This is a genomic window from Paenibacillus sp. PK4536, assembly GCF_028594455.2.
GTDB classification, from domain to species: Bacteria; Bacillota; Bacilli; order Paenibacillales; family Paenibacillaceae; genus Saccharibacillus; species Saccharibacillus nuruki.
This window is the reverse complement of sequence record NZ_CP126313.1, coordinates 4,650,218-4,707,888: the sequence shown is the minus strand read 5'-3', so window position 1 is coordinate 4,707,888 and position 57,671 is coordinate 4,650,218. Positions and strand designations below refer to the sequence as shown.

At 39.8% G+C, this 57,671-nt stretch carries 48 protein-coding genes and 1 other RNA gene (2 of these 49 running past the window's edge); 47 read left to right on the top strand and 2 right to left on the bottom strand.

Translation table 11 applies throughout. The features are described from left to right. The 33 genes from addA to PO903_RS20740 form a co-directional block, all read left to right on the top strand. Positions 1–567: the 3' end of a helicase-exonuclease AddAB subunit AddA gene (gene addA, locus PO903_RS20900; RefSeq protein WP_273594457.1), read on the top strand. It extends 3,603 nt beyond the left edge of the window; 567 of the gene's 4,170 nt are visible here — the last part of the coding sequence; its start codon lies off the left edge, out of view; the stop codon is at positions 565–567. A 180-nt stretch (positions 568–747) separates the two neighbouring features. Further along, positions 748–1,923 (top strand): exonuclease SbcCD subunit D, encoded by a 1,176-nt coding sequence (locus tag PO903_RS20895; RefSeq protein WP_069329840.1) that lies wholly within the window; start codon positions 748–750, stop codon positions 1,921–1,923. Continuing rightward, positions 1,920–5,333 carry an AAA family ATPase gene (locus PO903_RS20890; RefSeq protein WP_273594456.1) on the top strand — a complete coding sequence of 1,138 codons (3,414 nt, stop codon included), beginning with the start codon at positions 1,920–1,922 and terminating at the stop codon, positions 5,331–5,333. The genes PO903_RS20895 and PO903_RS20890 overlap by 4 nt, the downstream gene beginning before the upstream one ends. Before the next feature lie 63 nt (positions 5,334–5,396). Then, positions 5,397–5,765, top strand: coding sequence for a histidine triad nucleotide-binding protein (locus PO903_RS20885; RefSeq protein ID WP_273594455.1), 369 nt, complete (start codon positions 5,397–5,399; stop codon positions 5,763–5,765). A 195-nt stretch (positions 5,766–5,960) separates the two neighbouring features. Next, the gene (gene rpsU, locus PO903_RS20880) at positions 5,961–6,134 is read left to right on the top strand and encodes a 30S ribosomal protein S21 (protein ID WP_005547957.1); all 174 of its coding nucleotides are present in this window, start codon (positions 5,961–5,963) and stop codon (positions 6,132–6,134) included. Positions 6,135–6,149: 15 nt separating this feature from the next. Further along, entirely contained in the window at positions 6,150–6,593 is a 444-nt protein-coding gene (locus PO903_RS20875) for a GatB/YqeY domain-containing protein (protein WP_069329837.1), read from the top strand. 209 nt (positions 6,594–6,802) lie between these two features. Continuing rightward, complete coding sequence (locus PO903_RS20870) at positions 6,803–8,227, top strand: NfeD family protein (RefSeq protein ID WP_273594454.1); 1,425 nt, start codon at positions 6,803–6,805, stop codon at positions 8,225–8,227. A 250-nt stretch (positions 8,228–8,477) separates the two neighbouring features. Then, a complete protein-coding gene (gene floA, locus PO903_RS20865) occupies positions 8,478–9,479 on the top strand; it encodes a flotillin-like protein FloA (protein ID WP_069329835.1) in 1,002 nt (333 codons plus the stop codon). Positions 9,480–9,495: 16 nt separating this feature from the next. After that, positions 9,496–10,074, top strand: coding sequence for a YqfB family membrane protein (locus tag PO903_RS20860; RefSeq protein ID WP_273594453.1), 579 nt, complete (start codon positions 9,496–9,498; stop codon positions 10,072–10,074). 225 nt (positions 10,075–10,299) lie between these two features. Continuing rightward, positions 10,300–11,271 carry a PhoH family protein gene (locus tag PO903_RS20855; RefSeq protein WP_069329833.1) on the top strand — a complete coding sequence of 324 codons (972 nt, stop codon included), beginning with the start codon at positions 10,300–10,302 and terminating at the stop codon, positions 11,269–11,271. A gap of 66 nt (positions 11,272–11,337) precedes the next feature. Then, positions 11,338–13,584: an HD family phosphohydrolase gene (locus PO903_RS20850; protein WP_069329832.1), complete on the top strand. Its 2,247-nt coding sequence runs from the start codon at positions 11,338–11,340 to the stop codon at positions 13,582–13,584. Then, positions 13,581–14,081, top strand: coding sequence for an rRNA maturation RNase YbeY (gene ybeY, locus PO903_RS20845; RefSeq protein WP_069329831.1), 501 nt, complete (start codon positions 13,581–13,583; stop codon positions 14,079–14,081). The genes PO903_RS20850 and ybeY overlap by 4 nt, the downstream gene beginning before the upstream one ends. Then, positions 14,081–14,449 carry a diacylglycerol kinase family protein gene (locus tag PO903_RS20840; protein ID WP_069329830.1) on the top strand — a complete coding sequence of 123 codons (369 nt, stop codon included), beginning with the start codon at positions 14,081–14,083 and terminating at the stop codon, positions 14,447–14,449. Before ybeY ends, PO903_RS20840 begins: the two co-directional genes overlap by 1 nt. 199 nt (positions 14,450–14,648) lie before the next feature. After that, a complete protein-coding gene (gene cdd, locus PO903_RS20835; protein WP_069329829.1) occupies positions 14,649–15,053 on the top strand; it encodes a cytidine deaminase in 405 nt (134 codons plus the stop codon). Between the two features lie 103 nt (positions 15,054–15,156). Next, entirely contained in the window at positions 15,157–16,059 is a 903-nt protein-coding gene (era, locus tag PO903_RS20830; RefSeq protein WP_069329828.1) for a GTPase Era, read from the top strand. Between the two features lie 138 nt (positions 16,060–16,197). After that, positions 16,198–16,971: a DNA repair protein RecO gene (gene recO / locus PO903_RS20825; protein WP_069329827.1), complete on the top strand. Its 774-nt coding sequence runs from the start codon at positions 16,198–16,200 to the stop codon at positions 16,969–16,971. A gap of 340 nt (positions 16,972–17,311) precedes the next feature. Beyond that, positions 17,312–18,190, top strand: a complete 879-nt coding sequence (glyQ, locus tag PO903_RS20820) for a glycine--tRNA ligase subunit alpha (RefSeq protein ID WP_069329826.1) — start codon at positions 17,312–17,314, stop codon at positions 18,188–18,190. Between the two features lie 2 nt (positions 18,191–18,192). Next, entirely contained in the window at positions 18,193–20,268 is a 2,076-nt protein-coding gene (gene glyS, locus PO903_RS20815) for a glycine--tRNA ligase subunit beta (RefSeq protein WP_273594452.1), read from the top strand. 153 nt (positions 20,269–20,421) lie between these two features. Next, the gene (locus PO903_RS20810; protein ID WP_069329824.1) at positions 20,422–20,901 is read left to right on the top strand and encodes a YaiI/YqxD family protein; all 480 of its coding nucleotides are present in this window, start codon (positions 20,422–20,424) and stop codon (positions 20,899–20,901) included. A gap of 46 nt (positions 20,902–20,947) precedes the next feature. Then, on the top strand, positions 20,948–22,768 hold the full coding sequence (dnaG, locus tag PO903_RS20805) for a DNA primase (protein WP_069329823.1): 1,821 nt from the start codon (positions 20,948–20,950) through the stop codon (positions 22,766–22,768). A 41-nt stretch (positions 22,769–22,809) separates the two neighbouring features. Beyond that, a complete protein-coding gene (rpoD, locus tag PO903_RS20800; RefSeq protein WP_069329822.1) occupies positions 22,810–23,937 on the top strand; it encodes an RNA polymerase sigma factor RpoD in 1,128 nt (375 codons plus the stop codon). 271 nt (positions 23,938–24,208) lie between these two features. Continuing rightward, on the top strand, positions 24,209–25,033 hold the full coding sequence (locus tag PO903_RS20795) for a hypothetical protein (RefSeq protein WP_273594451.1): 825 nt from the start codon (positions 24,209–24,211) through the stop codon (positions 25,031–25,033). Further along, positions 25,030–25,812, top strand: a complete 783-nt coding sequence (locus PO903_RS20790) for a tRNA (adenine(22)-N(1))-methyltransferase (RefSeq protein ID WP_273594450.1) — start codon at positions 25,030–25,032, stop codon at positions 25,810–25,812. The genes PO903_RS20795 and PO903_RS20790 overlap by 4 nt, the downstream gene beginning before the upstream one ends. Further along, positions 25,788–26,903: a Nif3-like dinuclear metal center hexameric protein gene (locus tag PO903_RS20785; RefSeq protein ID WP_273594449.1), complete on the top strand. Its 1,116-nt coding sequence runs from the start codon at positions 25,788–25,790 to the stop codon at positions 26,901–26,903. Before PO903_RS20790 ends, PO903_RS20785 begins: the two co-directional genes overlap by 25 nt. 229 nt (positions 26,904–27,132) lie before the next feature. Next, positions 27,133–27,546: RNase P RNA component class A (gene rnpB, locus PO903_RS20780), an RNA gene on the top strand. A gap of 447 nt (positions 27,547–27,993) precedes the next feature. Then, the gene (locus PO903_RS20775; RefSeq protein ID WP_273594448.1) at positions 27,994–28,494 is read left to right on the top strand and encodes a YpuI family protein; all 501 of its coding nucleotides are present in this window, start codon (positions 27,994–27,996) and stop codon (positions 28,492–28,494) included. 409 nt (positions 28,495–28,903) lie between these two features. Next, positions 28,904–29,761, top strand: a complete 858-nt coding sequence (locus tag PO903_RS20770; RefSeq protein WP_069329330.1) for a lytic transglycosylase domain-containing protein — start codon at positions 28,904–28,906, stop codon at positions 29,759–29,761. A 199-nt stretch (positions 29,762–29,960) separates the two neighbouring features. Further along, a complete protein-coding gene (locus PO903_RS20765) occupies positions 29,961–31,112 on the top strand; it encodes a cysteine desulfurase family protein (RefSeq protein ID WP_273594447.1) in 1,152 nt (383 codons plus the stop codon). 2 nt (positions 31,113–31,114) lie between these two features. Further along, positions 31,115–32,338, top strand: a complete 1,224-nt coding sequence (gene thiI / locus PO903_RS20760) for a tRNA uracil 4-sulfurtransferase ThiI (RefSeq protein WP_273594446.1) — start codon at positions 31,115–31,117, stop codon at positions 32,336–32,338. 89 nt (positions 32,339–32,427) lie between these two features. Further along, positions 32,428–32,925 (top strand): hypothetical protein, encoded by a 498-nt coding sequence (locus PO903_RS20755; RefSeq protein ID WP_069329333.1) that lies wholly within the window; start codon positions 32,428–32,430, stop codon positions 32,923–32,925. Between the two features lie 155 nt (positions 32,926–33,080). After that, positions 33,081–34,919 (top strand): translational GTPase TypA, encoded by a 1,839-nt coding sequence (gene typA / locus PO903_RS20750; RefSeq protein ID WP_069329334.1) that lies wholly within the window; start codon positions 33,081–33,083, stop codon positions 34,917–34,919. Between the two features lie 212 nt (positions 34,920–35,131). Further along, on the top strand, positions 35,132–36,262 hold the full coding sequence (locus tag PO903_RS20745) for an LCP family protein (RefSeq protein WP_069329335.1): 1,131 nt from the start codon (positions 35,132–35,134) through the stop codon (positions 36,260–36,262). Between the two features lie 466 nt (positions 36,263–36,728). Beyond that, complete coding sequence (locus PO903_RS20740; RefSeq protein ID WP_273594445.1) at positions 36,729–38,072, top strand: PhoH family protein; 1,344 nt, start codon at positions 36,729–36,731, stop codon at positions 38,070–38,072. Positions 38,073–38,164: 92 nt separating this feature from the next. Here the strand turns inward: PO903_RS20740 and PO903_RS20735 are convergent, their stop codons facing one another. Together PO903_RS20735 and PO903_RS20730 are read right to left on the bottom strand one after the other, a co-directional pair. Then, positions 38,165–38,638, bottom strand: a complete 474-nt coding sequence (locus PO903_RS20735; protein ID WP_273594444.1) for a hypothetical protein — start codon at positions 38,636–38,638, stop codon at positions 38,165–38,167. 47 nt (positions 38,639–38,685) lie between these two features. Next, on the bottom strand, positions 38,686–39,792 hold the full coding sequence (locus PO903_RS20730; RefSeq protein WP_273594443.1) for a hypothetical protein: 1,107 nt from the start codon (positions 39,790–39,792) through the stop codon (positions 38,686–38,688). A gap of 205 nt (positions 39,793–39,997) precedes the next feature. Here PO903_RS20730 and PO903_RS20725 point away from each other — a divergent pair, with 205 nt between their 5' ends. The 14 genes from PO903_RS20725 to PO903_RS20660 form a co-directional block, all read left to right on the top strand. After that, positions 39,998–41,002 carry a ketopantoate reductase family protein gene (locus tag PO903_RS20725; RefSeq protein WP_273594442.1) on the top strand — a complete coding sequence of 335 codons (1,005 nt, stop codon included), beginning with the start codon at positions 39,998–40,000 and terminating at the stop codon, positions 41,000–41,002. Then, a complete protein-coding gene (locus PO903_RS20720; RefSeq protein ID WP_137220768.1) occupies positions 41,002–41,394 on the top strand; it encodes a DUF3397 domain-containing protein in 393 nt (130 codons plus the stop codon). Before PO903_RS20725 ends, PO903_RS20720 begins: the two co-directional genes overlap by 1 nt. A 199-nt stretch (positions 41,395–41,593) precedes the next feature. Then, on the top strand, positions 41,594–43,258 hold the full coding sequence (locus PO903_RS20715; protein ID WP_137220767.1) for a peptide ABC transporter substrate-binding protein: 1,665 nt from the start codon (positions 41,594–41,596) through the stop codon (positions 43,256–43,258). 246 nt (positions 43,259–43,504) lie between these two features. Continuing rightward, positions 43,505–44,437 carry an ABC transporter permease gene (locus PO903_RS20710; RefSeq protein ID WP_069329340.1) on the top strand — a complete coding sequence of 311 codons (933 nt, stop codon included), beginning with the start codon at positions 43,505–43,507 and terminating at the stop codon, positions 44,435–44,437. A gap of 48 nt (positions 44,438–44,485) precedes the next feature. Then, a complete protein-coding gene (locus PO903_RS20705) occupies positions 44,486–45,361 on the top strand; it encodes an ABC transporter permease (protein ID WP_245703517.1) in 876 nt (291 codons plus the stop codon). Between the two features lie 21 nt (positions 45,362–45,382). Beyond that, a complete protein-coding gene (locus tag PO903_RS20700) occupies positions 45,383–47,155 on the top strand; it encodes an ABC transporter ATP-binding protein (RefSeq protein WP_069329342.1) in 1,773 nt (590 codons plus the stop codon). A gap of 183 nt (positions 47,156–47,338) precedes the next feature. Further along, positions 47,339–48,985 carry a bacillithiol biosynthesis cysteine-adding enzyme BshC gene (gene bshC / locus PO903_RS20695; protein ID WP_273594441.1) on the top strand — a complete coding sequence of 549 codons (1,647 nt, stop codon included), beginning with the start codon at positions 47,339–47,341 and terminating at the stop codon, positions 48,983–48,985. A 45-nt stretch (positions 48,986–49,030) separates the two neighbouring features. Next, positions 49,031–50,290 (top strand): adenosylhomocysteinase, encoded by a 1,260-nt coding sequence (locus PO903_RS20690; RefSeq protein ID WP_069329344.1) that lies wholly within the window; start codon positions 49,031–49,033, stop codon positions 50,288–50,290. 279 nt (positions 50,291–50,569) lie between these two features. Then, positions 50,570–51,007 (top strand): division/cell wall cluster transcriptional repressor MraZ, encoded by a 438-nt coding sequence (gene mraZ, locus PO903_RS20685; protein ID WP_069328945.1) that lies wholly within the window; start codon positions 50,570–50,572, stop codon positions 51,005–51,007. A 20-nt stretch (positions 51,008–51,027) separates the two neighbouring features. Further along, entirely contained in the window at positions 51,028–51,993 is a 966-nt protein-coding gene (gene rsmH, locus PO903_RS20680; protein ID WP_273594440.1) for a 16S rRNA (cytosine(1402)-N(4))-methyltransferase RsmH, read from the top strand. 18 nt (positions 51,994–52,011) lie between these two features. Beyond that, positions 52,012–52,428: a hypothetical protein gene (locus PO903_RS20675; RefSeq protein ID WP_069328947.1), complete on the top strand. Its 417-nt coding sequence runs from the start codon at positions 52,012–52,014 to the stop codon at positions 52,426–52,428. A gap of 15 nt (positions 52,429–52,443) precedes the next feature. Continuing rightward, positions 52,444–54,915, top strand: a complete 2,472-nt coding sequence (locus PO903_RS20670) for a penicillin-binding transpeptidase domain-containing protein (protein ID WP_273594439.1) — start codon at positions 52,444–52,446, stop codon at positions 54,913–54,915. Positions 54,916–55,026: 111 nt separating this feature from the next. Then, positions 55,027–56,514: a UDP-N-acetylmuramoyl-L-alanyl-D-glutamate--2,6-diaminopimelate ligase gene (locus tag PO903_RS20665; protein WP_273594438.1), complete on the top strand. Its 1,488-nt coding sequence runs from the start codon at positions 55,027–55,029 to the stop codon at positions 56,512–56,514. Beyond that, positions 56,514–57,671, top strand: the 5' portion of a protein-coding gene (locus tag PO903_RS20660) for a UDP-N-acetylmuramoyl-tripeptide--D-alanyl-D-alanine ligase (RefSeq protein ID WP_273594695.1). The gene runs 249 nt beyond the window's last position; 1,158 of the gene's 1,407 nt are visible here — the first part of the coding sequence; it begins with the start codon at positions 56,514–56,516; the stop codon falls past the right edge of the window. Before PO903_RS20665 ends, PO903_RS20660 begins: the two co-directional genes overlap by 1 nt.

Genomic DNA, 57,671 nt, shown 5'->3' with positions numbered 1-57,671 from the left:
GATCACCAAGCAGATGGAAGTACACTCAAATTGCAACGTCCTAAATTTATGGAACAACGTGGTCTAAGCGGAGCAGAACGTGGAACCGCATATCATACTGTCATGCAGCGAGTGCCTTTAGATCAGGGATATGTAGATGTCAAGATAGTTGAACAGACCAAAGCAGATCTGGTTCAGCGCCAAATTCTACGTCAGGATCAAGCAGATAGTGTACATGCGAATGAGATCGTTGCTTTTTTCGCAACACCGCTCGGTCAACAAATGTTGCAAGCTACAGAGATCAGACGAGAATTAGCCTTTAGTTATGGTATTCCGATCAATGATGCAGGTGATAAGATTTTGTCACAGGGAATAGTCGATTGCATTTTCCAGATTGATAATCGATGGATCATTGTCGATTACAAAACCGATCGTGTAGTAGATACCCATGGAGGTATAGAAGCGCTGAAAGATCGTTATCGTATTCAACTTCAGCTGTATGCGCAAGCGATTCAAGATTCTTTGCATTGGAAAGTCGATCAATTATGGTTGTATTTCTTCGACATTAACGAAGCGATAGAAATCTAAACAGGATTAACATATTAAATAACCTAACTCTTTTTCATTCATCAATCTAAAATGGTAAACCAAAAAGGTAGTTTGTTGTCCATAAGACTAATGGCATTTTGAAGCTAGTCTATAAGATGACAAACTTCCTTTGATTCGATATACACCCCAATTCTAGCATCACTTAAAAAGGAGAAAGCTATGCGTATTTTACATACAGCTGACTGGCATTTTGGTCGAACATTAGAAGGCAGAAGTCGTCTCGATGAACAAATCGCTTTTGTCGATGAATTGGTTCAGATTGCAGATGATCAACAAGCCGATCTTATTCTGATGGCAGGCGATGTCTATGATTCTGTGAATCCACCTGCTGTAGCAGAACAATTATTTTATGAAGCCGCCGCTAGATTAACAGCTAATGGTCGTCCACTGGCTGTTATCGCAGGGAATCATGATCAACCTGATCGTATTGCGTCAGCGACACCATTGGTTCAAGGGCGAGGTATTTATTTATTAGGTACACCTGCTGCACAGGCTTTAACTATTTCTGTACCTCGTACTTCAGAGACAGCTATAGTGGCAGCATTACCTTATCCATCCGAAGCTAGACTGAATGAATTATTAACCGAGGAACATGATGAAGATTTAATACGTCGTGCCTATAGTGAACGTGTAGGCATGTTAATGCGACAATTAGCGACTGACTTCCGTTCGGATACGATCAATCTAGCTATGAGCCATATCTATGCTCTTGGAGGAGTCGAATCGGATTCAGAGCGCCCTATTCAAGTAGGTGGTGCGTATACAGTTGATCCTTCTGCATTATATACAGGAGCTCAATATACAGCGCTGGGTCATCTACACCGTGCTCAAGCAGTCAAAGGAGAAGGAATGATTCGGTATAGTGGTTCTCCGCTAGCTTATAGTTTTTCTGAAGCAGGGCAAGCCAAATCTGTCACGATGCTCGATGTTGTGCCCGGTGGTATTCCACAGATAGAAGAAATCTTTTTAACTTGTGGTCGTCCTTTAGTGCGCTGGAAAGCGAAAGGCGGTCTGACTGAAGTCCATCAATGGTTAGAGGAAGGCAGAGATCGCAATGCTTTTATCGATCTGGAAATTTCATTGTTAGAAGCTTTGTCGATGTCTGATATTCAATCGATTCGCAAAGCTTATAGTGGCATTGTCAATATTCGTCCTGTATATCCAGAAACAGAAGCACAGCAATCTTTTGCAGAACGTGCTCAATTGCCTGTCCATGAATTGTTCCGTACGTTTTATGCACGCCAGACAGGTGGAGCCGTGCCCGAAGATCGATTAGTTGAGCTGTTTTTGGAACTGATCGATGAAGAAGAAACCGGGGAGGAACAATCATCATGAAGCCAATCACACTTAAATTATCCGGTTTACAAAGTTATCGTGAACAACAAGAAATCGATTTTGAAGCATTGTGTGAAACAGGGCTATTTGGTATTTTTGGACCTACAGGGAGTGGGAAATCAACTGTTCTTGATGCTATTACACTTGCTTTGTATGGCAAGGTGGAACGAGCTTACAACGGTACACAGGGGATCATGAATCATTCGGAAGATTCGTTATTTGTATCGTTCTCTTTTGAATTGTTATCTGCTGAAGGGGCGCAACGGTATCGAGTCGAACGCCGGTTTAAACGTACGGGCGATCATACAGTAAGTAATGCGATGAGCCGTTTTATCGAAATGCGTGCAGATGGCGATGTTGTGGTTGCTGACAAATTAGCAGAAGTCACACGTTGTGTAGAAGATTATATCGGGCTGAAAATGGATGATTTTACACGCGCAGTCGTATTACCACAAGGTAAATTTGCTGAATTTTTATCTCTTAAAGGTAGTGACCGTAGACAGATGTTGCAACGTCTTTTCCATCTGGAACGATACGGTGACCGCTTAATGCAGAAGCTTAGCCAGCGTGTGAAAGAAACAGACAACGTACTAGGCAAACTGTACGCCGAACAGACAGGTCTGGGCGAAGCCTCAGCAGAAGCGCTACAAACAGCAATAGAGCGCTTAGAAACAGCGATCCAAGAAGCAGAACAACGTCGTCAAGAACTGTTTGATATTACTGCTCGTACCGAACAATGGAGCAAGATTAGAGAATATCAACGAGAACAAGCTGAGTTACAGCAACGTCTAACTCAATTACAACAACACGAAGCTGAGGTTGCCCACAAAGAACAGCAGATTGAACAAGCGTTATCTGCGCAGAACTTATTACCATTATTAGATACATGGCGTACTCATGAAGCCAAAGCCATACAAGAACAACAACGTGTAACTACATTACAGCAAGATTTACAACAAGCAGAGATTGCAGTAGCGACAGCTGTAGAGCGTGAACAAAAAGCCAAACAACAATTAACCGAGCAAGAACCGCAATTAATGACACGGATCGAACAACTACAACAAGCACTACAATTGCAAAAGGAATGTGTAGCATTAGAACAAGATCAACAGCAGATTCATCAGCAATTGGAAAATATACAAAAACAATGGGAAGAAGCATCTCATCAAGTACAACGTGAACAGATGCTTTTGGATAAGGCAAGACAGCGTCAAGAAGAACTGAATAAGCAACTCAAAGCTTGTGAAGTTCGCAGTCAGGATCGGCGTGAATTACAAGAAGCCCAGCAACAATTGTCTGCTCTGAATACAGCTAGAACCCGTCTACAAGAACAACAAACCGAATATGATGGTTATACTCAGTCAGCACAACAGGCGAATCAAGTATGGCAACAATTTGTTGAGCAAGAAGCCACTCGATCTGAGCAAGAACAGCAATTACAACAACATGTTTTTTCGTTGTATCAAGAGCATCAACAACTTGAACATGTACTACAGCAAGCACACCAATCTGCTGAACAACTGGAAGAACAGTATGCACAACAATCCAGAAAAGCAGAATCGAATCGTCTGGCAAGTCTGTTAGCAGTAGAACTACAAGAAGGCCAACCTTGTGCAGTATGTGGGTCTACTCATCATCCTCAACCTGCTCATGACATCGAACATAAAGTCACAGCAGATAATCAATCAGTGGCGGATACAACAACTGAGCAGACTCAAGCGCTCAAACAAATGAAACAAAATCTTCAAGTTGTACAGCAACATGTTCGTGGTCGTCAAATAGAGCTAGACAGTCATATGCAAGAATGGGATTGGCAGATAAAAGATTCAGATTCATTACCTGCTTCTTCTGATCAAGCGACTCTATTATCAGAGCAAGAACTGCAAGCACAATGGTTAGATGTACAAGCTCATAATCAGAATTTAGAGCAACAGACTAGAGAATTACAACAACAATTAAGACAATGGCGTCAAAATGAACGAGAATGGTCAGGGCGTAAAGTTACAGCTCAATCTGAACAACAATCATCTGCTCGCCTGTCAGAACAATCCAATACTCGTCTCCAAGCCGCTACACAGACGTTAGAGCAACTTTTAGAACAGTGGCAACAGACTTTACCGCATCTAACAGAACAGTCGGCACGTGAGCGATTTGAAGCTCTAGCACAGATGGATGAACAAGCAGAGAAGATCCGTGAAGGATTGGATAAAAGTGTTCCGTATATCGAAGAGCGTGAACAAGCCATCAAGCACGGTACAGAACAGATCAATACATTGGATAAGCAACGTATTCAAGATCAGACCCGTCAAGAAGGGAATCAACGACTTTTACAAGAAAAGAAAAACCGTCTTACACAGTGGATCGGCGATCAATCTGCGGAGCAGTTACTTACCGAGACGCAACAGCAACAACAACAATTACGACAACAAGCAGAGCAGACCGCAGACTTGTGGCGTAAGGCGCTACAGCAGCAGCAGACAGCAACACATCAAGTTGAATTGGCTGTGCAATCAGCACAATCGTTACAACAACAGGTCGATCAGCATGCAGAGAAGTGGCAACAAGCATTACAAGCCTCTCCTTTTGATAATGAGCAAAGTGTCAGTCAATCACGGATGGCAGAAGATCAGATTCAGTTGTATCGTCAGCAGATTCAACAGCATCGTGATCAACAACATGAATTATCTGTTCATTTGCGAGAAGTACAGAACAAGTTAAACGGACAGAGTCTAAGTGAAGAAGAATGGGCAAAAATACAACAGCAATATACAGAAGCCCGTCAAGCAGATGAGATGGCATTAGAACAACGAGCCAAAGCCACTCGTGATCGTGAAGACCTTCAAGAGCGTCATGTACGCTGGCGTGAGCTAGAAGACAAACGAGTCACTTTAGCGCAAGAGGCTAAGCATTTATCCAAATTACAAGCTAGTATGCGTGGTAATGCTTTTGTCGAATATATTGCAGAAGAACAATTAATGCAGGTCAGTCTAGCCGCTTCTGAGCGATTACGCTTTTTGACCAAACAACGGTATTCATTGGAAGTGGATTCTGGTGGAGGATTTGTAATCTGTGATAATGGCAATGGTGGGATTCGTCGCCCGGTATCTTCTTTATCCGGTGGAGAAACGTTTTTAACTTCGTTATCATTAGCATTAGCTTTATCGGCTCAGATTCAGTTGCGCGGTCAGTATCCGCTTCAGTTCTTTTTCCTGGATGAAGGATTTGGTACGCTTGATCCCGAACTTTTGGATACAGTGGTGACTTCACTGGAGAAGCTTCATAACGATCAACTATCGGTGGGTATTATTAGCCATGTTCCTGAATTACGGATGAGATTGCCTCGTAAATTAGTGATTGTACCTGCGGAGCAAGCAGGAAGTGGCTCCAAAGTAGTCCTTGAACGCATGTAGATTTGAATCTATGCCCATAGTAAACAAAATACACAAAAAGAATTGAAGGAGTGTTTGAAGATTATGGTTAAAGACGATTGTTTATTTTGTAAAATTGTTGCAGGAACGATTCCTTCACAAAAAGTATACGAAGATGATCAGATACTAGCTTTTCACGATATTACACCTGCTGCCCCTGTTCATGTATTGCTTATTCCCAAAAAACATATCGACTCGATGAATGAAGTATCTCAAGAAGATTTGCCAGTTATTGGTCATATTCATGGCGTAGCGATACAATTAGCCAAAGAATTGGGCTTAGATCAAAGTGGATATCGTCTGATCAATAACTGTGGACCGGATAGCGGACAAGCGGTACAACATCTTCATTATCATTTGTTAGGTGGAGCCAATCTTGGCGCCCTGACAGGCATTTCGAGCTCTCACGCATAAGTCAAAATAACGTGTAAAAGAATAATAAAAAAAGATGTTCCAATACAGTCTAAAACGGGTATATAATAGAACATTAAAAAATTGCAGGCAAAACTAGCCAATCATATTGACACTTCATTCAACTTTCACCTATAATGAAAGTTGATAAACCGTGTTATTGTTCTTGGACGGTCTGGTCGGAGGGAGGGAAAACTAGTGTCTGAAACGAAAGTTCGCAAAAACGAAACAATTGATGCAGCACTTCGTCGCTTCAAACGCTCCATCGCTAAAGATGGCGTTCTGGCTGAGGTGAAAAAACGCAAACATTATGAAAAGCCGAGCGTTAAGCGTAAGAAAAAATCTGAGGCTGCTCGTAAAAGAAAGTTTTAGGAGGATTTACCCGTTATGAATCTTAGCGAACGATTAAACGAAGATATGAAGCAAGCAATGAGAGACAAGGCGAAATTCAAATTGTCGACTATTCGCATGGTTCGTTCAACGATTAAAAATCTCGAAATAGATTTGAAAAGAGACTTGGACGACACTGAAGTGCTTGATATTCTTAGTCGTGAGATCAAACAGCGCAAAGATGCCCTCCAAGAATTTGAAAAAGCAGGTCGTGATGACCTGACAAGCAACCTTAAAGCGGAGATTGAGATTATTTCCGAGTATCTTCCCACACAGCTGTCTGAAGAAGAAATTAAAGTTCTTGTAAAGCAGACCATCCAGGAAACCGGTGCTTCTTCAAAAGCCGATATGGGAAAACTGATGAGCGCCCTGATGCCTAAAGTAAAAGGTCGCGCAGACGGAAAAGTTGTGAATCAAACGGTTCAACAATTTCTGCAATAAACATATGTGAAAGCACCTCATTTTTTTATAAAGTGGGGTGCTTTTTTCTATGTTTATTTTATCAAAAAGGAATATAATTGAAACGTAACCATGATGTTTACGTATTATATATAGACTACCTTTTACCATGCTTATATGTATATTGTTTAATATCAGTATTATTGCTGTATTAAACAAAACACATCTGAACTGAAAGGGGCTAAGATCGAATGAACTCATCGCTTGACCAGATTGGCCGTATCAAGCGTCAGCTAAGTTTATTATTGCTAGGTTCACTGATGGCGATGCTTATCGTGGCAGGGATTTATCCACAATCTGCTAGTGCCGCATCTGCACCCGCTACTAGCAATAATGATGGTGCCGTCTACGTGATTCCTATTGACCGTCAAATTGAAAGCGGATTACAAAAGTTTTTGGTAAGAGGATTTGAAGAAGCGAAGCAAGCGAAAGCATCGTGGATTGTACTGGAAATGAATACGCCGGGCGGAGAACTTCAAGCGGCTGGTGATATTGGAGCGATGGTACGTAATAGCAGTGTACCTGTAGCTGTTTTTGTACAAGACAAAGCTGCATCAGCAGGAAGTTATATTGCTTTGAATGCAGATAAGATTTTTATGCAACCTGGAAGTACAATTGGTGCTGCTGCTATTGTAGATGGTAAAGGCAATCCGATTGATAATCCCAAACAGGTCGCTTATTGGAAAAGTGAAATGAGAGCTGCCGCACAGCTTCATAATCGTAACGCAGATATCGCTGACGGTATGACAGATGTGAACATGGTAGTATCTATGCCAGAGATTAATCAGACCAAAACAAAAGGACAGATTATTTCTCTTTCTAGTAATGAAGCATTGAAAGTAGGATTTGCAGACAAGATTCTTTCTTCTACCAATGCGGTTGTAACTGAATTAGGGCATTCACCTGAAGATATAGTAAAAGTACAACCAAGTGCTGGCGAAAATATCGCACGGGTGCTAACTAATCCGATTGTAACTACATTGCTTCTATTTATTGGAATGGTCGGAATAGCCATGGAGATTATTATACCGGGATTTGGTATACCAGGTATCGTAGGCATTGTTGCTTTTGCATTGTACTTCTTCGGTAGTTATGCAGCTGGTTTCTCAGGATCTACCACATGGTTACTGTTTTTAGGAGGACTTATTTTACTGGTGCTGGAGCTGTTTATTCCAAGCTTTGGTATATTGGGTATTTTAGGATCAGCCAGTCTGATTACAGGGGTAGTGAAAGCCGCATATGATACAAGCGATGCTTTGTTATCTTTAGGTATCGCATTTGCTGCCGCTGCTGTAGTCGTCACACTGATTGCTATTTTGCTCAAAGAACGTGGCGTCTGGAATCGATTTATTCTCAAAGAACAACTTTCTTCAGAGCAAAGCTTTATGTCTCGCTTAACGAGAGAACAATTTTTGGGCAAAGAAGGAATAAGTGTAACGCCTCTTCGTCCGTCAGGTACAGTACTGATCGGCGATGAACGAATCGATGTCGTTACACAGGGTAACTTTATTGCGAGTGATCGTCCGATTCGAGTCAAGCAAGTGGATGGCAGTCGTATTATTGTCGAAGAAATAACAGAAGAATCGGCTCTGCACGCACAATTATTGAAAGAATAATTTCAAATATAGAAGTTATTCCATAGGTAAGGTATGGATAAACCGTTTCATTTTCTATTCATACCTTGATCATTTTAAAATAATATTGCTTCGTCTTCATTATGGATTCATATACACATATGTAGACAAAAGGGGTCATGTACGTTTACATATTTAGCCGTATAACCGATTCATTGAATCCAAGAATACAGGCAATGGGCAAGTCAGGTAACACAGATTGAACTATAAAAATTGGAGTGTGATGTGAATAATGAGTACAAGTGTATTAAGTATTCTCTTTATCGTTGTTGTCGCTATTATTATTTTAAGTGTATTTTTCAGTTTCTTCCCGGTTATGCTTTGGATCTCGGCTGTCGCTTCTGGCGTACGTGTAAGTATTATTACACTTGTAGCGATGCGTCTTCGTCGTGTAACACCTTCACGTATTGTGAATCCACAGATCAAAGCGCACAAAGCAGGTCTGGGACTTGATATGAACCAATTGGAAAGTCATTATCTAGCAGGTGGTAATGTAGACCGTGTCGTGAATGCACTAATTGCAGCACAACGTGCAGAGATTCCGTTGGAATTTGAACGTGCAGCAGCCATTGACCTTGCAGGTCGTGATGTACTACAAGCTGTACAGATGAGTGTTAACCCTAAAGTAATCGAGACGCCTGTTGTCGCTGCTATGGCTCGTAACGGTATCGAAGTAAAAGTTAAAGCTCGTGTAACTGTACGTGCGAATATCGAACGCTTGGTCGGTGGTGCAGGGGAAGAAACGATTATTGCTCGTGTTGGTGAAGGTATCGTTACAACTGTAGGTTCTAGTGATTCTCACAAACAAGTCTTAGAAAATCCAGATATGATTTCTCGTACAGTATTGCAAAAAGGGCTAGATGCAGGAACTGCTTTTGAAATTCTATCGATCGATATTGCGGATGTAGATGTTGGTAAAAATATTGGTGCAATGCTACAGACAGAACAAGCAGAAGCGGACAAACGTATTGCTCAAGCTAAAGCAGAAGAAAGACGTGCAATGGCTGTAGCTCAAGAACAAGAAATGAAAGCACGTGTTGTTGAGATGAGAGCGCGTGTTGTTCAATCCGAGTCCGATGTACCGCTTGCGATGGCAGAAGCTCTTCGTAAAGGACAAATGGGTGTAATGGATTACATGAACCTCAAAAATATCGAAGCAGATACTCAAATGAGAGGCTCACTTGGTAAATCAGAAGATTTCGATGGTAGTTCAGATAACAAGTCAAATAAATAAAGGTGTGCGATAATTGATGCTTGATTTCCTTATGGGTAATTTATATTTTGTCGCCATTATTGCTTTTGCTATCTTTTCTTTTGTCAAAACGCGTTCAGCAAAAAAGAAATCAGGCGGGCAACCTTCTGGGATGCCGACGTTTGGTGGAAATGGTGATCACAAAAAAAGATGGTTCAATGAACCTGAACGCACATCTGCTGAACCCGGACCGTTAGATGATGCACAGCGACGGTATCATGAGGCTCAGCAACGTTATGATGAGTCAGATACGTCTGAAAATGCTCCAGGATATGAAGATTCTGCGACTAGATCGGCTTCATCTATGCAAGAGCCTCAAATACCGAAGCCGGTCACTGCTAATCGCAGTGAAGTGGAGAAACGTTTAGATGCTATGCATAAAGATATTCAAGCACGCTCAATGCATTTGAACGCAGGAAGTCGAGTAGTTATCGAAGAATTGGATTCCGCATCGACTTCTAAAAATGCAATCGGGTCGGATGAACTTCGTCAAGGCGTGATTTGGGCAGAAATCTTAGGTGAACCACGTGCTAAACGTCCTTATAACCATCATAAATATGCAGTAGACAAGAAATAGTAAGGTATCAGCCGATCTCTATATGGAGATCGGTTTCTTTCTAATCTATCTTCGTTTTGTTTCTATCTTGACCGATGTATGGTAATGATAAATAATGTGCAAAAAATTTTGCATGACAAACCATACAATGGTAAAGTTTAGGGTAAAGATATTGCACTCAAGTTTTATAGTATAAATGCACACAGCAGTTTTATATTATTTTATTAATGAGGAGATTGAGGCTATTTGTTAGAGCAAACGCAAAGCACCAGAATTCCACTGCTTAATGCAGAAGAAGGATTGTCACTGTTTGGACCACAGGACAGTTTTCTAAAATTAATTGAACGCGAAACGGAAGCCAAAATTGGTAGTCGTGAAGCAGAGATTTCGATTCATGGTCCTGCACAAGCAGTAGAACAGATGACTCAGCTTTTCGAAGTATTATTACAATTAGTTCGCAATGGCTATGTACTTACAGAACGTGATATTTTATATGCAATAGAACTTGCCAAAGAGCTTCGAGCAGACCAACTGCTTGACTTATATAAAGGTGAAATTACGCAGACGTATCGTGGGAAACCAATTCGTGTCAAAACGATTGGTCAGAAACACTATGTATCAACAATTAAAAAGCTAGATATCGTATTCGGGATTGGACCAGCAGGTACAGGTAAAACGTATCTAGCTGTAGTCTTAGCAGTTGCAGCGCTTAAAGAAGGCAAAGCCAAACGAATCATTCTGACTCGTCCTGCGGTTGAAGCAGGGGAAAGCCTAGGGTTTCTACCTGGCGATCTACAGGAAAAGGTAGATCCTTATCTGCGTCCGTTATATGATGCCTTATATGATGTTATGGGGCCTGAGCAGACAGCCAAAGCGCTAGAGCGTGGTCTGATCGAGATCGCTCCGCTTGCTTATATGCGTGGACGTACATTAGATGATGCTTTTATTATTTTGGATGAAGCACAGAATAGTACAGCCGAACAGATGAAAATGTTTTTAACCCGTTTAGGATTTGGTTCCAAAATGGTCATTACAGGTGATGTTACACAGATCGATTTACCTCGCGGTAAAAAGTCCGGTCTGGTAGAAGCTCGAATGATTCTGGATGGTATCAAAGAAATCGGATTTGTTATTTTCGGCGAGCAAGATGTGGTTCGTCATTCCTTGGTACAAAAAATTATTGTCGCTTATGATAAAGCTTCGGAAAATCTGGAGTAGTCGGCGGTCAGCGGAGAAAACAGAAACCGCACATTTTGAATATTCAGAAGTGAGAGGGCTGTATGTATGACTTCCAAAGAACCGTCCACACGCAATTTACTTGATTCTATGATCGCAGGTTGGAAAAATAGCAGAATGACCCGTTACGGAATGTTTGCTCTGCTATTTGTAGTGCTTTATGTCAGTCTGGCACCCAATCTGCTTCCACAGCGCTTTGATATTCAAGTCGGTACCGTGAGTGATAGCGATATTATTGCTCCGATGCAGATTCCGAATAACAAAACTACGCTTCAAGCGCAGGAAGCTGCTGCTGAACAAGTAGAATCTGTATACGCGATTGTATCGATGCGTAGAGAAACGGTTATTTCACAAATGTTAGATCGAATTGAATCTCTGAATCAAGATGATCAGATTACCAATGCGGATAAAGCACAGATTTATAGCGAAGAGATTCCACAACGTGCCCAAAATTCTATCGCTAACTTTATTCGGAATAACCGTGAAGCAGGTAAATATTCAGATAAGATGTTAGATGAAATGCAAAAAACCATAGGCGAGCAAACGTACAGTATTCCTGAAGAAACGTTTCTCAAAATTCCACGTCTATCCACATCTGAAATACAAGATATGCGTCAGGTCGCTACATCGATTATGTCTCGTTTAATGAGCGATCAGATAACAGATGCGCAATCTGCACGTGCTAAAGTCGCTGAATTGGTCAGTACCAGTTCTCTAAGTAGCCGTACAGCTCGTGAAGTGGTGCAAGAGCTTGTCCGTGCCACACTCACAGCTAACAAGTTCTATGATGAAGAAGCGACCCGAGCGGCGAAAGTAGAAGCTCGTGAGAATACACCAACCGTCTATATTCAGCAAGGAGAAGTACTTGTTCCTAAAGGCGAGAAGATCACACAGGAAATGTATACATTGCTGGATGAAAATGATCTGCTCAAAAACGATGTGAATTATTGGCCTCAACTGGGTCTAGTACTGTTTGCCTTTTTGATTACTTTAGGGCTGTATATGTATCTACGTCAGTCTATTCATCAAGGTCGAACTTACAATAATGCGCAGTTGTTCATGTTGATCGTTATTTTTGCGATTGGTGTGATTTGCTTGCATCTGGTACGTATTTTGCAAATGGGTAATTCACCTTACTTTGGATTCCTTGTACCAGCGGCTATCGTGGTGATGTTAATTACATTGTTGCTTGATATTCAATTGGCGTATATTTCGTCGATTATTATGAGTATTTTAGCAAGTATTATTTTGAATATGAGTCAGCATGAACTATTCGATTATCAATTTGGATTTTTCACATTAGTGGTTTCATTTACAGCGATTCAATGTATTCATCGTGCTAGTCAACGTTCCACTATTCTCAAAGCAGGTATTATGAGTTGCTTCTTTGGAGCGATAGCGGTTTTGACATTAGTATTACTGAATGATGGAGAATGGACACGTATATCGATGATGTATGCTGTTGGATTTGCTTGTATTGGAGGGCTGATCACTACTGTATTGGTGCTTGGATTAATGCCGTTTTTTGAGACGACTTTTGGTATTTTATCTGCGCTTAAATTAGTAGAATTGTCGAATCCAAATCATCCGTTATTGCGTAAATTGTTAATTGAGACACCGGGTACTTATCATCATAGCGTGATGGTAGGGAATCTGTCCGAAGCCGCCGCAGAAGCGATTGGTGCCGATGGATTGTTATGTCGGGTCGGTTCATATTATCATGATATTGGCAAAACCAAACGTCCGGGTTATTTTATCGAAAATCAGAACAATATTGGTAATCCACACGATAGTATTGATCCTAAGCTCAGCAAATCAATTATTATTGCTCATGCTCGTGATGGCGTAGAAATGCAGAAAGAGTACAAATTACCAAAACCGATCCGTGATATTGCTGAACAGCATCATGGAACAACCTTTTTGCATTACTTTTATCACAAAGCATTGAAGCTAGCAGAAGAACAAGAGATCGAACCGGATTTCACTGAAAATGATTTCCGTTATCCGGGGCCCAAAGCCCAGACCAAAGAAGCGGCTGTCGTAGGAATTGCAGATAGTGTAGAAGCGGCAGTACGTTCACTTAGCAAACCTACTGTAGAACAAGTAGAGACGATGATCGAGAAAATTATTAAAGGTCGCGTCGATGATAATCAATTTAATGAATGTGATCTAACGATGAAAGAACTAGATGTGGTCGCCAGAACGCTCAAAGAAGCCGTAATGGGGATATTCCACTCTCGTATTGAATATCCGGAAGACATCAAGAAACCGGATCAGAAGGAGAATAAAGCATGAGTTTACAGCTTGCATGGGAAAATGAACAAAATAAATATGAGATTACAGATGAGCTAATCACTACACTTGAACTGATTCTGCAAAAAGCAGGAGAACAAGAAAAAGTGAATGATGGTGAAGTTGCTCTTACTTTTGTTGACGATGAAGCAATTCATGAGCTAAATAAAGAGTATCGTGGGATTGATCGTCCAACAGATGTGTTGTCTTTTGCCATGCATGAATCGCTTGATGATGAATTAGATATTATCTATGATCCTGCATTAACTGGACAGGATACACCACTTCCAGGCGATATGTTAGGCGATATTATTATTTCGGTGCCACGTGCTATTGCTCAGAGCGAAGATTATGGGCATTCGGTAGAACGGGAACTTGGTTTTTTGTTTGTTCATGGTTTTCTGCATTTGTTAGGGTATGATCATCAAGATGATGAGACCGAAGCCGAAATGATGGGCAAGCAAGAAGCGGTATTACAACAAGCAGGATTGACACGCTGATGAAAAAAAGAACGTGGAGAGCCGTATTTTTTTCTGCGGCAGAAGGAATTGCAGACACTTTTCGGACAGAACGTAATTTTCGTATTCATGTATTGATTACATGTATTATCATTATCGCCGGAATCCTTTGTCATGTATCTGCTGTAGATTGGATGCTGCTAACATTAGCGATAGGTATGGTGCTCGGAGCGGAATTAATGAATACCGGTGTTGAAGCTGCTGTAGACCTATGCTCTCCCGATTGGCATCCCTTTGCCAAAAAAGCAAAAGATGCCGCAGCAGGAGCTGTTCTTATTTCTTCCATCGTTGCGATTGTGATTGGTCTTATTGTGTTTGTAGAACCTTTTTTATCATGGTTCACCCGATAAATAGTGTACATGACTATAACGTATACGTTCCCCTCTAATGACTTGAGGTATAGAGTCAGGAGGGGATTTTATCTTTTTTTATGCAAAAAGTTCTAGAACATCATGTAGATTAGTGGGCGTAAACGTCTAAATCGTGTAATATATAAGAATAGGCAGTGTATGGAAACGATCAATACGATACATGTTCAGGAGGATTACCATGGAATCATCACAATTATTACAAGAAGCTATTCTTGCTCGTGCCAAAGCCTATGTACCTTATTCCAACTTTGCTGTCGGTGCAGCATTGCTTGATCGTAATGGACAAGTGCATCACGGCTGTAATATTGAAAATGCAGGCTATACTCCTTGTAATTGTGCAGAACGTACAGCGTTGTTTAGTGCGATTGCGCAAGGGCAACAACCCGGCTCTTTTCAAATGATGGCTGTTGTTGGAGATACAGATGAACCGATTGCTCCTTGTGGAGTATGTCGTCAGGTGATGGTTGAACTATGTCAACCGGATATGCCTATATTGCTTGGAAATATGAAAGGCGATACGCGGTTGACGACAATTTCAGAATTGTTGCCACATGCGTTTGGACCGTGGAATTTAAATAAATAAGCGGAATCGTTGAGAACTTTATATACACAGACTTGTACTACCAAAAAGCACTTTAATATGACAGGAGCTATTCTAAAGAATAACTCTTGGAACGGAGAATGATATGTCGAAAAAACATTTTAAATCAGGGTTTGTGGCTATTGTCGGCAGACCAAATGTAGGGAAATCCACACTAATGAATCAGGTGATTGGACAGAAGATTGCGATTATGTCTGACAAACCACAGACTACACGTAACAAGATTCATGGCGTATTTACAAGAGATGATAAACAAATCGTTTTCTTGGATACACCGGGTGTGCATAAGCGCCAATCCAAATTGGGCGATTATATGAATCAGACTGCACTAAACACACTTAGCGAAGTAGAAGCTGTTCTATTTTTAGTTGATGCAGCTGAAGGACTAGGTGGCGGAGATCGCTTTATTATTGAACATCTAAAAAAAGTAAAAACACCTGTTTTTCTAGTGATCAACAAAATTGACCAAGTGGTACCTGAGCAGTTGTTGCCTATTATTGATCAATATCGTAAATTGCATGAATTTGCTGAGATTATTCCGATCTCTGCCAAACTCGGTAACAACGTAGATACACTGATGGAGCAAATTGGTAAGTATTTACCAGAAGGCCCTCAGTATTATCCAGATGATCAAATTACAGATCATCCAGAACAATTTGTATGTGCTGAGTTGATTCGTGAGAAAATTTTGAATCAGACACGTGAAGAGATTCCTCACTCCATTGCAGTAACTATCGAAGCGATGAGTGTAGAGCCTAACGGTGTAGTTAATATTTCAGCGGTGATCTTTGTAGAACGTGATTCTCAAAAAGGAATCGTTATCGGTAAACAAGGAGCATTATTGAAAGAAGTAGGTAGACAAGCACGTATGGATATTCAGAATTTGCTAGGTTCTAAGATTTTCTTAGAGCTATGGGTAAAAGTGAAAAAAGATTGGCGTAATCAAGATAGTGTGTTGAAAGATCTTGGTTTCCATCGTAATGCTTAATCTATAGTTAAATCGGGTTAATTATTTTATATCACTTCAATACAGATTCAGGATCGAAGAGCAGAGCATAGAATTGTATGCTCTGCTTCTTTTAAATTCAAAATGGACTATATTCATAATCAGATAGGGAGATGAGACATGCTATACAGGGTGGAAGGGATTATCATCCGCAGCATGGATTATGGCGAAGGGAATAAAATTGTTACGTTGTGTACAGAAACACACGGTAAGATAGGTATTTTTGTACGCGGAGCCAAAAAGCCCAAAAGCCGCCACGGTGCTATGGTACAGCCGTTTACGTATGGTGAATATTCCTTTATTCGTAATGGAACAGGTCTGGGTACTCTTAATCAAGGTGAGATCATCGAATCGAATCATAAGTTACGTGAAGATGTATTTTTAGCAGCTTATGCGGCTTATGGCTGCGAAATGGTCGATAAAGCACTCCAAGAAAATGAAACAGGACGCTTCTGGTTCGATCAACTCAAAGCATTTCTTTCTTTTCTAGGCGAAGGCAGAGATCCTGTCGTACTTACTACGTTGTTCGAAATGAAAATTCTGCAAGCGACTGGATACTCTCCGCAAGTGGATGCTTGTATTTTTTCAGGCGAAACCGAAGGGAAGTTTTTCCTCAGTCCAGGACTTGGTGGTATTTTATCAGAACGTGAACGTCGTCAAGATCCAGCAGCTTTTGCAGTTTCTCCGGGAACGCTCAAGTTGTTACGATTATTTTCTAGATTGGATATTCGTCGCCTTGGTAATATTGATGTCAAAGATTCAACCAAAGCAGAGCTAAAAAAAATTATGGATGCTTTTATGGAAGTTCAGTTAGGGCTTAAATTGAAATCCCGCCGCTTCCTAGATCAATTGGATAAGTATGAAACTTCACTTCAAAACCATGTTGACGAATAGTCTAAAGTCAGATATGATCTAGGTTATAACTTGTGTATTATATACACACATGATGCGTTGACCGGATTAGTAAGCAGAAGATTATCGTCTTTGGATAGCGAGTCAGGGATAGTGTAAGCCTGATGACGACCTTATGCCCAATGGCATCCGTGAGCATATGAGCTGAATAGAAAAGTGGATGACATGCAAATGTCTTCAAATAGGGTGGAACCGCGGGAATACAACTCTCGTCCCTATGTCTGTACATCAGGCGTAGGAACGGGAGTTTTTTGCGTGCGATGCAGATGATACATATTCAGCGAAATCACCTATCAACTATGAAGATAAAGGAGTAATGTCAATGAATTTCCAGCAAATGATTTTGACACTGCAAAATTTTTGGGCAGCTCAGAACTGTATTATCGTACAGCCTTATGATACTGAAAAAGGTGCAGGAACAATGAATCCAATGACGTTCCTACGTTCGATTGGACCTGAACCGTGGAATGTGGCTTATGTAGAACCTTCCCGCCGTCCTTCAGATGGTCGTTATGGTGAGAACCCTAACCGTTTGTATCAGCATCATCAATTCCAAGTAATCATCAAGCCTTCACCAGATAATATTCAAGAATTATACTTGGATAGCCTCAAAGAATTAGGGATTAATCCGTTAGATCATGATATTCGTTTTGTAGAAGACAATTGGGAAAATCCATCACTCGGCTGTGCAGGTCTAGGTTGGGAAGTATGGCTAGATGGTATGGAAATTACTCAATTCACTTATTTCCAACAAGTCGGTGGTATTGAGACAAATCCGGTAGCTGTTGAAATTACGTATGGTATGGAGCGTCTAGCTTCTTATATTCAAGATAAAGAAAATGTGTTTGATCTAGAATGGGTGAATGGCATTACGTATGGTGATGTATTCCATCAACCTGAAGTAGAGCATTCTACGTATACATTTGAAGTCTCCGATGTAGCGATGTTGCTTAATCTATTTAGCACGTATGAGCAAGAAGCGAAGCGTGCTATGGATCAGAACTTGGTATTCCCTGCTTATGATTATGTTTTGAAATGTTCACATACATTTAACTTACTGGATGCACGTGGAGCGATCAGTGTCACCGAACGTACAGGCTATCTGACTCGTGTTCGTAACTTAGCACGTCAAGTGGCAGCTACGTATCTGGAAGAGCGTGAGAAGTTAGGCTTCCCGATGTTGAAGAAAGGAGATGCTTAATCATGGCAAAAGACATATTACTTGAAATTGGACTGGAAGAAGTACCTGCACGCTTTTTACGTGCAGCGATGAACCAATTGCTTGATAAAACAGTCAAATGGTTAGACGATTCCAGATTGACTCATGGAGAAGCAAAAGCTTTTGCAACCCCACGTCGCCTTGCAGTATGGATCAAAGATGTCGCTGAAAAGCAAGAAGATATCAATGAAGAAGTTAAAGGCCCTTCTCGCAAAATTGCTCAAGATGAGACAGGTGCTTGGAGTAAAGCAGCACTTGGATTTGCACGTAGTCAAGGTGTTGATCCCGAAACATTCACTTTCCGTGAACTCAGCGGAGTTGAATATATCTATGCTCAAAAGAGCAGTGTAGGTATAAGTACCGAAAGTATTGTTGCTGAAGCATTGCGTAACATTATTACGACAATGACATTCCCTAAAAATATGCGTTGGGGTACACATGATTTCAAATTTGTACGTCCTATTAAATGGATTGTTGCACTATGGGGACATGATGTGATCGACTTTGAAATTACAGGCGTACACACAGGACGCACAACACGCGGTCACCGCTTCTTAGGTAGTGAGACTGAGATTGCTGAGCCTACATTGTATTTAGAAGCTCTTCGCAATCAACATGTTATTGCTGATATTGAAGAACGTGAAGCGATGATCAGTGCACAGATCGCTCATTTAGCGAGTGAAAAGAATTGGCATATTGATGTCAAAGAAGACTTGCTAGAAGAAGTATTATTCCTAGTCGAAACGCCGACTGTATTGTACGGAGCATTTGATCCTGCATTTTTGAATATTCCGCAAGAAGTATTGATCACTTCGATGCGTGAACATCAACGTTATTTCCCTGTACTGGATGAAGCGGGTCAATTATTGCCTTACTTTGTAACCGTACGTAGTGGAGATAATCGTTCTTTAGATATTATTGCTAAAGGAAATGAAAAAGTGTTGCGTGCACGTCTGTCTGATGCCAAATTCTTTTATGAAGAAGATCAGAAAGTACAGATTGATACAGCACTTGCCAAGTTAGAAAATATTGTGTTCCATGAAGAGATTGGAACAGTAGGCGATAAAGTACGTCGTATTCGTCAAATCGCAGATCAATTAGCCGTACAACTTCATGTGACGCCTGAGCAAGCAACAGCAGTTAGTCGTGCAGCAGATATTTGTAAATTCGATTTGGTCACTCAAATGGTCTACGAATTCCCTGAATTACAAGGGGTTATGGGTGAAGACTATGCACGCAAAGCAGGCGAAAGTGAAGAAGTATCGCGTGCGATCTTTGAACATTATCAACCACGCTTTGCAGGCGAAGCTTCTCCAGCATCATTAACAGGAGCACTTGTCAGTATTGCCGATAAGCTGGATACCATTGTAGGTTGTTTCTCAATCGGGATTATTCCTACAGGTTCGCAAGATCCATATGCTCTTCGTCGTCAAGCAGCAGGGATTGTACAAATCTTGCTTGAGCATCAATTATCACTGACTTTAGAACAATTATTTGATATTGCCCTAAATATTCATCAAAATTTAAGGAATATGAAACGTTCTTACGATATAATACGTATAGAACTATATGACTTCTTTGGACTTCGTGTGAAAAAATTGTTGTCTGAGCATCTTCGTTATGATGTTGTAGATGCAGTTATCGCATCAGGATTCAATCATATTGGTTCTGTGGTTGCTCGTGGTCATGATTTGATGAAAGTGGTTCAAGAAACACCAGACTTCAAGTTGACGATCGAGTCTTTTGGACGCGTATCTAATCTTGCAGCGAAGTCTTCTGGTGTAGCTGTACAACCAGCATTGTTTATCGAACCAGCAGAGCGTGAATTATACGCTTCATGGCAAGCCGCTACTACAGAATATCGCAAACTGCTTGCAGCTAATCGCACAGCAGAAGCTTTAGCATTATTGTCTTCTTTACGTCCAGCAATCACTGCCTTTTTTGATCAAGTGATGGTTATGGCAGAAGATGAAGCTGTACGGGAAAATCGCCTTGCTTTACTAGCAGCGGTCGATCAAGATATTCGTAGCTATGCAGACTTCTCGAAGTTGGTTAAATAAAAGATAATAACAGATTTACAGATATAACTTTAAATGAACGACTAAATACAGCTATACGGAACGACGGCATTTATGTCTTGTCGTTCCGTATTTTCTACTTTTATAAACGAACGTATGCTCCATAGGAAGTCCCGATGAGAGGGGGGATGGAAATTGGAAAGTAACAAGCCATTCCACCCGCGTACGATTGTGGTGGATGGAGATGCTTGTCCGGTCAAAGCAGAAATTGCAGAGACGGCACGAGCATTTCAGACACCTGTCTTAATGGTGTCTTCTTTTGATCACAAGATTTATGCAGAAGAAGGTGTATCTGTGGTTCAAGTGGATCGCAGTGATCAGAGTGCTGATCTGTATATTGTGAATCATGTGCGTCCAGGAGATATTGTGATTACACAAGATTATGGTTTGGCAACGATTGCTCTAGCAAAGCAATGTCGAATTCTTTCTTTTCGAGGAATGGAATTTGATAGTGAGAATATAGAATTCCTGTTGGCACGCCGACATGCACAAGCCAAAGCACGTCGTAGTGGCAAGTATGGTAAAGGTCCTAAGCCTTTAACAACAGAAGATAAGAAAAATTTTCAGTCACAATTAACAAAACTTTTAACAAATTTGCAGGAGATCGACTCCTAGCTATCGAATATTATGTATCGTGTGAAAAGAGATGAAGGTGGTAACAATGAGCACCGGACATAATGGTGGTATTCCTGACGAAGTGATTGAAGCTGTACTTCAGCACAATGACATTGTTGATACGGTAGGCAAATATGTTCATTTGACCAAACAGGGGAAATATATGAAAGGCCTCTGTCCATTTCATTCGGAGAAGACGCCTTCTTTTACAGTGACGCCTGATCGTCAAATTTTTTATTGTTATGGTTGCGGAGCAGGTGGCAATGCAATCAAGTTTAGAATGGAGATTGACGGGCTTTCTTTTCCAGAGGCTGTAAAGTTGATGGCAGAAGAGTCACATATTCCTTTTCAGGATGGTAAAGGTGGAGGAGTGGCTCCTCGTGATCAAGAGCTTGAGCGTTTATTACAAGCTCATGAATGGACAGCCAAGTTGTTTCATTACCTTTTGAAAAATACGGAACATGGCAAACCAGCAATGGAATATTTACGTGCCCGTGGATTCGGGGATAAGCTGATTGATCAATTTCAAATTGGCTATGCGCCTGATCGTTGGGATACGCTAGTTCAATTTTTTGAAAAACGCTCTTTTGATCTCAAAGAAATGGAAAAAGGCGGCTTACTTTCTTCCAAACAAGATGGTTCTGGATATGTTGATCGATTCCGCGGACGAGTTATGTTTCCAATTATGAACCGAAGCGGCAGGATTATTGCATTTGCAGGTAGAATCTTGGGAGAAGGGCAGCCCAAGTATCTCAATTCACCTGAGAGTCGTTTATTTAACAAAAGTCGTACTCTCTATAATCTGAATCTTGCTAAGTCTGCTATTCGTAAACAAGGGCAGCTGGTATTGATGGAAGGTTTCGGTGATGTGATTGCATCATGGGATGCGGGGGTACAACATAGTGTAGCGACGATGGGCACAGCGCTTACTGAGAATCATGCTTCTTTAATGAGAACACTCACAGAAGAAGTCGTGATTTGTTATGACGGTGATAATGCCGGACAAGCAGCAGCGCTCAAAAGTATTCCGATTTTGGAAGAAGCAGGCATGCGCGTTAAGATCGCTTTATTGCAAAACGGGCTCGATCCGGATGAGTATATCAAAACATACGGAGCCGAACGTTTTGCAAGTCAAGTGATTGATGGTGCGGTGTCAACAACCAAATTCAGGCTTATTTATGTGAAACGAAATTACAACTTGTTAGAAGAAGATGGCAAAGCGTCTTATGCTCAAGAAGCATTAAAAGTGATTGCTCAGCTATCTTCACCGACAGAGCGAGAAGTATACCTTAGAGAGTTATCAACCGAGGTAGGTGTATCGCTTGAAAGTCTTAAACAAGATTGTAATTTGATGCGTCAGACTTTGAATAGGACTCGTCCGCAAGGACAGAATGGGAATCGCAGTTCTGGAAATGGTAATTCTAGAAAAGCTCAGGGTACACCTACTCTGTTACCGGCTTATCATGCGGCAGAGCGTCGCCTAATTGCAATGATGCTACAAGATGCTGAAGCGGCAACTTATGTATCAGAACATCTAGGAGATGCTTTTAATATTGCTGATCATGCTGCGATTGCTTCCTATATTTATGCTTATTATGCGCAAGGTAAGCCACCCGATGTAAGCCGATTTATTTCGTCGCTTCAGGATGATCGGCTAGAAAAGACAGCGACTTCGATCCTTATGATGGATACCCCTCATGGTGACAGTACGCAAGTTTTGCAAGATTGTATTCAACAGATCAAAAAGTTTCCACAACAGAAACAAGTAGAGCAAAAAAGAGAAGAAATGCTACGCGTTGAAAAGTCAGGTGATTTTTTACGTGCTGCACAAATTGCAAGTGAGATTATCGCCCTAGAAAGACAGTAATTGTCTTGTACGGATAGTTCTAGGGAGGAGGGAGTCGAAAGATGGCGAACGATCAGCATACTGAATTAGAAACCGAATTAACATTAGATCAGGTGAAAGAACAATTAATAGAGGTCGGCAAAAAAAGATCCTCTCTGAATTACAAAGATATTATGGAAAGACTGGCTCCATTTGACCAGGATTCCGAGCAAATTGATGAGTTTTACGAGCAATTGGGTGATATAGGTATCGAAGTGGTCAATGAAGGCGACGAAGAAATTACAATGCGCCCTAGTACCGATCGTGAGAGTTCAGATAGCGAATTTAATTTCGACGATGACCTTGCGCTTCCACCAGGTATCAAGATTAATGACCCGGTTCGTATGTATTTGAAAGAAATCGGTCGTGTTCCTCTATTATCAGCAGATAATGAAGTCGAATTGGCTAAACGGATTGAAAATGGCGATGAAGAAGCAAAACGTAGATTGGCTGAAGCTAACTTACGTCTCGTGGTTAGTATTGCTAAGCGTTATGTGGGACGCGGAATGTTGTTCCTTGATTTGATCCAAGAAGGTAATATGGGTCTAATCAAAGCGGTTGAGAAGTTTGACCATACAAAAGGATACAAATTTAGTACGTATGCTACTTGGTGGATTCGCCAGGCGATTACGCGCGCAATTGCCGATCAGGCAAGAACGATTCGTATTCCTGTGCATATGGTAGAAACCATTAACAAATTGATTCGGGTTTCCCGTCAATTGCTACAAGAATTAGGACGCGAACCTACACCAGAAGAAATCGCTGCTGAAATGGAACTAAGTGTCGAAAAAGTTCGTGAGATTATGAAAATTGCTCAAGAACCTGTTTCGTTAGAAACGCCGATCGGTGAAGAAGATGATTCTCACTTGGGCGATTTTATTGAAGATCAAGATGCTTTGGCTCCAGCAGATGCTGCGGCTTATGAATTGTTAAAAGAGCAATTGGAAGATGTTCTGGATACTTTGACAGAGCGTGAAGAAAATGTACTTCGTCTACGCTTTGGTTTAGATGATGGACGTACGAGAACGCTTGAAGAAGTTGGTAAAGTATTTGGTGTTACGCGTGAACGGATTCGTCAGATTGAAGCAAAAGCACTTCGTAAGCTTCGTCACCCAAGCCGTAGCAAACGTCTGAAAGATTTCTTAGAATAGAGTATACAAAGAGACCTTCTGCTTATAGCGGTAAGGTCTCTTTTTGTATCATGATGTTTTTTTGTTTACATATCAGTCAAAATTCGTTTTTTACAGATTCACCATGTAAGGGGTTTACTTTTGCTCCCAATTAAGCGATATATAACTATAGAAGAACATAACAGGCTATAATGCAAGTATAGCTGTTATCAGTATCTAATAATCGGTTACAATCGGCTGGCAGCGCATAGATCGAGCAATGGCCTAGTGATGAATAGGGAGTGGGAAAGTCGTGGATCGGGGGAAACGGGAAGTTATTTTGGATGAAATTGAATACTGGCGGGAAAATCGCTTGCTTCCAGGGCATTATTGCGATTTTTTGATGAATTTGTACGATGTGGATCAAGAGCGGAGTGACAAAAAAGTACTGTCGATGAATTCATTACAACAGGGCAATATTCGCACATGGTTGTTTACTTTTATCGTGGTATGTTTTATTTGTTTGACTATTTTGTATTTTGCTACATTTCCATTTTTAGTACAGCTGGTATGTATACCGTTATTTACGGCTTTATGTTATACTGGCGGAATTCGTGTGCGTACACGTAATGCGCTGGCATCGTCATTTTTATTAGCGATAGGTAGTTTGCTCATGTTGGGATTAGGTATATTTTTGATTCGTGAACAGGGCATGGATGAACGTGTTTTTACAACGCTGTTAATTTTGGTTTGCGCGATAATATGGTGTATACTCGGTTATATTATTTCGAGTCCTGTGTTATTGTATATAGGGTTTGGTGCTTTTGTATTATTATATGCAGGGTTCTTTGCTCAGGTTCAACCTAAAGCTTCATGGTTGATGTTACAAGGGCTATGGTTACCTATTAGTTTGTTATTAATGTGGTTTTGCTGGCTTGTACATCATCGTGGCAAAAAAATGGCGGCTGTTTATTTTACAAGTAGTCTTGGAGTCTGGTTTATGCCGGAGATTGATGAAGTCTTTCTACGGGGACAAATGCCAGAAGCATTCGCACTATTTTGTATGGTAAAAGTGGCATTGATATGTATTATTTTATTTGTACTTCGAAAAAAATGGATAGCGTGGGTGGCTGCATGAAATTATCAACACGATTAACAAAAATTGCAGAGCAAATTCCGACAGGAAGCCGGTTGGCGGATATTGGTTCCGACCATGCCCTTTTGCCGGTTTTTGCTATGCGTAAAGGCATAATTACAGAAGCAATTGCAGGGGAAGTCAATGTAGGTCCTCGTGATGCAGCTCAGCGTCAGGTGAATGAAGCAGGACTCAAAGAAAAGATCAATGTAAGATTAGGTAATGGACTTGCTGTGATCCAGCCCGGCGAAGTCGATGTGGTAACAATCGCAGGAATGGGCGGCGTATTGATCGTCTCTATCTTATCGGAAGGCATTGATAAATTAGCAGGTGTACAACGTCTTGTACTTCAACCTAATGTCGGCGAAGAAAACGTACGTCGTTGGTTACTAGAACATGATTGGTTTTTAAGCCATGAACAAATTTTAGAAGAAGACGGCCGTATTTATGAAATTTTAACAGCAGATCGTCTGCCTGATGCGAGTACGCAAAATCAACAATTATATGCAGGGATAACGTTAACTGCTCGCAGTACAGATCACCAAGTGAATGATTATCATGTTGATCAAGATAGCTTGCTACGTTTTGGACCTTATTTAATTCAAGAAGGGTCTGCCATTTTTCAACACAAATGGTCTCAAGAAATCAATAAACTTGAAAAAGTAGCTGCTTCAACAGGTAAGTCTGAAAATGAAGAAGCACAAGCCAAATCGGCTGCTTTTCGCCAACAGCTTCAAACCGTGAAGGAGGTTCTAGTATGCTTGCAAAAGGACAAACTGTAATTCAATATATGGAGCAATTTGCACCTAAAAGTATCGCTGTACCTGATGATCGAATTGGTCTGCAATTAGGAACGCTACAAAAGGATATTCGTAACATTCTGGTTGCTCTTGATGTAACAGATGAAGTAGTCGATGAAGCGATCGCTCTTAATGTTGATTTGATTATTGCTCATCATGCGATTATTTTCCGTGCTCTTAAAAGTATCAATACCAGTACGCCAATGGGTAAATTGTATGAAAAGCTTATTAAGCATGATATTGCAGTCTATATCAGTCATACGAATCTAGATATCGCTGAAGGTGGAGTCAATGATTGGATGGCGGATGCGTTAGGGATTCGTCAGACAGTACCGATCGAACAGACATCTACAGATTCTTTATTCAAATTAGTCACTTTTGTACCTAATACTCATGTAGAAGGTGTACGTAATGCGATCACTGCGGCTGGTGGCGGTCATATCGGTGATTACAGCCATTGTACGTTTACTTTGGAAGGCACAGGTACATTTCAGCCGGAAGAAGGCAGTGAGCCTTACATAGGGACTACAGGTAAATTAGAATCGGTATCTGAGATTCGTCTGGAAACAGTCGTTCCTTCCAGTCTACGTAATAAAGTGATTCAAGCATTAATCAAGTCTCATCCTTATGAAGAAGTAGCTTATGATCTGTATCCGTTAGCAGATAGCGGTAAAGTATATGGTCTAGGTCGTGTAGGTAAATTAGATGCTCCGGTGAGTCTTGCTCAATTTGTCGATACCGTTAAACAAGGATTAGATGTATCTATTGTACGAGTAACCGGTGATCTTCAGCGTACGATCAAAAAAGCAGCAGTGCTTGGTGGATCAGGTAGTCGCTATGTGAATCAGGCTTTATTTAAAGGTGCAGATGTAATTGTGACAGGAGATATTGATTATCATACTGCTCAGGATGCACTGATGGCTGGGATAGCGATTATTGATCCCGGGCATAATACAGAGAAGATTATGAAGTCAGGACTGGCTGAGGTTATACGTAAGCGACTAGAAGCAGATAAGTACGATACTCAAGTACATGCTTCTACAATCAATACGGAACCTTTTCAATTTGTATAAAAGTTAATCGGGTACAAAAGCTATGTTAATCTTTGTATTTAAAGATTTGAAGCCGTATATCTTTATGTTAATTATCATTTGCTTTACAAAATGTACTGTACGAAATGCATCGAAATAGCTAGAGAATACAATCAAATCTGCATTTTTGTAATGTAAACTCTTAAAAAGTGTAATGTATGCTTTACACTCTTATAGAATGATTATATAATGTGAAGTGTTGCGTTCGCGGAAAGCTAAACAGACAATCGCCGGTGACTTATCGTCACGGGAGGAAAGTCCGGGCTCCACAGGGCAGGGTGCTGGATAACATCCAGTCAGCGCGAGTTGAAGGATAGTGCCACAGAAATGGACCGCCGATGGCTGATTTCTTCGGAAATTATGCACAGGTAAGGATGGAACCGGGGTGTAAGAGACCCCGAGGAACGCTGGTGACTTCGTTCCTGGTAAACCCCATCTGGAGCAAGACCTAAAGAGATACGGCTTTTTTTCGGAAAAGCAGCCTTTGCCCGAGGTGTATCGAGGTTGGTCGCTGGAGCCAAACAGTAATGTTTGGCCTAGATAGATGATTGTCGCCTAAAGTGGGAGGGTAGTTCCCGTCTGAACCACAAAAGGCACAGAACCCGGCTTACGAGAAGCTTTCCCCACTAACGCTACTATTTATTTGATGCAGTATACAGATATCATTTATAAGTATTGATCATGATCCGATATAGAGTTATAGACACTCTGTACCGGTTGTATATCCGCTGGAAGAAGGCGGTGTGTCTTTCCATCTCTGGAGAGCACGCCGCTTTTTGATGCGGTTAAAATTGATATTCTAATAACAAACTTGCTTCTTTGTAAAAACCAAAGTAATCTATATGATAATAAACCATTCATCAATGGGGATATTGATGAGATTCCTTTCACAAGGAGACGTTTTTAATATTTAAAATATGGTTAAAATGAAGTTAAGAAGATTTTGTACACATCAGAGATACCATAAGTATTATTTTTGTGGTAGGATTGTAATTAAAAATCAGGGTAATGTTTCCTTTCTCGAGGGGCATCCCAGTCTCTAAGGAACCAATTTTAAGGGGGAGCTACAGACATGTTAGCAGCGAATGTCCAAAAGTTAAGTGAAAGCACTAGGGAAAAATTGAAACCAGCAATGAAGAAGATGGAAGAGTTCCTAAACGAATACTCTTTACAAGCATTGACCGCTGAAAGTGGGGTCGACAGTGTTGCTTTCTACAAAGGATTTTTGTCCGATTTACGTCATTTGCTTGTGTTTTCCGAAGTTTCTTACGAAAAATTAGGTGTAGTGATCCGTCGTGCAAACTTCGATATGGATTTTGCAGAAAAAGCACTTTATAATGCGTATCACCATTGTATCAATAGCTTTTTTTATCCCAAAAATGAGTGCTACTCTGAAGATGGACGTTATGCTTATACAGGTCAGGAAGCGATTCGTTTCCGTCAGACTCCTGTCAAACCGGTTAGAGACATTATTTTAGAAATCACCAAAATTTATGAAGAATTACGCGATGATCTTGCTTACTACGAAAGTGATTATTTGACACAACGTCGTATGAATCAACGTCACGCTTAATTTTGATCTCACTATGAAATCAGTAAACCAAGATGTCCTTCGGGGCATCTTTTTATTTTTTATAGATATAATATAACGATAAATGATATAAAATATTACATATAAATTTAATACATTACCCATATTTAATGATTTGTTTACAATATAAAATACAGTCATTACAAAAATTAATAAACTTGTTATTCACAAAAGTAAGTTATTTGTCGAAAAGTAGTATATAGACTTATAAAAATGTTTAACTAACCATGATTTCGAGTATAGAAGGAGATTGTTCCTATTTTCTGAAGAAGGTACAGTTATGAGTATTGTTTCTTATAGAATAGAACACTTTGTACAATTATAATAAAGACAAAGATAAACATAGATGACGGACATTATGTACATTATATAGATGGGAGTCACGAGCAGAATGCAAATTGATGCAAAAGTGGCAAAACAATTAATCGAATTAAAATATTTAAATTCGTCTGGTGTGGGTAGTGCAGACCAAGTGACCGCTAATACCAGTGACAGCAATAAATTATTTGATATGATGTTACAACAAAATATTGGGAGTTCGACTGAATCCAAAGGTTCGAACTTGAGTGCGGTAAGCCTTGCAAGTGTTTTACCTTCTGCAACAAGTATTGGCGATGTGGATGCAAGCTCAGTTACAGGTAATACGTATGCAGCGAGTGGTGCAGGTCAAAGTGATCCGTGGTATCAATTTGATCAATTGGCTCCTGTCGATCCATCGACTTCAACAACAACGGCTAAAGTGAATACACCTCTTCCAGCTACAGGTACAGCAGGAATTGGCGGAGCAGATGCTGCTTCTGCAATTGATGCTACAGGCACGGGTGCTAGTAAGCCAACAGCGTATAATGATTTGATCAGTTCAGCCAGTAGCAAATACGGAATTTCAGAATCATTGATCAAAGCTGTGATTGATACAGAATCTTCGTTTAATCCTAATGCTGGTTCTTCTGCGGGTGCAAAAGGATTAATGCAATTGATGGATGGTACAGCAGCTGGCTTGGGAGTGAGTAACTCTTTTGACCCGGCGCAAAATATAGATGGTGGTACTAAATACTTGTCTTATCAGATCAAGCGTTATGATGGTAATGTGAAAACAGCGTTAGCTGCTTATAATGCAGGACCCGGTCGATTACAACGTTTAGGTATCTCCAATGATGAAGAATTGATGGCAAAATTAAGCCAATTGCCAAAAGAAACACAACGCTATATTGGCAAGATTGAAAATGCACAAGCCAAATACGAATTATAATCATAATTAACGTTCATAGTACCTAAGTACATGGTATAATAGTACACGAACGTTTTAGCGATACAGAGATTTGATCATCATATAGAGTCAGATTGTTCCATATGAGATAGATCAAAAAGCGGAGCGTAGGTTCCGTTTTTTGATCTTTTTTTAATGGATAGAAAATATAAATGTACAGGAAAAGGAGGATACAGAAACGATGAAATATTTTGATTATGCAGCAACCACTCCTCCTTATCCTGAAGTGATACAATCGATGGCTGAAATTATGCAAAAGCATTTTGGTAATCCATCTTCTTTACATCAATATGGAGAAGAAGCTGATCGATTGGTTCGACATGCCAAAGAAGTGACAGCTCAGATTCTTGGAGTCAAGCCAAGCGAAATCATTTGGACATCAGGAGCTACAGAAAGTAATAACTTTGCGCTTAAAGGAGCCGCTATGCGAGGCGGACGTACACAAGGACATATTATTACCACGCGGATCGAACATCCTTCTGTGTATGAATGTTGTCGTCAATTAGAGCAGATCGGATTTGATGTTAATTATATTGATCCTGCTTCAGATGGTATTGTGCGTGTAGAAGATATTCAGAATGCTTTACGACCAGATACTATTATTGTCAGTATAATGCATGTGAATAACGAGACAGGTGCTGTCCAGCCGATTCAACAACTAGCCGATTGGCTCAAAAAAGTACAACCGCGCACATTGATTCATGTCGATGGAGTCCAAGGATTTGGTAAATTGCCTGTAAATATTGCACAATGGAATATTGATCTATATAGCTTATCTGCTCATAAATTAAGAGGGCCTAAAGGAACTGGATTATTATATGTTAAACAAGGGACTGAATTGTTCCCGTTGCTTGCAGGTGGTGGACAAGAAAATGGATATCGCTCAGGAACTGAAAATGTCGCTGGCATTGTAGGGATGACCAAAGCGTTACGTTTAACATCCACAGAACAATCAACATTGTCAGAACGCTTGCTAGCATGGAGTGAACAATTAAAAATAGCGATTCAATCGATTGAAGGGTTAGTGTTAACGAATCCTTCAGTGTCTGCACCTCATATTGTTCATTTTAGCTACCCGGGGATGAAGTCTGAAGTGATATTGCATAGTCTAGAACAACAGGGTTGTATTGTATCTACACAGTCTGCTTGTTCTTCCCGTAAAGCTGAACCTAGTCGTGTATTGTTAGCGATGGGCGTTGAGCGAGAACATGCTGCAAGCGGTATACGGATCAGCTTAGGAGATCAACATACGAAGCAAGATATTGAACATTTGATTACAGCACTTCGTCAGACTGTTACACAGCTTCGCCCATTGGAGAGGAGAACCCGTTAAGTATGCAAAATATAGATCGTTTGATTTTAAGATTAGGTGAAATGACACTCAAAGGAAAAAATAGATCCCGATTTGAAAAAACAATTTCAGAACATGTACGTGCAGTATTACGACCGTATCCTAAAGCACATGTTCGCCGTGAATACGGTAGAATGTATGTCGAAACAGGTGGAGAATCTGTAGAAGCATTAATTCAAGTATTAAAAAATGTTTTTGGTATTATGGATATTATTCCAGTGAAGCAGACGTTGCCTCAATTGGATGATATTATTGCAGCCGCTGTAGAATTGATCGGTGAACAACAGATTGAACAATTGACTACATTTAAAGTGTCTGTCAAAAGGGTTTGGAAAGAATTCCCTCATTCTTCACAAGACATGAATCATTTAGTCGGTTCACCTGTATTGCGTGCTTATCCTTTACTCAAAGTGGATGTAAGACAACCAGAGATTGAATTACGGGTAGAGATTCGCGATGGAGCCGCTTATATCTATAGTGAACTGATTCCGGCAGTAGGAGGATTTCCTCGGGGGAGCAATGGTAAAGCGATGTTGCTTCTTTCCGGCGGTATAGATAGCCCTGTAGCAGGATGGCAATCAATGCGTCGTGGACTGGAAGTCGAATGTATTCATTTTCATAGTTATCCATTTACCAGTGAACGTGCCAAAGAAAAAGTAGTCGATCTGACTCGTGTACTGGCTGGATATGCTGGAGTGGTCAAATTGCATGTAGTCCCTTTTACAGAGATACAGACCGCTTTTACCACAACAGGGCAAGATAATTTAATGATTACATTGATGCGCCGGGCAATGTTGCGAATCGCTACGAAGATCGCTGAACAGCAAAAAGGGTTGGCTTTGATTACAGGCGAAAGCTTAGGTCAAGTAGCCAGTCAGACATTATCGAGTATGAACGCTATTGAGCGTGCGACAGAATTACCAATTTTGCGCCCTTTAGTGATGACTGGAAAAGATGAGATTATTCAGATAGCCAAAGAAATAGGCACGTACGATTTATCTATTTTGCCTTATGAAGATTGCTGTACGTTATTTATACCAAAATCACCAACCACAAATCCTAATTTACGAATTATTGAAAAAGTAGAATCATTTTTGGAGTTAGAGCCTATGATTGAACGTGCAGTAGAGCAGACAGAATTAATGATTATTGAAGCGGGAAGTCCATTACAACTTGCATCAGCTACAATCAATGAGGACTGGTTCTAAGCGGAAACAGGTTAAATGACTTACATCTTCAGAATAGCCAAAAGTCAACCGATATAAATAGGGACAGATTGATGAAGGAGGAAGCTGGAATGACCAATCGTAATCAAGGGTTAATCGGACTTTTTGTTTTATTTGCAGGTTTGATTATCCTACTTGGCAAATTGGGCGTATTCAGTTTTATTGGTCACGTTTTTTGGCCACTTGCTATTCTTTTGCCTGGCATTGTATTGCAATTGCTGTATTTTAGCCGCAGTGCGCCTGCTATTGTATTGATTCCGGCTGGAATACTTACAGTATATGGAGTATTATTTTTCCTCTGTAATACATGGGGATGGGAGATAATGGCTCATTTATGGCCTGTTCTTATTTTGGGAATTGCGATAGGACTGTATGAGTATTATGTCTGTGCAGCTTCACCGGCTTCACGAAATGTTGGTTTTGTTTCTATTGTGCTTACTTGTTTATCAGTTATTCTGCTTATTTTCAGTTTATTAGGTACTTTAGGTTTTTATTTTATCGCTATGATCCTGATTCTATCTGGATTGTGGTTACTTGCTAGCCGTAGTAATTCAAAAACAGGTTGGTAATAAAATGCGAATTTGCTTGATTTATAGAAACAATGACGTATAATTATAATAAGCAAGATTATGGATGCCGATTTTTTGACCACCGTGTTAACAAATAGTAGAGCGTCGGCTTAGTTGACCGACGCTCCTTTTATGGAGAGGATTTGGAGAAATTTATGCAATCAAGAGAACAAATTCGCAATATCGCAATCATTGCCCACGTTGACCATGGTAAAACAACGTTAGTGGACAAATTGTTGCAACAGTCAGGTATTTTCCGGGATCACGAGACTTTACAGGAGCGTGCGATGGATTCCAATGATCTGGAGCGTGAACGCGGTATTACGATTCTTGCAAAAAATACAGCTATTACGTATAAAGACTATTTAATCAATATCGTGGATACACCAGGTCACGCCGACTTTGGTGGTGAAGTAGAACGTATCATGAAAATGGTAGACGGAGTACTTCTTATTGTTGATGCTTATGAAGGTTGTATGCCTCAGACTAAATTCGTTTTGCGTAAAGCATTGGAGCAAAATTTGACTCCTACTGTTGTCGTAAACAAAATTGACCGTCCGGCTGCTCGTCCTACAGAAGTTATTGATGAAGTATTAGATCTATTCATTGAACTTGGTGCAAATGATGAGCAATTGGAATTCCCGGTTGTTTATGCTTCAGCGTTGAATGGTACGTCTAGTCTTGATCCAGAAAAACAAGACGAAACGATGCAAGCAATGTATGAAACGATTATCGAACATATCCCTTCACCAAAAGAGAAAATTGATGAGCCATTGCAATTCTTGGTTACATTGATGGACTATAACGAATATTTGGGTCGTATTGCGGTAGGTCGTGTTAACCGTGGTGTTATCCGTCAAGGTCAATCCGTAACCGTTATTAACCGTGAAGGCCAAAAGAAAACAGCTCGTATCGAGAAGTTATTTGGTTTCCAAGGTCTAAAACGTATTGAGATTGAAGAAGCGGGTGCTGGTGATATTATTGCTATCGCTGGTATTAAAGACATCAACATCGGTGAAACGATTGCTGATCCACAACACCCAGAAGCATTGCCGGTTCTTAAAATTGATGAGCCTACATTGCAAATGACATTCCTTGTAAACAACAGTCCATTTGCTGGACGCGAAGGAAAATGGGTAACTTCCCGTCGTCTTCGTGACCGTTTGTTCAAAGAATTAGAAACAGATGTAAGTCTACGTGTAGACGAAACAGATAGCCCTGATGCTTATATCGTATCTGGTCGTGGTGAGCTTCATCTTGGGATCTTGATCGAGAACATGCGTCGTGAAGGTTACGAATTGCAAGTATCCAAACCAGAAGTTATCGTGCGCGAAATCGATGGTAAACGTATGGAGCCTATCGAACATCTATTGATTGACTTGCCTGAAGAAAGCATGGGCGCAGTTATGGAGAGCTTGGGTTCACGTAAAGCTGAGATGGTAAACATGATTAACAACGGTAGTGGTCAAGTTCGTTTAGAATTCTTGATTCCTGCTCGTGGTTTGATCGGATACGGAACATACTTCCTAACATTGACTAAAGGTTACGGAATTATGAACCATTCCTTCGATAGCTATGGTCCAGTTGCTGCTGGTCAAGTTGGCGGACGTCATGAAGGCGTATTGGTTTCAAGCGAAAGTGGTTCTTCTACTTTGTACGGTATCTTGTCTGTTGAAGATCGCGGTACATTGTTCCTTGAGCCAGGTGCTGAAATCTACGAAGGTATGATCGTTGGTGAACATACACGTGATAACGATATTGTTGTTAACATTTGTAAAGAAAAACAATTAACTAACGTTCGTTCTGCGACTAAAGACGATACAGTCAAAATGAAAACTCCTCGTGGCTTCTCTCTTGAGCAAGCATTGGAATATTTGAATGAAGATGAGTATTGTGAAATCACTCCAAAATCAATTCGTATGCGTAAAAAGATTTTGAATAAGAGTGAGCGCGAACGTGCTGAAAAACAACGTAAATCTGCAATGCAATCTTAATATCATATATTGTTGGATAGACCACTGCGCTTAAGTACCTGTTTCAACAGGTTAAATACTGTTCTGAGATTCGGTCGCTAAGAAATAGATCGAATCTCTGCTACAGTACATGCCATTACATACTCTATGCAGAAGCGGAACGTATGATGAAGGCAACATAATTGAAGACTATAACTTCATTATCTAAAATGATGGAACAGGTGTTGAGAGCAATGAGTACGACAACAGGTGGACTTCCGCCGCGTGCAGGAACAAAAGCCAAAACACAAAAATCCGGTAATCCCAATCCCAAAAAAAAGCAAAAGAAAAAAGCAAGTGGCTTTAAGCGCTTTATGCAAATATTGCTTATTGTTATTCTTTTAGCTGTTGTTGGCGTGATGGCTTATGCCGGATATTTATATTATCAGGTTCAAGGTATGTTTGATGGAGTAGGTCCTAAAGACAATGGTGGTACTGTTATAAGTCAACCTGTTGCGCCTGAGAAATCAGCAAAAGTAAAACCGATTACGATGGCACTTTTGGGAACTGATTATCGCCAAGAAACAGGAACACGTTTAACAGACGTTGTTATGGTAGCTACACTTAATCCGGATACCAAGTCAGCCACAATTGTTTCTTTGCCGCGTGATACGTATCTACAACTCGAAGGGTACATTCCTAATAAACTGAACTCTTATTATCCGAAGTTTTATGCTAAAGATAAAAAAGAGGGTACAGATTTAGCGATGAGTGAAATGAAAACTTTACTCGGTAAATACTTGGGTGTAGATGTAGAGTATACAACTGTGTTGAACTTCCAGGGTTTCCGGGATGTTGTCGATTCAGTAGGTGGTATTGATATCAATGTAGATATGAAAATGTGTTATGTGGATAAAGCAGATGGTACGAATATTAATTTGTCTACCGGTCAACAACATCTAAATGGTGCAAACTCTCTAGATTATGTACGTTACCGTAAATCAAATTGTAGTCCTCGTACACAAGGGTCTGATGACTTCAGTCGTAACCAGCGCCAAAACCAAGTACTGAATGCTGTCGTAGACAAAATTCAATCTTTTAGCGGTGTAACTAAATTGGGATCGATTATCGAATCTGTAGATAAAAATATGGAGACTGATATTGAAGGTGAACAATTTAAAAATTTACTGACTACGTATTGGGATATTCCTAAGCAGAATATTAAATACATGCCAGTAACTGGTGATTGGAAAAGCCCTTACGTCTATATCAATGAAACTGAATTAGCAAATGCTAAACAGGCACTACAAGATGAATTAGCAGGTACAGCTACGCATACCGATCAATTTGATCAACCAGCAGGTACAAGCAAAGTAAGTCAGTAATATCACTCTTGTAGCTAGATAAAGCTAATCGTAGTTTGTCAATAATCATGAAGTCTTTGCTTAAGCAAAGGCTTCTTTTTTATGTATATCTGCTGTATGGGGTTCTCCAGATTATGGATTTGAAATGAAATTAACCTATGCTATAATGAAGAAACACCAGTATATTCATGCCAGTAATTGGAGGTCTCTATGATGCCGGAATCCATGATGATGCTTGATCGTATGCTATATTTCACACATACGTGCCGGAGAGGCTCTATACTGTTATGTACATTGGTGTATCGTGGACAAAGTGCATATATGAATCATTGTATAAAAAAACCAGTTAGCTATGATATAGCGTCTGGTTTTTTGTGTATTTAAGAGGAGGGTGAGGCTTGGCCGATCAAGAAGGGATAAGCATAGTTATCCACTAAGTAAATGGCATCAGAGATCATAAGACTTTCTACTCAAGGGGGAACTCTCGATGAAAAAGATTTTTGTACTGGATACCAATGTGCTTCTTCATGATCCAAATGCCATTTTTGCTTTCGAAGAAAATGATGTCATTATACCTGCGGTTGTACTCGAAGAAATTGATTCTAAAAAACGGAATGCAGACGAGATTGGACGTAATGCACGAAGTATTTCACGCTCACTCGATGCTTTAAGAGAATCAGGTTATCTACATGATGGTGTGCACTTAGAAAATGGTGGGACATTACGTGTTGAATTGAATCATCGTAGTTTTGCCAAAGTACAAGATATGTTCGGAGAGATTTCGAATGATAATCGTATTCTGGCTGTAGCATTGAATTATGAGTTAGAGGAGCAAGAAAAAGAACAAAATCAAGAGGCGCGTTCTCAAGTTGTACTTGTTAGTAAAGATGTATTGGTTAGAGTCAAAGCAGACGTGCTAGGTGTAAATACAGAAGACTATCTATCTGATCGCACAGCCGATCCTAATGAAATGTATACAGGATATACTACATTAACGGTTCATCCAGCTGTGATTGATGAATTTTACAGCAATCGTTATTTACCTATCCAATCCTTAAATATCAAACATTCTTTTTATGCAAATGAATTTGTGATATTAAAAGATGAATTAGGAAGTGCTAAATCAGCATTACTTAAAGTAAATGCCGATTCTACAAAGTTAGAACCGTTATTTTTAAGTAATGATCCGATATGGGGGATTGCTGCTCGGAATGCACAACAACGTATGGCATTGGAACTATTATTAAATGATGATATTCCTTTAGTAACGATTACAGGTAAAGCAGGAACAGGTAAAACACTGCTTGCATTGGCTGCTGCTTTATCCAAAGTCGAAGATGAACAAAAATATAAAAAACTGCTTATTGCAAGACCTGTGGTACCTATGGGTAAAGATATCGGTTATCTTCCGGGCGAGAAGGATGAAAAATTGCGCCCTTGGATGCAACCGATTTATGATAATTTAGAGTTTTTGTTTGATACGAAAAAAGCTGGCGATATTGACAAAATTTTAATGGGGCTTGGTAGTATTCAGGTTGAAGCTTTAACCTATATACGTGGACGTTCGATTCCAGGTCAATTTATTATTATTGATGAAGCGCAAAATTTATCCCGTCACGAAGTCAAAACGATTGTATCTCGTGTAGGTGAAGGCAGTAAAATTGTGCTGGTCGGTGATCCTGATCAAATCGATCATCCGTATCTGGATTCAATCAGTAACGGATTAACTCATGTAGTTGAGCATTTCAAGCAAGAGGGCATCAGTGGTCATATAACCCTTGAAAAAGGTGAACGTTCTAAACTGGCTCAATTGGCTGCTGATTTGCTATAACATAGTTTTAAATACAATGCAAAAGACTCTACCGTGCATGGTTAGCACAGTAGAGTCTTTTTTAAAATATAAATGGTGAATATATTTGTATTTTAGTGATCTATAGGATGCACTAGACTAAATTCAGTACCACTTTGTTGCTGTAAAATATTCTTGTTAGCCCATTGATCAAATAAAGTAGCTGTGAATTTAAAATCAATATCCTCTATAGATTCGAACAAGGAATGAGCATCGGTATAACTTTTGATAAAAACATTAAAAAAGGCGATATCAACAAAGTCTGTATTATAGATATTGGCTTCAATCTGAATACCTTGATCACTTTCAAATAAACAGTGTTCCCCATGTAGATCCCAAGTCCAATGGGTATTGCAGTATATCACAAATGGTTTACATAACTCTACCTCATAAATCAAATCAAATAACCATTCAAAATGAGTAGAAGCCTGCTGGTGTGACACTATAGGTTTTTGATCATCTGGAAGCATTTGATACATAGAATGACATAATTCTCTAGCCATTGTTGTATACAATTTGAATAAATGTAGAACTTTAACTTCATTCATCATCCAAAATCCTTTCATCATCATTGTATCTATTGCGTATGATGAAATTAGTTTAACGATAGTTCAAGTTCAATTTTCATCAATTGTGGTTCTGTAGTGACTGAAGTTGCTTTCAAATAAGATACAATTTGCTGTGGATAAAAGCCAAGATCAAACTCGTTTTCTAACATTCGGCATGTTGTATCAGGTAATTGAAGTCCGTTGAATACAAGTTTATCCACATAAAATTGAATCGCATTTTGAGGTTGATCGACAATTTCATAATGTCCTGTAATATCCAAGTCTAAATTGCCTTCTTTGCCATGTACACTTAATTGATCCTGCGCAAATTTAAATTGAAAAGATTCAGGTAACTGACCTTGTACATGCAAAAATTGATTGAGTTGTTGTTCATCTATAGAAATCGTGTAATGTGTACCTCTAATCTGAATAGCTCCAGGTTGAGATTTAAGATAATCCGGGAATTGCTGCATAGATAGAGCAATCGCTTTAAAATATCTTTTGACTTCATAGAGTCCAATATTGTTCCAATATTCATTCATCTCATTCATAAGTTGACGGGCAATCTTAGGATCAGAGCTGGTAGCAAGATTTTGATGAATCGATTGTTGCAGACTAGCTACTCGTGTACGTTGGTTCGATAAATTGGTAGTGATTTCTCCTAATTCAGTCGCTGTCGTGTATAATTCATTTCTTTGCTGAGTAAGGTATGTGTATTGTTCTTGATAATCATTAAGAAGCAACTGATCATGATCAATAATCATTCTATAATAATCGTAAAAAGCAATCATACCTGAAAGACTACCTGTCGAGAAAAAAAGAGCCCAAAAATCATCCCGTTCTCCTGTATAATAAGAAACAAGCACTGAATCTGCTTGATGTCTTGCTTGTGATAGTAACTTTTCTTGTTGTACCAAACTTTTTTGCAATGTCGTGTATTTTGTTTGAGCTACATGTTGTTGATCTGCAATCCGTTTGATTTCTTGATCTAATTCATTCACAGATAGACTGTTTTCTAATAACTGTCGTGTCGCTTCGTCTAATTGCGGAGGTGCAGGTACAGATTGTGCTCTCACAGAAGAAGACCAAAGCTGAGAAGTTAGAGCTAAAGTCAAACAGAAGCAGACGATTTTGACCGGATATATGTATTTCACTGATCGCCCCTCCTATAGCGCCTGGCAGTACAAGCGCAATTATTATTAAATCAAAGTGATTTTACAAAGTAAAACATCAGAGTATTAGCACTTGTTGCTATACATGTTAACCATTACTCATGACTTACTATCAGTATAACATCGTACTCATTAGTGTTGAATAACTCTAATTATACTTATTTAAAAACGTATGGAGGTTACAAAATTGATCATTGATATTTTTGGAGCAGGAGCTATAGGATTACTTTTTTACAGCAAATTAGTGAGTTATAGCTCGGTAGCCACGATTCATCTATGGACTCGAACATCAGAACAAGCAACTTTAATCAATCAACAAGGGATTACTGCCCAAACATCCACTACAGATTACAATGTGGAAGCGCAAACTTATATTCCTAGTAAGCTACATCAAGCCTGTGCTATCTATGATATGACTGATAACGAAAATAAACCAAAAGCAGACTATATACTGGTTACCGTCAAACAAAAAGATATCACTGCTGATTTTGTTTCTTATTTGAAACAAAGAGCAGATCATCATACTCGCATTATCTGTTTGCAAAATGGGGTAAGAACCGATGTATGGTGGGATTCACCATGGCAGGTTTATGCCGCAATTACAACAGAAGGTGCTAAAAGAATATCTCCAAATGAAGTCAGTCATACAGGAATAGGAAAAACAGTTGTAGGTCGTGTAACCAATATTTCTAGTACTAGAGTCGTTGATCAATCTAAAGCAATAGATAAAGAAGAGCAACTATCTATACAACTCTTGCTAAATGAACTACAAAAAGCAGGACTTGATATCGTCTTGTCGAATAATATCGATAAAGATATCTATCGGAAGCTTGTTATCAATGCTGTAATCAATCCATTAACAGCGATCTGGCGTATAATGAATGGTGAATTGCTTGTATCTAAGCAGCGCTTAGCTGTCATGCGACAATTATATGATGAAGTGATTGAAGTATACGAAGCTAATGGTATCGAAGTTTCTTCGTTGTGGTGGGAAGACATATTAGCTGTATGCCAAGCGACTTCTAATAATACATCATCTATGCTTGCAGACGTTTTGCAAAGTAAAACAACCGAGATTCAGTGGATCAATGGTAGTATTATTAAAATGGGTCAAGATCATCACATATCTACACCAACAAATGACTGTGTATATCATTTGATTGAAGCTATGAATAGACAGGAGGATCATTAATGGGGGTATTTTTGGGATTATTATTGAATGGATTTATTTTCTTAAGCCTAGTTCCGTTTATTCCATTTGTATTAACGTATACTATTAATAGGCTAAAAGGAAAAGAAAAAAAGCCAGCGATCAGTATGGCGATGGATGTCACAACACCATTTTTGTATATTGCTGTAGCTGCACTATTCAATAATACGTTTAATACCAAAACAGGATTTTATATCTTTTTACTTATTTTATTGCTTGGTATTGGACTCATCGGAGGTGCACAAAACCGTTTAAAAGGAAAAGTGGACTATAAACGATTATTTCGTGCAGTATGGAGAGTTTCTTTTTTATTACTGAGTATAGGTTACATTGCTTTACTGATTACTGGAATTTTGCAATACATAACACAGTAACTTTGTCGAAAATTGGAATATATTTGCTTGATGTTAGGTATTCGACCGTAGCGTGAAGCATAATATACGTTTAAATGTGACAGTTTTATATAAAATAACGAAAAAAACATGATTTTTTAAATATAAGTTATAGATTTTTTTGACCACTGGTTGTATAATTTAAAAGCATATACCACATTTTTTAGGGGGAAACTGCTAGATGAAGAGAAAAAGTTGGTTAGTACTTATGGCGCTTGTCATGGCGTTCGGAACTTTGCTTGCAGCTTGCGGCAGCGGTTCTAGCAACACAGGAACAAGTGGAGAATCAGGAGATGGCGCTACAGCAGCTCAAGACTTACACATTAACATGAGTGCTGAGCCTCCAACGTTTGATCCAGCTCAGGCAAAAGATAGTCAAACAAATACTGCCTTGAGACTAATGTATGAAGGTCTTACACGTCCAGGTACAGATGGTAATCCTGTTCCAGGCGTTGCTGAAAAATGGGATGTTTCTGAAGACGGATTGAAATACACTTTCCATCTTCGTGATAACGCACAATGGAGTAACGGTGAACCGGTAACAGCAGAAGATTTCGCTTATGCTTGGGAACGCGTTCTAAGTCCAAAAACAACTCCAGCATCTGAGTACGCTTACCAACTTTATTACATCAAAAATGGACAAGAATTCAATGAAGGAAAAGTTAAAGATTTCGCTGATGTTGGTGTTAAAGTCGTAGACGAAAAAACACTAGAAGTGACTTTGGCTAATCCAACTTCTTACTGGTTGGGATTGACTTCTTTCTACACGTACTACCCTGTTAACAAAAAGAATGTAGAAGCTAATGCACAATGGGCTTCTAAAGCAGATACAATGATTACTAACGGTGCATTCAACTTAACAACTTGGACAACAGGTCAAGAATTGGCTTGGACAAAAAATGCTAAGTATTGGGATGCTGCTAGTGTTAAATTAAATACAATTACTTCTTCATTGGTTAACTCTGGAGCTACTGAGTTCTCAAGTTACCAAAGTGGACAATTGGATTATGCTGGAGCACCAACTGGTGAAATTCCAACAGACCAAATTCCAGCTGCAAAACAACAATATCCAGATCAGTTCCAAGCTAAAGGGATTGCAAGTACTTATTACTACTTGTTCAACCTTAAAGAAAAACCATTTAACAACTTGAAAATCCGTCAAGCATTCTCTATGGCGATCAACCGTCAAGCGATTGTTGATAACGTAACATTGGGTGGACAAATTCCAGCTTACGGTTATGTACCACCAGGAATCAAAGGTAACACTGAAGAATTCCGTACAGAATACAAAGATAGCTACTTCAAAGAAGATGCAGCTAAAGCTAAAGAATTGTTAGCTGAAGGTATGAAAGAAGAAGGTTACACAACTCTTCCTGAAATTACTTTGATCTACAACTCTAGTGAAGCTCATCAAAAAATTGCTTTGGCAATTGCTGATATGTGGAAAAACAATCTTGGTGTAAGTGTTAAAACACAAAACCAAGAGTGGAGCGTGTTCTTAGATAATCGTCAAAGTGGTAACTACCAAATCGCACGTGCAGGTTGGACAGCGGATTATAATGATCCTATGACTTTCTTGGATATGTGGATGAAAGGTAATGGCAACAACGACGCTAAATATGATAATGCTGAATACGATGCATTGTTGAAAGATGCGCAAGCAACTCAAGACAACGCTAAACGCATGGAAGATATGTCTAAAGCAGAAAAAATCTTAGTGCAAGATGATATGGCTATGATGCCAATTTATTACTACACTAGCGTTTCACTGGTTAAACCAAATCTTAAAGGTATCGTTGTAGACTTTAGTGGTGCAATTGACTTTACTCGTGCTTATTTCCAATAATTAAGTATAGATTTCGGTTTAATGATTGCAGCGGGATATGTATGTGTGGATTCTCCATCCATATATATCCCGTTTTTGCGTGTTTATCGTTTTTCCATATATTGCTATTCTAAACATGATAATTTCAAGTTCTACTTGTTATCTATTAGATGAAGTTTTAAAATGAAAAAGTTGTTGAATAATGACGAGCTGTTTTTGACCATGTTCAATAAACTACAAAATGTGATAAAGGAGGTTCTTGGGGAAATGGTTCGTTATATCGCCAGTAAATTTTTGTATATGCTGTTATCCTTGTTCATTTTGGCTTCAGCTACATTTTTCCTGATGAAAGCTATACCGGGTAATCCGTTTATGTCAGAAAAAAATGTGCAGCCTCAAATTAAAGAACGTCTAATGGAGCAGTATGGATTAAATAAACCAATTGCTGAACAGTATTTGCAGTACCTAGGAAATTTAGTTAAAGGTGATTTGGGAATTTCTATGAAATACCAAAATCAAGAGGTTTCTCAGCGTATTGCTGATACATTCTCTCCATCTTTACAAATTGGTATTTTCGCTATTGTTATTTCGATTGTTGTCGGTATTGTATTAGGTCTAATCGCTGCACTTTACCATCGTAAATTGATTGATAATGTAGCTATGATTATTGCTGTATTAGGTATAGCTGTTCCCAGCTTTGTATTGGCAACATTGATCCAGTATATTTTTGCTTTAAAATTAGGTTGGTTTGATGTTATGGGCTTTAATGAGCCAAGTGACTTTGTACTTCCGGTTATAGCACTTGCTGTTCAACCGATTGCATTTATAGCGAGGTTGACTCGTTCTAGTATGCTAGAAGTGTTAAATGCAGATTATATCAAAACAGCTAAAGCTAAAGGTCTAAATGGATTTACCATTATGACTAGACACGTTGTACGTAATGGTATTCTTCCGGTAGTTACGTATGTAGGTCCTATGACTGCAAACATCGTAACGGGTTCCGTTGTTATCGAGCAAATATTCGGTATCGGTGGTATTGGTAGAGTATTCGTAGACAGTATCACTAACCGTGACTATACAATGATTATGGGAGTAACTATTTTCTATGGTGTGTTGTTGATGCTTGCTCGTTTTGTTACAGATATCTTATATGTACTGGTAGATCCACGGATCAAATTATCAGGTCGGAAGGGGAGCTAAACGTTGTCAGCTAGCGGAAACAATAACAATAAAAATGCGACTACAGATGTGGTCGGCGAACCAATCGCACTGCAACAGGAAAGTATCTCTTTATGGCAGGATGCTTGGATTCGTTTAAAAGGTAACAAAGTAGCTATGTTTAGCTTAGGAACATTGATCGTTATCATTTTGGCTTCAATCGTTGGACCAATGATCTCTGCTTTTAACTATTACTCTAATGATTTGATGAATACGAATAAAGCGCCTTCTAGTGTTCACTGGTTCGGTACAGATAACCTTGGACGTGATATGTGGGTTCGTACCTGGATGGGTGCACGAATCTCTCTTATTGTAGGTTTGGCAGCAGCAGCAATTGACTTAATCATCGGTATTATTTATGGTGGGATCATGGGTTACTTTGGTGGCCGTGTAGATACTATCATGAATAAATTCTCAGAGATTCTTTATTCTATTCCTTACTTGCTAGTTGTTATTCTATTATTGGTTGTATTTGAGCCAGGTTTGGGAACGATTATCGTTGCTTTGACGGTAACAGGTTGGATTACAATGTCCTGGATCGTTCGTGGTGAAATTATGCAGCTGAAAAGTAGAGACTTTGTACTAGCAGCACGTTCTATGGGCGCAAGTGCTGGACGTCAATTGTTCAAACATCTTTTGCCTAATGCTTTGGGTCCTATTATCGTTACTGTAACTCTTTCTGTACCAAGTGCTATCTTCTCTGAAGCATTTTTGAGTTTCTTGGGTCTAGGTGTACAGGCTCCTGTCGCTTCATTGGGTTCAATGATTAATGATGCATTAACAGGATGGAACTTGTATCCTTGGCGTATGTGGTTCCCAGCTGCTCTAATCTGTTTGACAATGCTTGCATTTAACTTGCTAGGCGACGGTCTTAGAGACGCTTTGGATCCAAAATTGAGAAAATAAAATCTATAGGAGGTGGAACAAGTGGAGAAAATCTTAACAGTAAAGAATTTAAGCGTATCCTTTCAAACGCGTGCTGGTGAATTTGATGCGGTAAAAGATGTCAATTTTGAAATTGGCAAAGGCGAAACGCTAGGTATTGTTGGGGAATCCGGTAGTGGTAAGAGTGTAACAGCTCAAACCATTATGCGTCTGATTCCTTCTCCGCCTTCTAAGATCAAAAGTGGAGAGATTGAATTCCTAGGTCAAAGTCTACTTGCTAAAACCGATAAGCAAATGGAAGCTATTCGTGGTAAAGATATCGGAATGATTTTCCAGGATCCGATGACTTCCTTGAATCCAACCATTAAAGTGGGTAAACAAATTACTGAAGTATTGCGTAAACATCAAAACATGTCTTCTTCTCAAGCAAAAGAAAGTGCGCTTGAAATGTTACGACTGGTAGGTATCAAAAATTCTGATGTTCGTTTTAATCAATATCCTCACCAATTCTCTGGTGGTATGCGCCAACGTGCGATGATTGCAATCGCTCTAGCTTGTCGTCCATCTTTGCTAATTGCGGATGAGCCTACAACAGCACTAGACGTAACGATTCAAGCTCAGATCCTTGATCTGATGAAAGATATGCAACAAAAATTGGGTACTTCGATCATTTTGATTACCCATGACCTTGGTGTAGTAGCAGGTATGTGTGATCGCGTGGTTGTTATGAAAGAAGGCGATGTTGTTGAAACAGGAACAACAGCTGAAATTTTCAAAAACCCTCAACATCCATATACACAACGTTTGCTAAATGCTTTGCCACGCTTGGATGAGCCTAAAAAACCTAAATTAGCTTCTGCTAAACTTAATCTTGATCCACGTAAACCGTTGGTTGAAGTGAAAGGATTGAAACAGCATTTCAATTTAGGTAAAGGTAATATTCTTAAAGCGGTTAACGATATTAGCTTCAACATCTACGAAGGTGAGACATTAGGCGTAGTAGGAGAATCCGGTTGTGGTAAGTCAACAACAGGACGTACGATTCTTCGTCTGTATGAACCAACGGGTGGTAGTGTGAAGTTTAACGGAACAGACATTTATGATCTGTCTCCACGCAAAATGAAAAACATGCGTAAAGATATGCAAATGATTTTCCAAGATCCGTATGCTTCATTGAACCCGCGTTTTAATATCATGGACATCATCGGTGAGTCTCTAGACATTCATGGTCTGGTGAATAGCCGTGCTGAACGTAAAAAACGTGTAGAAGAATTGCTCGATATGGTAGGCTTGAATCCAAGTCATGCTCTTCGTTATCCGCATGAATTTTCTGGTGGTCAAAGACAACGTATCGGGATTGCACGTGCACTTGCTGTAGATCCTAAATTTATTATCTGTGATGAGCCATTGTCTGCTTTGGACGTATCGATTCAAGCACAGATTGTTAAATTGTTGGAAGAATTGCAACAACGTCTTGGATTGACGTATTTGTTTATTGCGCATGATTTATCAATGGTAAAACATATCAGTGACCGTGTAGCTGTTATGTATATGGGTAAAATTGTAGAATTGGCTGAAAGTGAAGAACTTTATGCAAATCCTCTACATCCTTACACCAAAACATTGCTATCTGCGATTCCAATTCCTGATCCTGAAGTGGAAGCAAATAAACGTAGAATCTTATTGCCTGAAGAACATCTTGCAGCTTCTCAAGAAGCAGCAGCCACTTTGGCAGCTAAAGATCCGTTTAATTTGGAAAATTCTCAGTTGATCGAAGTGTCTGAAGGTCACTGGGTATCTCAACCTTCTGCTTAATCCATGTGTTCGAACCTGTAAACCGCCATTTATTGGCGGTTTTTTGGTTGTTACTAAAAATATTTAAATATTTTAAGAATAGCTTTTGACTAAACAGTACTAACTTCGTTACAATCAAATAAGATTTAATAAGTTACGATTAGTAACAATCAAAAGCAATAGCGATGAGGAGGACTTCACCCCATGAATGTGATTCCGGAGAGCCTACCCGCGAATCAGCCGCTCGCTGAGCGGTACATCAATGATTTTGCATCGGTAAGCAGTTTGTATAATATGAATGTCTCTGATCCACAAACATGGATCAAACGCGCAGAATGGCTAGATCAGAGTAAGCACTCCCGGATCGAACGTGGAGCCTTAGTTGACTGCCTAACCATATATAACCGTCAGTATAATAATCATGAAGCAGTACAGCAGTCTTTAGAAGCATTACGGACAGATGAAGCACTTGTGATGGTAGGTGGACAACAAAGTGGTCTATTTACAGGACCTTTATTGGTCATTTACAAAGTAATCACATTGTTAACGTCTGCGCGTGAAGCTTCAAATCGCCTACAACGTCCAATTGTTCCTGTATTCTGGATTGCAGGTGAAGATCATGACTGGGATGAAGTCAATCATACGTATCTACCTGATCAAGACGGAGCAGCTGTCAAAATTCGTTTGGATCATGAACGTGGTGGACATTCACCAGTAAGCCGTACATTTATCAATGAGCTCAATACCGAACATATTTTGAATCAATTTGAGAGTCTGTTGCCAGATACTGCAAATAAAAATCAGTGGACACAGACATTACGAAATATTATGGAACAAGCGACTGATCTGAGTAGTGCTTTTGCTCAGCAATTGGGTCAATTATTTGGACGTTTCGGATTAGTGTTGATGGATTCCGATGATGCAGCTATTCGTCGTCTAGAAATTCCTGTATTTCGTCAATTGATAGAACATAATGATGCATTGACTCAAGCATATGTCGCTGCTGCTGAGCAAGTAAGGCAGTATGGCTATGAAGAACAAGCCACTGTCGATGAAGAAAGTGCTAATTTGTTCTATATCCATAGTGATGAAGTGTATACCAATGAACGATTATTATTATTTAAGCGAAATGGTTTATTTACTGATCGCAAAGGATTAGTTGTATTTACCAAACAAGAGTTGTTAACATTATTGGAACAACACCCTGAACGATTCAGTAATAATGTGTTAACACGTCCTTTGATGCAAGATTCATTATTCCCTGTACTTAGTACCATTTTGGGAACAGGCGAGATTGCATACTGGGCTTTAACCAAACAAGCATTTCCTGTATTAAATATGCAAATGCCTCCGATCGTTCCTAGGATGTTATTTACAATGGTGGAAGAAAAGGTTAAAATTTTGATGCAACAGTATCAGTTAACTTTTGATGATGTAAGACAACGGTTTGATGATATTCGTCAGACGTGGTTAAGTGAGCAAGAAGATTATCATTTGGAAAAACGATTCACTACATTCCGTGAGCAATTTCAACAATTGTATGCACCTTTTGTAGATTCTTTACGTGAGATCGATCCTTCATTACCGCATCTAGGAGAAACTACTCAACATAAAATTGATTTGCAAATTGATTATTTGTATCGCAAAAGTCAGAATGCGATAGCACGTCAACATCAGACTGGATTACAGCGTCTAGATCGTATTGCGTATGCTTTATATCCGTTTGGTAAGCCACAAGAACGTACGATCAACAGTTATTACTATCTAGGGCGTTACGGAGAGCACTGGATTGATCAATTGTTAACACTTGAACCTGATTTTAATGGTTCACATCGCCTTGTTTATTTATAAAATAACGCTGGATATCTATTTCAACCAACAAAGGAGAACTGTACAATGACATCATCTATTCAAGCAAGTATTGTTGCCGATATGGCACTTGCTCCTGAGGGACATCTTAAAATTGATTGGGCATCTTCCCATATGCCGGTATTGAATCGTATTCGAGCAGAATTTGAAAGAGATTTGCCTTTCAAAGGATTGAATGTAACGATCTGTTTACACTTAGAGGCTAAAACAGCATACTTAGCTAAAGTTATTCAGGCCGGTGGAGCTAATGTAACCATTACAGGTAGCAATCCCTTGTCTACACAAGATGATGTATGTGCAGCTTTGGTGGAAGACGGTATTACCGTATTTGCGAAATATAATCCAGGTGTAGAAGAATATAAAAGTTTGAACTTAAAAGCATTAGAAGCGAAGCCAGATCTGATTATCGATGATGGTGGCGACCTGATTACTTTCTTATATGGAGAACGTCCTGATTTGTTATCGACGATTCGTGGTGGCGCAGAAGAAACAACGACAGGGATTATTCGTCTAAAAGCATTACAAAAAGAAGGAACATTGAAAATTCCGATGGTTGCTGTTAATGATGCGTACTGTAAACATCTATTCGATAACCGTTATGGAACAGGTCAATCAGCATTTGACGGCATTATTCGTACAACCAATTTGATTATTGCAGGTAAAACAGTCGTGGTAGTAGGTTATGGCTGGTGTGGTAAAGGTATAGCGATGCGTGCTAAAGGTTTGGGTGCAAATGTTATCGTTACCGAGGTTGACCCAATCAAGGCAGTAGAAGCACATATGGACGGCTTTGGTGTGATGCCGATGAATGAAGCCGCTAAGCATGGTGACTTCTTTATCACAGTAACCGGAAATAAGAGCGTTATTGCAGGTGAACATTACGATGTAATGAAAGACGGCGCAGTCATTGCGAACGCTGGGCATTTTGATGTTGAAGCTAACAAACCTGATTTGGCAGCTCGTTCCCAATCGATTCGTACAGTTCGTAAAAATATCGAAGAATACAAATTAACAGATGGACGCCGCATTTATCTATTAGCAGAAGGTCGTTTGGTTAACTTGGGAGCAGCAGATGGTCATCCTGTTGAAATTATGGATATGACTTTTGCTCTACAAGCAGTTGGTCTTCGTTATGTAAGTGAAAACTATGAACAACTGGAAGCAGGCGTTATTAGTGTTCCTTATGAACTGGATGAGCAAGTAGCGCGTTTCAAATTAGAAAGTCTAGGTATTCATATCGATACATTAACTGAAGAACAAAAATTGTATCTAGATAGCTGGTCATAATCATTGAATTTTGAATTATTGCTTTAAAATTAAAATAAAAGTTACTCGTGCATAATAAAAAGGGCTGATTTTTCCGATAAAGAGAAATCAGTCCTTTTTTGCGCCTATTTTTGCAAATGAAATGGCTGATTTACATAAAACAAATTTTTTCAGTATTTTTCTAAAAAATAATCATATAAAAAAAGGATTTTGATTTTCTGCGTCGAATCTATTATGCTTATGGTAGTGGTGGATAGTGGGACAAAGTGGGAGACTATGGTTTAGAGGAGTGAAACGTCAATGTTTATGGGAGAATTTCAACATAGCATTGATGAAAAAGGCCGGATTATTATTCCAGCCAAATTTCGCGAATTACTCGGAACTTCATTTGTAGTCACCCGCGGATTGGATCATTGTCTATTCGTCTATCCTATGGAGGAGTGGTCCCTCCTTGAGCAAAAGCTCAAATCTCTACCGCTGATGAAAGCGGATGCCCGTGCATTTAGTCGTTTTTTCTTCTCCGGTGCAACCGAAGTCGAATGGGACAAGCAGGGCAGAATCAATCTGCCAGGGAATTTACGGCAGTACGCTAAGCTCGAAAAAGAGTGTGTTATTATTGGCGTCTCGAATCGGGTAGAGATTTGGAGTAAAGAAACATGGTCAGAATATTATGATCATTCTGAACAATCTTTTAATGAAATTGCAGAAAAGCTGGTTGATTTTGATTTCGACCTGTAATCGTCCGGGAGGTTTACATCTTGTTTCATCACATCACAGTATTAAAAGAAGAAGCCACAAAAGCACTTCAGGTTAAGCCTGATGGTATTTACGTTGACTGCACACTCGGGGGAGCTGGTCATAGTTCAGTCATTGCTGCTGAATTAGGAGCAGGCGGAAGACTGATCGCTTTTGATCAAGACGATACGGCACTTGCCAATGCGAAAATAGTACTTGCACCTTATGAAGATCGTGTAACGTTGATCAAAAGCAATTTCCGTCAATTGGAAGAGTCGCTATTGGTAGCAGGAGTACCGGTCAAAGATGGAGTTCCGCAAGTAGATGGCATTTTATTCGATCTTGGTGTTTCTTCACCTCAATTTGACGACGGTGACAGAGGATTCAGCTATAACCATGATGCAACTTTGGATATGAGAATGGATCAATCTGCCGAACTCACAGCCAAAACTATAGTGAATACCTGGCCGGAAGAAGAAATCGCCCGCATTTTATATCGATATGGGGAAGAAAAATTTTCAAGACGGATTGCTAAAGTGATCGTTGCCAAGCGAAGTATCCAGCCGATTGAAACAACGGGGGAACTGGCTGAGCTTGTCAAAGAAGGCATTCCAGCGGCAACAAGACGAACAGGGGGACATCCTGCGAAACGGAGTTTTCAAGCACTTCGTATTGCTGTCAATGATGAATTGGGCGCTTTTGAAGAAGCTCTTCATCAAGCAATACGTTGTCTAACGCCAGGAGGAAGAGCGGCGGTTATCACGTTCCATTCTTTAGAAGATCGTATTTGCAAACAAATTTTTGCAGAATACGTGGAGAAAAACGTCTCACCACCTGGTTTTCCGGTCTATGTCAGTACTGGTGGAGAACTAAAATTGATCAATCGCAAACCAATCCTTCCTTCGGAAGAAGAATTGGAAGAGAATTCGCGTGCAAAGTCGGCCAAACTGCGTGTTGCCGAAAAGGTGGAAAAATCAACGAAAACTTAATTTAGAGGAGACGGATCAATGGCTTATACGCGCGGCAATCTAGCTGTCAAAGAACAATCGGCTGAAAAAGCGGCTCGACGATATCGTGAAACGACCAAAGTAGTTGTACGTCGTAGCGCGCTTCCAACGAAAGAAAAGCTGCTTTATTTGATGACTATTATTTTTTGTGCGACAGTAGCAAGTGTAATTGTTTTTCAATATGCACATATCTATGAAGTGAACAAAAATATTCAAAGTATGGATAGTGAAACGGCAAGTATTGAAAAGCAAACAACACAAAATGAAATTCGCAAATATTCGTTACAAGATCAAATTGTTGAACGTGCCACTGCTCTAGGTTACATAGAGCCTACGGATACAGCTCCAATTCAAGTATCCCGGGTAAAGGGAACAGAAGCAACAACCTCGACGACGGATGAGACACAAGGCAAGTAAACGGGGGAACCAACAGTGAATAAGAGAATAAAACTTCGTACTTTATTTATAGGGGGATGTATTACCCTCTTTTTTGCTGTACTGATTACTAAAGTATTTTGGCTACAAGTTGTTCAATCAGGTGATTGGACGGATAAAGCAATTAACCAGTGGACAGCCAACAGTAATATTTCGGCTAAGCGTGGTACGATTACAGACCGTAATGGTAATGATCTGGCAATGGATGCTCCAGCTTATAATGTTGCCCTTAATCCTAGAGTTATTGATAAGTATGGGATTAAAGGCGATGTTGTAAGTCAACTTCACGCTATACTTGGCACAGATGAAACAGAAATTGAAAAGCAAGCCACTTCTGTATTAACCAGTGGAGACGAAATAGGTCAACTTCGTACGTGGCGTGAACTTAATTCAGGTGGTCGTCTAATCGATCAAGAAAAAGCAGATCAAATTAACGCTTTTGTTAAGCAGTTGAAAGAAAAAACGGGACAAAAATGGGATGTAGGCGTTTATTTAAGTGCTGATTCCAAACGGTATTATCCTAAAAATGAATTAGCAGCTCATGTTATTGGTTATACGAATAAAGATGGTAATGCAGTTGCAGGAATTGAAGCTTATTACGATGAAAAGCTTAAAGGTACAGATGGTCATATTCAATATCTTCGTGATAAACAAGGGGATAAATTACCTGATTCCAAAGATGTCTATACTCCTGCTAAAAATGGAGATAATCTAACGTTAACGATTGATGAGACGATTCAGTATTATATTGAACAAGCTATGAAAGACGCTTATGAACAATTGAAACCTGAAAGTATCACTGTGATTGCAGCAGATCCTAATACGATGGAAATTCTAGGTATGGCAAATATGCCAACTTTTAATCCTAATAAGTTTAATGAAGTGACTGATCCTAAAGATTTCCGTAATTTGGCTGTCAAAGCGATCTATGAACCAGGTTCAACATTTAAAATTGTTACGCTCTCAGGAGCAGTACAAGAAAATCTGTTTAATCCTAATGCTAGATATCAATCCGGTTCTATTCAAGTAGGACGCACCACACTGCATGACTTGAATCATAGTGGCTGGGGAACGATTAGTTACTTAGAAGGTCTAAAACGTTCAAGTAATGTAGCTTTTGTTAATCTTGGTTATAAGATGCTTGGTGCAGAACGTTTGCGTAAATATATTGATGCTTTTGGATTCGGAGAACAGACAGGAATAGAAACGCCTGGTGAAGCTAAAGGGGCTATCAATTTCCATCCTAATATCCCGACAGAAGTAGCAACAGCCGCTTACGGTCATGGATTGGTGCAAGTTACACCTATTCAACAGTTAGCAGCGATCTCAGCGGTAGCGAATGGCGGGAAATTATTAACACCGCATTTAGTCAAATCGATTACAGATCCCAATACAGGTGTTACCGAAAATACACAGACTAAAGTCGTTCGTCAAGTGATTGACTCGGCAACTTCTGAAAAAGTACGTGGTTATTTGGAACAAGTGGTTTCGGATCAAGACATCGGAACAGGTCGTCATGCTTACATTGACGGTTATCGTGTTGCAGGTAAAACAGGTACAGCTGTTAAAGTTATCAATGGTAAATATGATTATACGAAGCAAGTGGTATCTTTTGTAGGGTTTGCACCTGCTAATGATCCTAAGATCGCTATGATCGTGGTGATTGACCAACCGTCAGATTCGAAGCTAGGCGGAGGTACAGCAGCGGCTCCTGTATTTAAAAAAATAGTGAGCCAAGTGTTGCCTTATATGGGTATTTCCAAAGTGTTTGATGATGGTGAAACCAAACCTAAAGCAGAAGTTGCTTCTAAAAAACTGATGGCTTCATATACGGCTCCTACACTAACAGGTAAAATGCTCGCAGATGCGAAGAAAAAATTGCTTGCTGATGGTATTTCATATACAACTGTCGGTTCTGGAACGAAAGTAGTCAAACAATATCCTGCCAGTGGAGCAGCAATGACAGGTGGACAAACTATTTATTTGATGACAGAAGATCCCACCAAAATGAGTATTCCTGATCTAAAAGGAGAATCACTGCGTGATGCATTACAAATTCTATCGCTGATGAAAGTAGAAGTCACAGCGACAGGCGAAGGGTATGTATCTGAACAAGTAGAGGCTTCTAGTGGGGGGAGACGATCTGTGACGCTTACTCTTAAATCTGCGCGAGCAACAGTAACAGGTGTAGATGATACAGAAGAAGATCCAGCAACTTCGGAAGAAGCAACAGCGCCGAAAGACGGAGAAACTGATGGCAAAACAACTTCAGAAGGATCGTCAACAGATAAAGAAACTTCTACTGATCCGAAAGCTACTGAATCCAAAGATCCAACAACTTCGGATACTCAAACAGATTCAAGTACTACAGAGGGTAAAACTGGAAGTAGTACATCTGAAAGCAGTGCTAATCAAAATCCTGCAAGCAGTCTAGAAATTCCAGAGCCTACAGGTGCGCCTACGAATTAATGTAATCTACGATCACCCGGCATAATCAGAAAAGATAGAGTGCAAGTGGCTCTATCTTTTGTCTGCTATTTGTCGGGTATCGTTATTAATATTTAGAAAAGAGGTAAAACTATGCTTTTGTCAGAAGCAGCACATCTGCTGATCACGTCTCAGGTGCTAGGTGATGTTCACACAAAAATATCCGGTATGGAGATTGATTCTCGCAAAGTGAAGTCAGGTGATCTGTTTATCTGTCTGCCTGGTTTTACAGTCGATGGACATGATTATGCAGCTCAAGCGATTCAAAAAGGGGCTATTGCTCTAGTCGTAGAACGTCGACTGGAACTGGACATTCCTCAATTGCTAGTCAGTAGTTGTCGTCATGCTATGGTTGTATTATCCGACCATTTTTATAATCATCCAAGTAGAGCACTAACGATGATAGGAATTACAGGGACTAATGGCAAAACCACAACTTCTTATCTGATTGAGCGTATTATGAATGATGCTCATATCAATACAGGGTTAATTGGAACGATAGAAATGCGTTATAACGGCAAAGCTACACCTATGCCTCGTACAACACCAGAAGCATTAGAATTGCAACGTTTGTTACATGAAATGGTGCAATCACATGTGAAAAGTTGTGTAATGGAAGTATCTTCTCACGCTCTAGAGCAAGGTAGAGTCAAAGGGACTGATTACCGTACAGCTATTTTTACTAATATAAGTCAAGACCATCTGGATTATCATGAGACGATGGAAGAGTACATTGCAGCCAAAGGGCTGTTTTTTGCACGTTTGGGGAACCGTTATGAAATAGACCCTGCAAAGCGTAAATATGCGGTGTTGAATAACGATGATCCTGCCGCTGAGTATTTCCGTAAAATTACAGCAGCAGATGTGATTACATATGGAGTCGATCATCCTGCCGATGTACATGCGTCAGAGATCCGAATTACATCTCAAGGTACGACGTTCCAATTGGATACATTTAAAGGCAACACAGAGATGACTCTGAAAATGGTCGGTAAATTCAATGTCTATAATGCTCTAGCTGCGATCACAGCCGCTCTGATCGAAGATATATCGTTAGAACAGATTAAGCTGAGTCTAGAACAGATTGCTGGTGTAGATGGACGTGTAGAGTCTGTAGATGAAGGTCAGCCTTTCGCAGTGATCGTAGATTACGCTCATACACCGGATGGATTAGACAATGTGTTGCGTACTATCAATGAATTTGCAGAAGGTAAGATTATTACTGTCTTTGGTTGTGGTGGTGATCGTGATCGTACCAAACGTCCTTTGATGGGACAGATTGCTGCTAAATATAGTGATTATGTATGGATCACTTCAGACAATCCGCGTACAGAAGATCCAGCAGCGATTCTTGAAGATATTCAAAAAGGACTACAAGAACATCATGTGGCTACAGAAAAATATGAATGTATGATTGATCGCAAGCAAGCGATAGAAAAAGCGGTTGAAATGGCGATGCCAGGAGATGTAGTATTGATTGCGGGCAAAGGTCATGAGACATACCAGATTATCGGTCAACAAACATTAGATTTTGATGATCGCCTGGTAGCCAAAGAAGCGATAAGGGGTCTTAACAAGTGATAAATACAACACTCGGTCAAATAGCCGATATATGTGGTGGACAACTTCAAGGTTCATCAGATACCTGTTTAGAAGGCGTTAGTATTAACTCCCGCCAGTTGGTTCAAGGCGGATTATTTGTTCCTATTGTCGGTGAAAAATTTGATGGACATGAATTTGTGACATCTGCGTTGACAGAAGGAGCATTAGGTTCATTATGGCAAGAAGATCATGGCACTCCACCGTCTGGAAATATTGTGATCGTGAAGGACACGCTACAAGCACTACAACAGCTTGCAGAAGCTTACGTACAACAAACAGGTGTTAAAGTAGTAGGTATTACTGGATCTAATGGCAAAACAACCACTAAAGATATCGTTTATGCTTTGCTTGCAGAAGCATACCGTGTTCATAAAACAGAAGGAAATTTCAATAATCATATTGGACTCCCTTTAACCATACTAGCTATGCCTAAAGACACCGAAATCTTAATTTTGGAAATGGGTATGAGTGGACGTGGCGAGATTGAGTTGCTATCGAATATCGCTCATCCAGAGACAACGATTATTACCAATATCGGTGAATCGCATCTTCAACAGTTAGGAAGTCGAGAAGAAATCGCTCGTGCTAAATTAGAGATTGTCAGTGGACTACGTGCAGATGGACTGCTTGTGTATTTGGGTGATGAACCTTTACTCAAACAAATTCTGTCAGAATCAGCATTTGAGCAAAAAGAAATGAAAAAAATAACATTTGGACTGGATCATACTAATAATGTATATCCAACAGGTGTCATGTTTCAGGGGAAAAGTACTGTTTTCACAACAAATAGTGAATCTGATGAAGCATGGACATTACCTTTACTAGGCATGCATAATGTGATCAATGCTTTAGCTGCAATCACTATAGCTCAATATTATCAAGTCACTTCTGAACAGATTCGTGAAGGCTTATCCAAGCTACAACTGACAGGGATGAGAATTGAAATCATTCAGGGACGTAATGGTATAACATTGTTAAATGATGCTTATAACGCTAGCCCGACTTCAATGAAAGCTGCAATCGATGTACTGGGCAATCTTAAAGGGTATCAGCGTAAAATTGCAGTACTTGGAGATATGTTAGAGTTAGGCGAAGACGAAGCGATCTATCATCAAGAAGTAGGTCAATATATTGAT

Bases quoted from the DNA above. Each gene is read 5' to 3' on its own strand.
- PO903_RS20895 (WP_069329840.1), top strand. From the start codon at position 748: ATGCGTATTTTACATACAGCTGACTGGCATTTTGGTCGAACATTAGAA.
- PO903_RS20890 (WP_273594456.1), top strand. From the start codon at position 1,920: ATGAAGCCAATCACACTTAAATTATCCGGTTTACAAAGTTATCGTGAA.
- PO903_RS20885 (WP_273594455.1), top strand. From the start codon at position 5,397: ATGGTTAAAGACGATTGTTTATTTTGTAAAATTGTTGCAGGAACGATT.
- PO903_RS20875 (WP_069329837.1), top strand. From the start codon at position 6,150: ATGAATCTTAGCGAACGATTAAACGAAGATATGAAGCAAGCAATGAGA.
- PO903_RS20870 (WP_273594454.1), top strand. From the start codon at position 6,803: ATGAACTCATCGCTTGACCAGATTGGCCGTATCAAGCGTCAGCTAAGT.
- floA (WP_069329835.1), top strand. From the start codon at position 8,478: ATGAGTACAAGTGTATTAAGTATTCTCTTTATCGTTGTTGTCGCTATT.
- PO903_RS20860 (WP_273594453.1), top strand. From the start codon at position 9,496: ATGCTTGATTTCCTTATGGGTAATTTATATTTTGTCGCCATTATTGCT.
- PO903_RS20850 (WP_069329832.1), top strand. From the start codon at position 11,338: ATGACTTCCAAAGAACCGTCCACACGCAATTTACTTGATTCTATGATC.
- ybeY (WP_069329831.1), top strand. From the start codon at position 13,581: ATGAGTTTACAGCTTGCATGGGAAAATGAACAAAATAAATATGAGATT.
- PO903_RS20840 (WP_069329830.1), top strand. From the start codon at position 14,081: ATGAAAAAAAGAACGTGGAGAGCCGTATTTTTTTCTGCGGCAGAAGGA.
- cdd (WP_069329829.1), top strand. From the start codon at position 14,649: ATGGAATCATCACAATTATTACAAGAAGCTATTCTTGCTCGTGCCAAA.
- era (WP_069329828.1), top strand. From the start codon at position 15,157: ATGTCGAAAAAACATTTTAAATCAGGGTTTGTGGCTATTGTCGGCAGA.
- recO (WP_069329827.1), top strand. From the start codon at position 16,198: ATGCTATACAGGGTGGAAGGGATTATCATCCGCAGCATGGATTATGGC.
- glyQ (WP_069329826.1), top strand. From the start codon at position 17,312: ATGAATTTCCAGCAAATGATTTTGACACTGCAAAATTTTTGGGCAGCT.
- glyS (WP_273594452.1), top strand. From the start codon at position 18,193: ATGGCAAAAGACATATTACTTGAAATTGGACTGGAAGAAGTACCTGCA.
- dnaG (WP_069329823.1), top strand. From the start codon at position 20,948: ATGAGCACCGGACATAATGGTGGTATTCCTGACGAAGTGATTGAAGCT.
- rpoD (WP_069329822.1), top strand. From the start codon at position 22,810: ATGGCGAACGATCAGCATACTGAATTAGAAACCGAATTAACATTAGAT.
- PO903_RS20790 (WP_273594450.1), top strand. From the start codon at position 25,030: ATGAAATTATCAACACGATTAACAAAAATTGCAGAGCAAATTCCGACA.
- PO903_RS20785 (WP_273594449.1), top strand. From the start codon at position 25,788: ATGCTTGCAAAAGGACAAACTGTAATTCAATATATGGAGCAATTTGCA.
- PO903_RS20775 (WP_273594448.1), top strand. From the start codon at position 27,994: ATGTTAGCAGCGAATGTCCAAAAGTTAAGTGAAAGCACTAGGGAAAAA.
- PO903_RS20770 (WP_069329330.1), top strand. From the start codon at position 28,904: ATGCAAATTGATGCAAAAGTGGCAAAACAATTAATCGAATTAAAATAT.
- PO903_RS20765 (WP_273594447.1), top strand. From the start codon at position 29,961: ATGAAATATTTTGATTATGCAGCAACCACTCCTCCTTATCCTGAAGTG.
- thiI (WP_273594446.1), top strand. From the start codon at position 31,115: ATGCAAAATATAGATCGTTTGATTTTAAGATTAGGTGAAATGACACTC.
- PO903_RS20755 (WP_069329333.1), top strand. From the start codon at position 32,428: ATGACCAATCGTAATCAAGGGTTAATCGGACTTTTTGTTTTATTTGCA.
- typA (WP_069329334.1), top strand. From the start codon at position 33,081: ATGCAATCAAGAGAACAAATTCGCAATATCGCAATCATTGCCCACGTT.
- PO903_RS20745 (WP_069329335.1), top strand. From the start codon at position 35,132: ATGAGTACGACAACAGGTGGACTTCCGCCGCGTGCAGGAACAAAAGCC.
- PO903_RS20740 (WP_273594445.1), top strand. From the start codon at position 36,729: ATGAAAAAGATTTTTGTACTGGATACCAATGTGCTTCTTCATGATCCA.
- PO903_RS20735 (WP_273594444.1), bottom strand. From the start codon at position 38,638: ATGAATGAAGTTAAAGTTCTACATTTATTCAAATTGTATACAACAATG.
- PO903_RS20720 (WP_137220768.1), top strand. From the start codon at position 41,002: ATGGGGGTATTTTTGGGATTATTATTGAATGGATTTATTTTCTTAAGC.
- PO903_RS20715 (WP_137220767.1), top strand. From the start codon at position 41,594: ATGAAGAGAAAAAGTTGGTTAGTACTTATGGCGCTTGTCATGGCGTTC.
- PO903_RS20710 (WP_069329340.1), top strand. From the start codon at position 43,505: ATGGTTCGTTATATCGCCAGTAAATTTTTGTATATGCTGTTATCCTTG.
- bshC (WP_273594441.1), top strand. From the start codon at position 47,339: ATGAATGTGATTCCGGAGAGCCTACCCGCGAATCAGCCGCTCGCTGAG.
- PO903_RS20690 (WP_069329344.1), top strand. From the start codon at position 49,031: ATGACATCATCTATTCAAGCAAGTATTGTTGCCGATATGGCACTTGCT.
- mraZ (WP_069328945.1), top strand. From the start codon at position 50,570: ATGTTTATGGGAGAATTTCAACATAGCATTGATGAAAAAGGCCGGATT.
- PO903_RS20675 (WP_069328947.1), top strand. From the start codon at position 52,012: ATGGCTTATACGCGCGGCAATCTAGCTGTCAAAGAACAATCGGCTGAA.
- PO903_RS20665 (WP_273594438.1), top strand. From the start codon at position 55,027: ATGCTTTTGTCAGAAGCAGCACATCTGCTGATCACGTCTCAGGTGCTA.